The sequence below is a fragment of the Paenibacillus sonchi genome (assembly GCF_016772475.1).
Taxonomy (GTDB): domain Bacteria; phylum Bacillota; class Bacilli; order Paenibacillales; family Paenibacillaceae; genus Paenibacillus_AQ; species Paenibacillus_AQ sonchi.
In genome coordinates this window covers 173,014-230,684 of sequence record NZ_CP068596.1, presented here as the reverse complement: position 1 = coordinate 230,684, position 57,671 = coordinate 173,014, and the positions used below count along the sequence as shown (strand labels likewise).

Below are 57,671 nucleotides of genomic sequence, written 5' to 3'. Positions count from 1 at the left end.
TACGCGGCCTGTTTCGGAAAGATTGTCCGTCCACGTATTGTAGTTCGCTCCCGCGGTGTCCATGCGCAGCTGAGTTTGCGAGAAGCTGGCTTGGCTGTACGAGCTGCCGCCCTGATCTTGCACACCATGAATCATTTTAACTTTGTTATAGGTGCCCAGAGCATTATGAGCTTTCCCGATGTCCACATTATTTGTCCAAGGCAGGGGAGAACCATTTACATACAAGGTTGCCCGATGCGTCGAGTGATCGTATGTCAGTTTCAAATCTACCGTTTGGCCTTTGGACAGGCTGGAAACCACTCTGGAATCATAATACGTTCGCGCCCCATTGTAGGAAGCACCAAGAAAAACTTTAAATCCTTCGTAGGAATACGAAATACCACTCTCGATGACCCTCTCACCAATACCGATATACCAGTCAACATAGCCGTTGACGGCGTTTATTGTTGTAGGCAAAATGAGTTTCGTCGTCACTCCAGTATAAGAGGCTGCTTTGGTAATCGTTCGTACTGCACCATGTCTGTTCATTGTTTTTCTCTCCTTTATTTGTGTGAGATGAGTAGCTTGGAAGCTGGCGCGCCGTTCTGCTTCTCATCTAATAGGGAGAATTCAGAGGGTAATCTACAACCTTTTTCTTTTTCTAATCTTTGAACGGCGAAATGACGCTGGTGGAAACGGAATGATACGTCCAAGTGAAGCAGTGTTCACTTGGGTGCTTTTTGTGTTTCGGCCAGAAACCCAAGAGCGGAAGGAAGCAAACGACCGGTCGGGCTGAGGCTACCGGCTCTAAGTCGTCTGAAAAGCGCCGCCTAAGAGCTGGTACACCCCGCTGCGGGGTTACTCCGGCCGATAACCAGAGCGCCTAAGCCGGGCAAAAGCGCCCTCTAGGTTCCAGTCCGTCGCTTCACACCCCGCACGGAGCCTAAGGCCAGGTCAAACGCGCTGCGGGCGAGGTCGGGGAAGGCATGACGGCATCATGCGCACTTCGCTGCGCTATGCTCTAAAGTCGAGATCGGAATCGATTTGATCCAAGCGAATTACATAAACTTTTAGGATGGGAACTCTAATGTTCGGTTTTTAAGACAATTTAGACGCATGGCCAGTTCCTGCAGCTGGCTTGTTTTTGTTTAAAACCCGAACATTTAAAGTATGGCCGATGACTAAGGGGCGAATGAGGTGAAATATTTTATATGGTATAATAAGGAAAAAATGAGAGGTAATTGTTATGAGGAAAAATAGAAATAACAGAATGGTACGTAAGGTGGATGCTTTGGGTCGTATTGTATTACCGATGGAATTGCGGCGCACACTTGGGATTGATATTGGCGATCCGTTGGAATATTTTGTAGATGACGCAAATGAACGTCTGACATTGAGGAAATATCGAACCCTGGAGTGCATGTTTTGCTCTTCCACGGAAGGGTTGTCTTATTTTAAGGATTTTTTCATCTGTGGTTCATGTTTAGAACAGGTTTCCGGAAACGAGAAATTGCCTGAAGGGGGAGCGGCAGAAGTGGCCGCTGCGTTGGAGGAAGTAAATACTGAAAAAGAAATAGCGATTAAACCAAAGTGGACACGAAGCAAGGAAACACTCCTCCGGCTGACTAAGGTCATGGAACTGTACCCGGATGCACCACAAAAAAAGTGGGCCGAGATGGTGGGTATATCCCAGGGGCGAGTCAGTCAGTTGGTGAAAAAATTGAATAACACCGACAACGCCCACTGATCTACTGTCGTTTGGTTTTAAGCAAGTGGAACCAGATTCCGGCTTCACTTCTCGAATAGTTACGATCCATTTATACTATATGAGTAAGGTAATTAAACTAATGAAGAGGGAGCATGTTACTATGAAAACAGAAGTAATATTGCATTCAGGAATCTATCGTTTCAAATGGCCTTATCTTACGGGCCACTTGGTTCCAAATGATGCAGGGGAAGTCACGGTCTACAATTGTGATGTAGAAATGAGAGTCGGGCAGGATGAAGATTTACAAGAGGGCAAGTTAGTTACAATCATTATTACTTCCTACAGTCCTCCAGGTGTTCAAAATAGAATTGAACATATTGCAACAAAAATTCGGTTAGCGTTCTTTGATTATATCTTCCATGAGCACCACTATGAGAAACCGATTGTGCCTGAAGAAAGCATACGCTGGATTGAACAGCATCTATTCTCAAAAGGCAGCAGTCCGGGGGATACCTCGCATGATCAAAGTCTGGAAGTCACGATGCAATGGGATGCGAAGAAACATGCATATTACTCCCCAGCATGGAAGAACGCTCCAATCATCTATAATTGAATATGAGATAGGCGCTCCTGATTCCGGGGAGCGCCTTTTTACGTTCTGCCTGGTTTAAACCAGGCGAATTGGTTGTAACCATTGGGATGTTATAAGGGATCGATCTGGCAAACGGTTATAATCGGGATAAAACTACTTATGATAAAAATACATAATAAAAAGCCCGGTTTTGCTTCCTTCAGCTTGAGTTTAAAAACCCTGAAATCATCTTCTGCCATTTTATACGAGAGTGAGCAGCTGAATGAGAGAAGTAGAGACGTAAACAGCCGGCGGTACTCTTCAGAAGCTTCGACCTGTATACGACATGTATTTGGTAATAAATAAAGTCCGATTGCTTATGATGTTGTATCTGGATCGATAGGCAAGCTGCTTACGCTTTACGCTCTACTGATAATTTCATGGCTGGCTTACTAATATTGGCTATGTGCAGAAGAAAGGAGGGGCTGCAATGAAGCGATTCAAATCAATCGTCCATAAAATGTGGACAGGCTTACAGAGTGTGTGTTGCCGGATGCGAGTTTTTTTCAGAACTCGCGAGGGACGACAAATGCTGATTCAAATAGTCATCATTTGGGGCGGGGAGTTTATCAAGCACTTCTTAGGTCAGTAATTCAAAAGCGTTCAGGTGGAGCTGTTCCACTTGGGCGTTTTTTTTAATTTGGCCGAAGCGAATATCTGAAGAACGATTGGGCTGATGCTACCTGCTCTAAGGTGGCAAGAGCGGCCCCTAAGAGCAGGTACGCCCTGCTGCGAGGTTACTCCAGCTGTCAGAAAATAGACTGAAAAATAAAGTATTTGACTAACGATGCTTCATTAAGCTCCCTCGAAATGATTCAGTATCCTCACTCAGACTCATGAATTCGCAGGATTTCATCCTGTAGTTAAAGTGAAGAAGAGGATGATGATGAAGGAGCCGGTGGCTGGGAGATGGAGAATTGGGCATGCGTAAACAAAGGGTGAATAAGAATTAAAATGAGCTTGATCCCCTCCAGATACATTGTCCGTCACTCTGTTATTAATACAGACTACTTAGATGCCTTAGTTTGTTTACTTCGACTACCTTGTGAGGTGATAGAAAGGGCCACTTCTAAGGATAGCCTTAAAACTTGCCCCTCCAGCCATCGCGGTGAACCGTACCACAAGTAGGGCAAGTTTTCTCGTGATATAGCCGGTGGACAGCAGTGCATAGTATAAGTATTCTTCGATTCCACTCTATGTGATCTCCCCTGAAAATTTACTAAATCTTTAAACGTTCTTTAAAGGAACTTAGAAACTGCTGTTTATACTAAGTACATTCACCAAGAACACAACCAAAAAAATATTGGAGGGATGTACAATGAACAACAATCAGGATGGTAATAAGACAACGAAGAATGCAAGGAAAAAGTGGGTAGTGGGTACAGCGATAGCAGCAGTATCATTAATGGCGATGGGGACCTCAGCGCTAGCTTCAACAGATAAGGCTGTTTTCAAAGAGTTTTTCAATGGAAATGGAAATACCGAAATTTCTAGGGATTCTGCGACTTTGATTAATCAATCTAACGTAACGGCAGGGATTAAAACAACGGTAGAAGAAAGCATTATTGGAGAAAATAGTGCGATGATCATCGTTTCTTTTGAGAACGAAGACGGCACGGTTTTCCCTCAAGATGCGGCCATTGCTACGCCTGAACTAAATTGGGCAAAGGATGCTAGTTACATGGTGGAGCAACGAGTGACAGAGGATGGTAAAAAGATCATCGCCATGTTTGATGTCGACACACCAAGTCCTTTGAAAGGAAATAAAGTTACGATTAAGGCGGATGCAGTAGTGAATAATACAGGAGCTGTTATTGCTAAAGGTCCATTCCAAAATACATTTACAGCACAAGAGAGCAGTACATCGTACAATATCGGAATTGATCAGACCCTTTCACAGCAACAAGAAAAGCTGTCCATTCAAACCATTAATATTTCTACGATTGGGATTGGCATTGAAGGTAATCGTTTAGATGGGCAAACGGATCAATTACCGAAATATAACCCCAAAGTTAGCATATCGACGTCAGATGGCAAGGATACTGAACTTCATTTAGGCTCGGCAAGCACATTAGATCAAGGGTTTAAATGGAACTATAATTTAGACCAAGAGGGAAAAAAAGTCTTCTTTAATACAGCGAAGATCACAAGTATATCGATCGATGGTCATATCATTCCGGTTACTAAATAAGCATGATGGATTGATAAAATGGGGCTGTTTCAATCAGTCCCATTTTTCTTGTCAAAATTAATGAAAGACAGTCACATAAATTAGGAGGAAATAACGTGGAACAATCCATTGTGTTTACGATTCAATCAACATATTTTCTGGTACCCTTATTCTTATTAGTTCTTCTGTATCTGATTGTAGGTGCTCCGTGGAAAGAAAGAAAACTAAATGTAGGCCAATATTTTATAGTAATAACGTTTAGTATTTACTTACTGTGTGTCATCCAGTTAGTGTTCTTCCCCATCGATGTGAATATTGGCAAATATGCTAATCTAACTCCTGGGTACAAAACGATTAATTTCATTCCAATATTAACGATCGACGTAAAAACCTTTGTATTAAATATCATAATGTTGATGCCTTTTGGTGTGTATCTGCCACTGCTCAATAGAAAGTTTGACTCCTTAAAAAACGTAGCTTATCACGGTTTCTTTTTAAGTTTATTCATTGAGGTATTTCAGATGATGATTAGAATTGTTTTTGGCAACGGCAGGAGCACAGATATTAATGATCTTATTGCCAATACCGTTGGAGCGATTTTGGGATATATAGTAATAAACGGACTATTAAAGAGAAGCAATGGGAATAATTTATTGAATAAGATAAGATTATGATAGGGTGACGTTGGACATGGTTTTGAAGGGGGAATATATGACTACCGAAATACTTATTGTAGACGATGATAAAGAGATTGCCGAGTTAATTGGGGTGTATTTGCGCAATGAAAGCTATCAAATTTATACAGTGCAGGATGGACTTGAAGCACTTCAATTCATGGAGCGTCACTCTATTGACCTCGTGATATTAGATATTATGATGCCTAAAATGAATGGACTGGATGTTTGTAGAGAAATTCGAAAAGAGCATGAAATTCCAGTCTTGATGTTAAGTGCAAAAGCAGAAGACATGGATAAAATTGTTGGTTTGATGACAGGTGCTGATGATTATATGATCAAGCCTTTTAATCCATTGGAATTAACAGCGAGAGTAAAGGCATTACTACGCAGAGCTAATTATCAACCAACGGTTAAAGATCCAGATAGCATCTATATTCACTCCTTGAAAATTGATAAACAAAGCCATGCTGTTCATGCTCAGGGACAAGAAATAAGATTGACAGCTATTGAATTTGATATTTTATATTTGTTAGCCAAAAATCGCGGAAGAGTGTTCGGCTCAGAAGAGATTTTTGAGAAGGTATGGAATGAAATAGGATCAGGATCTAATAAGACCGTTATGGTTCATATTAGTAACCTAAGAGACAAAATTGCTGCTGCAACAGGAGAAACGATTATTCAAACGGTTTGGGGAGTTGGTTATAAAATTGAAAAATAATACGTTTTTCATTATAAAAACAATCCCAGTTTGGAAAGCAATTCTCTATGCTCTGCTATCGCTAATAGCATCAACGATAACGGTAGCTATGCTACTTCCTTCGATTTATTATTATGAGCAGCAGTATAGTGCGTTAGATTTCATAGCGAGTATCCTTTTTTCTCTAATGGGAAAGGGTATACTTGTACTTTTGTTTGTCTTGATTCTCTGTTTCTATCTGTTCTTGTTCTATCGAATGGAAAAGAAGCGCTATATTTCAACTGAATTTAATCGTATGATACGTGAAGTTGAGCTTATTGCTAACGGTTATTTTGATTATAAAATAGAAGAGAGAGCGGAAGCTGGTTTAGATGAACTTGCTGCCCACATTAATAATGTCGTAATTCAAGCCCAGAAGGCCATTGAGGAAGAGCGAAGATCAGAACAGATTAAAAATGATTTGGTGACGAATGTTGCCCATGACCTTAGATCACCTCTAACCTCTATCATCGGATACTTGAATCTTATAAATGAAGATGAATATAGGGACGAAGTGGAGCTTCGAGGTTATATACAGATTGTGTATACAAAGGTCGAACGCTTACATCATTTAATAAATGATTTGTTTGAATATACCTATGTTCAAAACAAAGAAACCCTTGTAAGCGATCAATTTATTAATATTGAAGAAATGATTAATCAATTAGTTGTACAACATAGGATTCAGATGCAAGAAGCGGGCATGCAGATGAGGACATTCATAACGACTGATAGTCCTGTCATAGTAGGAGATGGCAATAAAATTGCCAGGGTTTTTGAAAACCTTATTCAAAACGCTATGAGATATGGAAAAGAGGGAAAATACATTGATCTTATAGTAAGTGACTCGAGGCAAACCGTTGAAGTTGAAGTGAAAAATTATGGAAAGGCAATACCAAGTGTGGATCTCCCCTATATTTTTGAGAGATTTTATAGAGTAGAAAAGTCACGTTCTGAATACACGGGTGGATCAGGCCTAGGACTTGCTATTGCTAAAAGTATCGTTAAATTACATGGCGGGGAAATTGAGGCGAAAAGTTCAATGGGGAAAACCTCCTTTGTCGTTACATTATTGAAAAAACCAAAAAAACAATAGCCTACGAGCGATGATAGTTGAATAAAGCGAAATAAAAGAAAAAGCGATCCTGCCAGTTCTGCATTCGTCTTTGTAACCTGCCCCAGGTTTACCATGATCTTCTCGCGAAGATTCATGAGAATCCGCAGATCTGCATGGAGGTTTGTGAGAAGTTTCGGCTCGCTGTATTTCACGTTACGCACTAAGTCGGCAATGACTTTGGCATCTTTATAGTCACTTTTAGTCGGTGAGTTGTCTTCCAGTTCTTTGCTTTTGTGTACATGGTGCGGATTAACAATGACCAAAGAGATGCCTTGTTGTCCCAAATACGCCGCTAGGGTGAACCAGTAGTGTCCGGTGGGCCCAATGCCAAAGAGGACGTCACTCTTGGCATGCTCCTGCTGAAGCTCCTTCATCCACTGCACCAGTTGTTCCAGACCAGTACGGGTATTGGAGAACACACAATCCTTCCCCAGTTCAATCCCACGATAGTCGATGGCTCGAGCCACATGCGTTTCTTTAGCAATGTCTGCGCCCACGACAAGGGTCTTGTCAGAAATTCGTGTAATCCGTTGATTCTGTTTCTTTGATTGTTTATACTTCATGTTGAGTGCCTCCTGCGCTGGAATTTGTTCTTTGGCGGAACGTTTCCCAGTATACAGTTGGCGCTTTTTTCTTTCAAACCTCAAATTAATTCATTACAGGAATGGCTCCTTTTTCTATTTGTCGTATAGGTTTTGTTATTGCGGGTAAATTATATGGGAACAACCAAGTACGACTATCGTGGGGGGATCATCTAATGGTAAGGAAAGTACTACCAATTCTTTTTGCAATGGGGCTCCTAACAAGCATTGCCCAGGCCTCTTCTTTACCGATGGTCGATTTGTTTGATATCAGGAAAGGTGAGGCTATCCAAGAGTTCGAAAGTTCCCACGTTGTACAAGCTGAGGCGAGGCTATGGCTTCAGTCCATCTCTGGCTTTGCGGATAGGACGAACATTTTGGAATTCCAACACGGTTATTGCCTTCGAATTCCGATTTTCCCTGTGCAAGTGAAAAATAAATGGATTAATGCTTCGATTCAAGACGTTTTCTTAATATTGGATCCTACCCACAAGCCTGTTCTTCTTATTTTTGATGTTAAGTGGCCAAAACGGTATTTCATGGATTTTTCTCATGATGCCCGCCCCTTTTTGAAGAAGTTAGGTATATGGGAAACGGTTAAATCTTCGTTTCCACCACCTGGGGGAGTACCAGCGAAGCTGACACCACCCGCAAAGTAGATGTAATTAAATGGGGAATTTATTGATAACCACATTATACTCCTGCTGTGCATCGGTGATCGCCAGCTTTGAATAGACTTCCAACGACTTACGGCTTTCATGACCTGAATACGGTTGTAAGAGCGCATTATCAATACCCTGTTTTTTTAACCAGGTTAAAAGGAAATGTCTCAGCTTGTGTGGAGACAAATTTTGAGTCATACCGGCAGCATCCGAATATTTGGCTAAGATTTTGCGGATTCCCCGATCGGTATATTTCTTATTCATGATGATTCAAAAGGGTATACGGCTTGCTTCTTTTTCATGGTATCAGCATGCATGGCCAACATTTCCTTAAACGATTGAAGGAATGGCACAATCCGATCCTTTCTCCCTATGCCATTATTAATGCGGATCTGGCAGTAAGGGAAATCAATATCGACCAACTTGATGTTAATCAATTCACTGACTCGAACGGCCGAATACAGAAGTGTCTTGACGATCATCATGTCTTGAAAATTCTTAGCTTGCCAGACAACATCATAATATCGCTTTAGCTCCTTTTCGGTGGGTACATAGGGGAGCTCCTTCGTTGCCTTGGGCACCTCGACTTCCAACTCTGCCCGAAGGTGCTGGAAAGGGCTCTTAAGGTAAGCATAGTCTGGCCGTTCCGCGCGGATATACTTAGCCAGTTCTTTCACTTTGCGTATAGCGAATATGCCATTCTGTCATCAAGTTCTGATCCCACGCGCCAAATTTTTTGGAATCCGATGCACAGGATGTTGGGGTGTCGCCCCAAAATTCTTGCACCCGCACGCGAAAAAAATGCATTAACAACTTCGGAATGGCGTTGCGTAGGTTATCTTTATGGATGATTTTCCTCCGGACGTAGAGTAGATCCTTGTAACTTTCTCCATGTTCTCCAGCGTTCACGCGTTTCAATCCTGTATTGGTTCCAAGCCCATATAGAGCCAGGATAAGTCTCTTTTGTAGTGTGTTTCGATCTAACGTTTCGCGTACGGCGACCGTCTTGAATTGTTCAGTGAACCCAACACGGAGATCCGTCTCCTTCAGGATATCCAGAAGGCTTGTCATCGGCCAGCGTCGAAGTAGCTCTGTCTTTACGCGGGATAGATTAACGGGTTTTGCTTGTGGCTTTAAAGGTGACAAACTGATCCAACTGTTTCCTTTCTCTGTAATCCGAACTTATTTCTTTTTGGATAGCCCACGATCCAGTTTCTCCAACCCATCTTTCATCGATTGCTTCAGAGTCTTTTTAAAGGCATGAGCATCCAATGGTTGCTTTAGAGTCTTGTAGTTCTCTTCTCGACGTTTCTCAAAATCGGTGGGGAGGTCATCATCCGGATTCCAATATCGGTTCGCACCGACCGCCCACACTCCCTTACAGCGAAGCTATTTATTAACGCTTGTAAAACACTGATCTCATAATTCATATAATTTATGCACTTTTGAGACAATAAGAATCTCAAAAAGCTTGATGTTCCATTTACAATATAAAAAACGCAACTTTACTTTTTCTAATTCCTATGCTAAACAAGGAGATTTATTTAAAACCTACTTTTTACAGGAGTGTTAAGGGATATGAGGGAAATAGAGTTAAAAATCGAAGATCCCTATACTTGGGATAGATTTTATCTATTGGGATGCTATTTTTGACTTTTATTAGCCCTAATTTCCGAAAAATATGCGAAATACCAAGACTAATGCGTGTCCCCAATTACCTTACTTTGCATTCTATGAAGTATATAGATTTTAAGTGCAAAGGGGTGATCAGATGACACAGAGGATATATGTGAATGACTCCCACTTCGCTTGTTGTCATGGACGAATTGGCCCGACAGGAGCCACCGGCGTGACGGGAGCGACAGGAGCTACGGGTCCTACCGGCGCATCCGGAGTCACTGGGGCGACCGGAGCTACGGGTCTAACCGGTGCAACCGGCACCACGGGAGCGACTGGAGTTACGGGTCCCACTGGCGCAACCGGAGCCACGGGAGCGACTGGAGTTACGGGTCCCACCGGCGCAACCGGAGCCACGGGAGCGACAGGAGCTACGGGTCCCACCGGCGCAACCGGAGCCACGGGAGAGACAGGAGTTACGGGTCCTACCGGCGCAACCGGAGCCACGGGAGCGACAGGAGCTACGGGTCTAACCGGTGCAACCGGCACCACGGGAGCGACAGGAGCTACGGGTCCCACCGGCGCAACCGGAGCCACGGGAGCGACAGGAGCTACGGGTCTCACCGGCGCAACCGGAGCCGCGGGTATCTTTCAGCAATTTCAGGTATCCGAAAATACTCCGAATACAACAGGGAGTTCAGCAATTCCAATAACCGCGGTCGCAACTACACTAAAAACGATCACCATAACGGGAGTGGCTGCTGGAAATAGGGTTTGGTTAACGGGAATCGTCGGTTGGGAGTCTACGACTGGCAATACAGCCGTACAATTGCGAATTCTTCGCGGGGCGACTGTCATCTTTAGCATTAACCAGCATGCAGCCGGAAATAACACTTTTGAAGCTACCGGTATCGATCATGTTGATTTAACCCCCGGAACTGGCAATGTTACGTACTCCTTAGTTGCACTAACTGTTACCGGTACAGCGAGTGCTATTGGTGCAATTACGTTTACTGGAGCTTTAATTTAACTTGTGGCCGCAGCTTGGATTATCAGGAAAGTTCAACATTTTCTCCTAAACAATACGCCTTTTTGGGGGTGAGCCTGTTGGTTTCCATCAGTCTATGTATGATTGTGAAAAACGAGGAAGAAAGTATCGGCCGATGCTTATCTTCCGTTCGGGGCATCGTAGATGAAATCATTATTGTCGATACGGGATCTACGGATGGTACGAAATTGATTGTAAGTCAGTATACCAACCACATTTTTGATTTCGAGTGGATCGAGAATTTCGCTGCTGCGCGGAACTATGCGTTCAGCTTGGCCAACATGGACTATATTTTTTGGCTTGACGCCGACGATTTTTTAACTGGGAGCGAAAGACAGAAGCTGGCTACTCTAAAGGAAACGCTTGACCCATCCGTTGATTCCGTTACGATGCACTATCATCTCGGTTTCGACGAATTTGGAAATGTGACCTTCAGCATAAAACGAAATCGACTCGTGAAAAGAGCGAAACATTTTCAATGGATCGGCGCGGTCCATGAATATCTTGAAGTCGGAGGACACATTCTGCACAGTGATATTGCCGTTACCCATTACAGCCTCCGTCATGATAGTGACCGAAATCTAAAAATTTATGAAAAACGTTTATCCCGAGGAGAGGAGTTTTCCCCACGAGACCTGTACTATTATGCGAATGAGCTTGTAGATCATCAAAAATATGAGAAGGCGATCTACTATTACGAAAAATTTCTTGCCACAGGGAAAGGCTGAGTTGAAGACAATATTTCAGCCTGTGGGAAGTTAGCGGACTGTTACCATGAGCTGGGGGACCAGGACGGAATTGGAGTGCGCGTTAGGATCTTTTCAATATGAAGGTCCCCGAGCTGAACTTTGTTGTAGGCTAGGGTACCATTTTTTGCTGAAGAACGAACTGCAAACGGCGATCTTTGGTACAAACTGCCCACCCAACTTGAACAGCCAAAAGGCAATTTAGTTTTTTTTCAACCCGGCCTGCTCAACATGGCTGCCTCACCTACAACTTTGTGTATAATACGACCGAATGGGCGAATACCGATTGGCGTATCAGCATAACGAAATCGCCTGTTCCTATCGGCCGACCGATCCACGCGTATTGCATAACCAAAAGTATCTGGAATCCATCTGTCCTGTTCATTAAAAGCCCGCCGTCTTGCAGGAATTTTCATCTTCCCTTTCTCGTTTAAAGCAGCAGTCCATCATCGAATACAGCTACTTTTTTATAGACGATAACCAAGACGAGCAGGCAAGTGAACTACTCCGTCACTTCGCCAAAGTTATAAAACGAGTTACAGTGAAACGGTCCGGGCGGCAAAACGAATATATTCGTAACGAAACGACGCATTATTGGAATAATGCCATCGATGAGCGGTACGATCATTTATTTTTAGTCGATTCCGTCTTGTTTCTCCATCCCTGTACAGCCAAACAACTCGCTGCGACGGAGTTTCGGAAACTTTCTGTTCAAAATGGCAACTCGACTCTGATCCGCAGCCCCAAGTATGGCTTCGTGACGAGTACACGCAATGGGAACAACCAAGAGGCGAGAAGGTGAGTGTAGAAGGAAGTGGCTTAGTGTCTATGTGTTCTGTGTGTACGAATGCGAAGCTTGATGTCATAACGCCCCCTGCATACTTGTGAACCGTCTCCATTGCATACAATGGTTAATCTGGATATGGACGGGACAACGATAGAAACTTGCTGGGATTGTCCGATTACTTGGGTAATCTCCTTTTTCCGAGTTCTAATCATCGCTTCCATGTCACAATTAGTATCGTTCTGTATTTTTACATTAGCGGATGGTCGTATTTCTACAGCTCTAAAGTAAACTTGCGGTTTAGAATCGCATTTTTGAAAGATCGTACCACACACTTCTTCACAAAAGCATTTTATTTTTTTTCTGCGGCAGTGCTTCTTTTTCTTTCTTGAGCGGCAGGATATTTTCGTATTTACTTTAACGATCGTGGTTTGTTTATTGACTTGAACATTTCTCCCCAATGACATGACACCTCCTTCGCAAACGGGACGTTCCATATATAAACGGTATATTGTTACAGTCGACTAAAGGCCTTGGTTAAACACACAAATTGAATAAAAATAGTGAAACCGCCCCTTTTACCCGAAAATGGACTATTTTCCTGGTGAAATCGCTCAGGCAGGTTGGGACTTGAGAAAGTAACATAGGGTACGGAAATAGGGAAAAAGAGGGGAAGTGACTTTATGGGTTGTAAATGTTCTTCCAGCCGCGCTCCAATGGTTGCTGAAAGTAATTTTTCTTGCTGCAACCAAGTGACGTTTGTTCAGGATCAAATTTGTACGCCGATCAATGTTATACCAACCGCGGCTGCAATCACCCAGATTCTTTATCGTAATAACTTGAATCCAATCAGCTTATTCGTTTCTGGAAGTGTTAAGATTGGCTCAGTTCCAGCCGGAAGGTCGATAACGGTAGATTTTCTTATTGGGGGCCCGACGGGGACCGTTATTGAATCTGATACCATTACACCAGGAACTAGCTTTGGTTTTACAAAAACTGGGTTCGACACCATTCTATTAACCATCGCAGCCGGAACTGCGGTTACACCGAACATCACGGGAGAAGTATGCGTAACGCCTCGATATCCTATAAGTTAAAAAAGGAAATATCAATCATCAATCACCTTAACGGGTCTGTAGCACGAATAACACTTGAACCGGGCTGTTGCTAGTACTATCAATATAGCAAAAACTCTCCACCTAGGAGGGTTTTTATATTTATACCCATTCGTATGCACCTGATGATAGCGACGCTGGTACTTCCCCTGGTAGCAGTGACGAAGTTAAAACATTAAAATGCCAAGCTTGGACATGACCGAGGGCTCAGCGTATATTCCACACAGACATTTACATATACTTCCGTGCGCTTTGCGGGTGGTGTCAGATTCTCTGGTACTACCCCGATAAGGGAAGCGGAAAAGATTTTCAGCGTCCAGAGTATCAGCTTCTCAAGCGTGTGCTGTGAGAAGGTGCACGCTATTCGTGAAGTCTATTAATCGCTTTGGCCGGAACAAGCAGGAGATTTTAAAAGAGTGGCAATGGCTGATCGATGCGAAAACTCATATCGTGGTGATCGACATTCCAATTCTTGATACGTGCAAGTATCAGGAGCTAGAGGGGATCGGGCAGCTCATTATGGATCTGGTGCTTCAGATCCTAAGTTGGTTGGCTGAAGAAGAACGTAAGGGGATCAAACAGGCGCAGGCTGAAGGGATTGCTGAAGCCAAGAAAAGGGGAAAGCACCTGAGACGGCCACGGATCAATCTAACCACGCTTATGCCTGGGCAAATTTGGGAATACGGTGGAGCCTAGTCACACGAAAGGTAGCGTCCTTACGGCCGGACGGTTTGGGCATGGAGCAATGGTAAGTGGAGCGGTATATACCGTTGATGGATAGCGTCCAGGCTTGTATTGGACGGAGCCTTACAAGAGAAGAGCATGATACGATTGCTTGGTTATCGGGACTTGATGGGAGTACAATTGACAGTATTCTGAGTCTTATCAAATCTGCGAAAGGAGGTTGAATATGATTAAAGTGGTAGAAGTGCTACCGGGACAGGAACCGGTAATTAAGGAAATTTCGTCATTGTATGGCGCATATGGACAAGAACTGTTTGGAGAGTCCCGGCGTGATCATTCCAAGCTGGGGAACGATTTATATCTGGCTGTTGGAGATTCAGCAGCTCTTATCCGCAAGCCGGTTAATTTCACATTGTCTTTGGGAGCGGCTCAGGTAAGTGTCTGTGGACCAGCCGTTTTTGTGGCAAGGGTTTGGGAGAGCGACGGCGAGACGTTTGACGAGTATAAGTCTCTCTTAGCCGGTGAAGCGGCTGCTATTGTAGAACTGTTAAAGCGAGATCGGAATCGATTTGATCCAAGCGAACTACATAAACTTTTAGGATGGGAATTCTAATGTTCGGTTTTTAAGACAATTTAGACGCATGGCCAGCTCCAGCAGCTGGCTTGTTTTTGTTTAAAACCCGAACATTTAGAGTATGGCCGATTAAAAAAATGACTAAGGGCCGAATGAGGTGGAATATTTAATATGGTATAATAAGGAAAAAATGAGAGGTAATTGTTATGAGGAAAAATAGAAATAACAGAATGGTACGTAAGGTGGATGCTTTGGGTCGTATTGTATTACCGATGGAATTGCGGCGCACACTTGGAATTGATATTGGCGATCCGATTGAATATTTTGTAGATGACGCAAATGAACGTCTGACATTGAGGAAATATCGAACCCTGGAGTGCATGTTTTGCTCTTCCACGGAAGGGTTGTCTTATTTTAAGGATTATTTCATTTGTGGTTCATGTTTAGAACAGGTTTCCGGAAACGAGAAATTGCCTGAAGGGGGAGCGGCAGAAGTGGCCGCTGCGTTGGAGGAAGTAAACACTGAAAAAGAAATAGCGATTAAACCAAAGTGGACACGAAGCAAGGAAACACTCCTCCGGCTGACTAAGGTCATGGAACAGTACCCGGATGCACCACAAAAAAAGTGGGCCGAGATGCTGGGTATATCTCAGGGGCGGGTCAGTCAGTTGTTGAAAAAATTGAATAACACCGCCCACTGATCTTCGGATGTGGCGAATAGATAAATCGGGAGCAACTTTTTTTTGGTTGCAACTGTTGTTTGGTTTTAAGCAAGTGGAATCATGATTGCGGCTTCACTACTCGAATAATTGCGATCCATTTATACTATAAGAGTAAGGTAATCAAACTAATGAAGAGGGAGCGTGTTACTATGAAAACAGAAGTAATATTGCATTCAGGAATCTATCGTTTCAAATGGCCTTATCTTACGGGCCACTTGGTTCCAAATGATGCAGGGGAAGTCACGGTCTATGATTGTGACGTTGAAATGAGAGTCGGGCAGGATGAAGATTTACAAGAGGGCAAGTTAGTTACAATTATTATTACTTCCTACAGTCCTCCAGGTGTTCAAAATAGAATTGAACATATCGCAACTAAAATTCGGTTGGCGTTCTTTGATCATATCTTCCATGAGCGCCACTATGAGAAACCGATTGTGCCTGAAGAAAGCATACGCTGGATTGAACAGCATCTATTTTCAAAAGGCAGCAGTCCGGGGGATACCTCGCATGATCAAAGCTTGGAAGTCACGATGCAATGGGATGCGAAGAAACACGCATACAGCGGACCATCGTGGAAGAAAGCTCAAATCATTTATAACTGAGGATAAGGATAGGCGCTCCTGGATTCGGTGAGCGTCTTTTTCGTTTTCTGGTTGGGAGTATATAACATAAATTTAACTTTAATCGTAAATAATGTTAATTATATGTCATTCATGGGTTCATTTGCTCTGATATAATTTCTGCTAGGTAGACGAAAGGAGATTTTAGGGTTGAAAAAAGAGCTTGGTGTATTGATGGTGTTGAGTGTCGTTTTGCTTTCAGGATGTGGTGGATCAGATAAGCCCGAAACGGTTACGCAAGGTTTGGGTGAGTCTCCCAGTAAACAAGTAACAACACAGCCGGTGCAAGATACAGATGCGAAATTGCTGGGGTCTTCAGAGGATGAAAAAGTAAAATTTTATAAAAAAACCGATGGGGCAATATTGGATATTAACGGGAATAAAAAGGACTTTCCTTGGAATGTCCCTGTTGATACTGGAACTGCTCCGCAGGTATATTATACGGATGTTACAGGCGATAGAAAAGAAGAAGCTGTAATTATCATCCAAACTGGGCGAGGAACAGGCTTAAACAATTATGATATTCATGTCGTTAGCGCCGAGGATCTTTCCGAAATTAAAGTCCAAAGCTATGAGGAGATTGTTGCTGATCAGATTGAAACCCATGTTGCTAAAAAAGGTGACGATACGTTAGCGATTTCAGTTAAAGCACAAGGAAAAGAATATAACTTTAATTATGGGTTTGACCCAGCACCAGATCAAAAACAGGATAGCCTTGGGTTTGGTGGCGTATATATATATTCATTAGAAAATCAAAAAATAAAATTAAACCTTGGGGCAGCAGTACCCGGGACTACCACATATGTATGTGATTTCAATGTCACTTATAAATTTGACAGTGCCAAGAATGAATTGGTTGCAGATCAAATTGAAGTTAAACCTATTGAAAAATAGAAAAAAGCTTGTCCCAAAAAGTCTTTTGGGCAAGCTTTTTTTGATCTTACTGATTGGAATAATTGAAGAACATGTGTTGACCTTTCAGGGTTTTAGAAGTGACAACTACCCATGCACCACTCATTTTATATAAGAGCTTCCCATTTTCGGTTTTGCTATTGGCGTTGAAAAGATCGATTTGAGTATAAAATAATTTATCGCCAAATGGGTTTTCAAGGGAAGCAACATTTTGAGCAACGGAAACACAGTTTTTCCAAACTTGACTTGATGTGTTTGGTTTGAGGCATTTTGCCAAGTTAGAATCCCAAAAACAAGAGAATGCATTTTTATGAAGTACGACTGCTTCAATGGAGTTCTGATTTCTAAATTCTCCTGTTGTAGCATTTTTACGGTTAAGAACAACCCATGCAACACCAACACGGGAATCAGAGTCATTTTCTGTTTCTCCGTACAGTGTTCTTGCCAACAAATCGACGCTGTTGCGTCCGTAAAGCTGATCTCTTGAAGTTAGTGCATCACCAATTGCCATGAATATTACCTTCATTAATTTTTTTTGTAGATCACCGGCGTCTCATTATATAAAGAGAAATGAGCCTCGGATTTTACAACCACTTTCGAATTTTATTTCAATTCACTAATTTCAAAAGTTTGTATAACCTCAATCATTTTGACATAGAGTTCCTGTTTTAAATCTTCACGATGATCAGCGGGTACTTGTAATAAGGAAGCTTTGAGCTTTGGTGTGAATGATTCCAAAATATGTAATGTTGCCTCTGGACTGTGGTGTTGCTGTGCTTGTACTAGCAATTCGGCAATCATAAAATCACTTCTTTACGTTTTTTTGTATTTCATTCTTCAAGGCATTAATAGCTTCGCTTAAATCAGATATTTTCTTTTCAAACCGAATAAGTAGATACAACGTGATTACGATGGGAAAGCCCAAATTTGCAATAAGTGTAGCAAGATCAACTTCAGACATCATTCCTCACCTTCCGTTATCAACCGGCGCAATTTAGCTAAAGCTTTTAAGCGGTGTTTCGAGATGCTTTGTTGAGTTACTCCCAATATCCGGGCTATTTCCTTGTCATTTAGCTTTTGTACATAAGCAAAAGATAGAATCTGTTGTTGCTGCGCGGGTAGGGATTCATAAGCTTTAAAAAGAGAAAGATCCGTAATATGATCTTTTAGATTTGGAGGTACAGCTTTTGAATCATAAACAGCAAGTAAGCTGGATTCAAGATTTTCATCGTTGTCTAAAGTTAAAGGGAAGCGGTTATCCTTCAGTCGTCTCTTTTTATCATAATTGATAGAGTTATTGTGAATAAGCTTGGCCATATACTTGATAAAACGACGATTTACCTCATCATCTTTTTTCACTATAAGACCCCCTTCCTTCGTTGAAGAGATTACTCCTACCTAATAAAGAGAGATGAGTCCATATTTTTACAACCATTTCCCAAAATAAGGAACATTTGTTCCTGTATTTTAACATTGACAACACCTTGGTCAATGAAATTAAAACCATATTTTCTTTTAATATACATATAATTTTACAAATAATTTCATTATCTAGCTTTTTAGAGAAATGAGCATATGGAATAAAATATAGTGGCGCTCTGGGGTTCCCCTGGAGCCATTTTTACGTGTACTGGTTGGAACCTGGGCATGGTTTAAACCATGCCTGGATTAAAGGATGTTTTCTGGATAGGTAAGAGGATCGAGCTTCTGCAGGAGGGTAGGTCGCAAACGAAGGAAGAGATTGTGAAAAGAGATTAAGGCAGAAGGGCTGAGGCTACCGGCTCTAAGGCGGCAAGAGCGGCCACCTAAGACCCAGTACGCCCCGCTGCGGGGTTACTTGGCCCGATAACCAGAGCGCCTAAACCGGGGAAGAACGCCCCGGCTAAGGCGCTCTAGGTTCCTGTGCCGCGCTTAACACCCCGCACGGAGCCAGGTCAAGGGCGTTCTGGGGAAGATCGGAGAAGGCATGACGACGCTCCCATCAAGCAGCCATGCAAAAAGGCAGCACCATGATTCCGCTGCGCTACATCATCGTGCAAGGGAACTGTGAGCTGAAGCAGGGAAGGACGGAGAGAACCGGCATACGCCGGTTCTTTTTAATGGAAAGCATTTTTTTCCCTTTTGCCTTCCGCATGGTAACCCGGGCAAAAGCCTACTAAGTGTCCGGCAGGCCGAGCCTCCGGCTTCGCCCCTCCACCTCCCGGACACTAAGTAGGCGGCCAGTCATTCAAGGGGCAACAAAACTTTTTCTTCCATGGGAAAAGAAGAAGCGGAAGAAAAACTTTTGTGTGCTGATCCCTTGACCGCCTGTCATTGCCCTGGTTCCCAAGCATGCGTCAAAAGGGGAAAAAATTCCCCTTTGGGGATGCCAGCCACGCGGCAGGCAACGTCCAAAAAATTCTCTTTCGACAACCCAAATTCAAAAAACAGAAAGGATGAAAGGCAATGACGTTAACGATTAGAAGGTTTCGACTAGGAAGGATTGTAGGGACGCCGGGGTGCTTGGAGGCTGTAGATGAAAGAGAAATTCTACTAGCATTACGCTGGCATGTGGCCGGAAATTGGGGCGATATTTCCGAGGAAGACAAGGCAGCTAACGAGGAAGCCTTAAAAAATGGTGGGCGGCTATTATCTGCATACCGCGCTCATGAAGGCGTTAGGTTTTGGGTCATAACCGAAGCAGATCGGAGCGTGACCACGCTTTTGCTACCAGAAGAATATTGAGAGAGAGGGGGAGCCTTCATGAACGAAGACGAGCAATGGGCGCTTTTAGAAACGTTGGTTGTGGAGCGTATCCAGTTTTTAGAATCAAGGATAGCGAGCTACACCAAGTGGAAATCAGGGTACAGGGCAGCCGAACTGCTGGAGGGTTATAAACAAGAACTTGGATGCTACAGAGATTTAAAAGCATTTGTGGATACAAAGAGGGCGTAGATTGCCCGGTGCGTCAAGCCGCTCGCAACGGCTGTGAAACAGTGAAAATCAAAAGCCTAAATAGCTTTAATTGCTCTGCATTCTACTGAACGGTGGGGTAAGGGGGATGCCCCTTACCCTCCTATAAAACTACAGGAGGGCAACCCATATGCCAAAAAAGAAGGAAGACAAAAAAACAGTCTATGATATTGTGACTGAACGCATATTAAATCTGCTTGCGGCTGGTGTTGTGCCGTGGCGCAGACCGTGGAGAAGCGGCGCGGCCGTAAGCTGGAAGACTCAGCGGCCATACCGGGGAATTAACGCGATGCTGCTTGATCCCGGCGAATATGCCACCTTCAAACAGGTGACCGAAGCAGGCGGTAGCGTGAAAGGCGCAAAAAGTGAAATCGTAGTGTTTTGGAAGTGGCTGGATAAAAAGAATGAGGAAACGGGCGAAGAAGAGAAGGTTCCGCTTTTGCGCTATTACAAGGTGTTCAACGTTGCAGATTGTACGGGCTTGGAAAGCAAACGGGCGGCGGCATCACCTATCGACCACGACCCGATAGAAGATGCCGAGCGGCTGGTTAGTGGTTATACGGACCGCCCGCCCATCCGCTACGCATCGGGCCGGGCGTTCTACCGCCCGAGTGAAGATGTGGTCAGTGTGCCGCCGCTGGTGGACTACCAACAGGCCGAGGAATATTACTGCACCTTGTTTCATGAGCTGGTGCATTCCACGGGGCATAGCAAGCGCCTAAAGCGCCCGCTCGATGAGATAGCGGCCTTTGGGGATGAGGTATACAGCCGGGAAGAGTTGATAGCCGAAATGGGCGCGGCCATGCTTTGCGGCATAGCGAAAATCGATAACCACACGATTGAAAACAGCGCTAGTTATATCGGTGGCTGGGTGCGGAAGATCCAAGAGGATGATAAACGGCTCGTTGTACAAGCCGCAGGGATTGCACAGCGGGCCGCGGACTATATACAGGGGATCAGCTACGAGCAGGAATGAAACGGTGGGCCGGGGCTTTTCCCCGGCCCATGAATAAACGAACATACAAAGGAGCGGATTTTCATGGGATACACTCACTATTGGTATCGCAAACAGATCATAGAGGAAGCCACCTTCAAGCGGATCAAGACGGATTTTCAAAAGCTGATTCCTGCGCTATCAGCCGCAGGGGTAGGGCTGGCGAATGGTCTGGGTGAAGGCGATCCGATCATTACCGATCAGAGGTTAACGTTTAACGGGCGGGAAGCGGAGAGCTACGAAACGTTCGCCTTCCCGCAAGTGCTTACTCTGGCAGCGTGGGAACAGCCGAATGACGGAGGGTATTATTTTCAGTTTTGCAAAACAGCTGAACGGCCGTATGACTTAGCGGTAATGGCTTTCCTGATTGTGGCCAAGTATCATATGCAGCAGGGTATCAGGGTGGAAAGTGATGGGAATGTAGATGATTGGGCGGCCGCCCGTGAGCTTTGCCGGGATCAATTGAACATGTATGGGGTGGAGCTGGATTTCTACAGATAGGCATCAAATTATAAGATTTAACCGCGCTGCTGGCTGGGCCAGCAGCGCAAACCTTAACTTCAAAGGGGAGAGGGCTATGCCGCGGTTTACGTATCAGGAATTTGTGTTTTTCTGTGAAGCATTTCAAACGTTGAATCATTTTGACTTCGATCCGGAAGAAGTTTTATCCAAACATGAGGAAGGCCGGGGGCGGCTGCATATATATGAATGCTTGTACCGGGATAATAATAATTATAAAACGATTGTGGAGTTGACGTATGATGGTGACGATATCGCTTGGGGCATTGGGGATGGCTGGGGAGACGCGGACGACGAACTAAGCGCCCTCTATGATGCCTTACTGATCCTGAAGGGGGAGGAAGGCAGCGAAAGCCGGATTCAAGCCTTAATAGAAGGATCTCGATTTGACGGGCTGACGGTGGAGCAGGCCCTTGTCAGTGATGAGCGGGGCGCTCATTTGCTGGGCGTTGAAATCCGATCGCCCGGAGAGAGCCGGAGCGTACGAATGCTGGCTTGCCACTTATCAAGCTGTGAGTTTGAGCTACTTCGCTTCATGATAAAGCTGGAGCCGGGCCGGACCGCTTACGAATGGGAGAGCTACACGCCTAATCAGCCCATGCGGTTGACACAATCGGTGAAGGTACGGGGCAATCAGCTTGTAGGGGAATCCATGTGCTGGTATCTGGTGTACGTGACGGATGCGGATTCTTACATGATGCTGCGGCAGCAGCTCCACAAATAAATGAAGGCCGGGGAATCGGGGATCTGATTCCCCTTTTTTTGCGCCAGGGAGCCGGATCGAGCGGCGCCAGGGGGAAGCCTTCCCCCTGGACCCCCTGCTTACCCTTGGTGCGTTATCATCTGTTGGATGTTCTGTGCAGCTTATGAAGGGGAATCACGAGTTTTCTTGAGAACGGGCGGCCGCCCGTTCCGCTTCTCTTCGCTGCTGGGCGGTGGCCCACTGGATCAAGGTAGGGATCGCAGATCCGACAAGCTTATCCATTGAGCTGAATCGCTTCCCGGTAAACGGGCAAATGTACTGATCGCGTGTCTCCAGTACAGCATTTTCAGCTTGGTTCGGGTACAGCACTTTATACATGGATTTCTTTGCGGCTTCTATAACATCATCAGGCGGCAGCTCTTCATTTAAAAATTGTTGGTAAATACTCCATCGTTCTTCAGCATAATGCCGGGGTAGTCAACGCTTCTACGCTCACGTTCAAATTGTGTATTGGGTTGTAGCGCTGTGCTGGCTTCCAGAGAAGCCGCCTTTTTTGCTTTTCTCATTCTATCTTTTACGAAGGCTCCTTTAGTCATGCCGGACTGCTCAATTTCGTTCCATTCTTCTTCTGACAGCGTGAGCGAAACTTTTTTGGTGATGCCCTGGGCTGGACGGCCAACGGGCCGTGGTTCTTGGCTTGGTGATTGCATGTTGGGAGTTGCCCCCTTTATAATTTAGGTTACTTTAATTAGTTGTCACTGTTAACCTCATAATAATTTAGGTAACCTAAATTGTATAGCTATCGGCCTTTGTCCAAACCTGATATAATAGGCGGTAGACAAGTAACCGGTGGGATTATCGGCACGGTGAAGCTACCCGAGAGGGGGTGACGCTGTGTCACTTGATCTGGTCGTGAAGATTCTGGATTTGCTGCTAAAATTGGTCGGCATATTTGCTGGCCTAAAGACTTTGTTTGGCAGCCGGAAACAGATGAAGCCACGTAAAGACAAGAAAAACCACCGGCGATAGGTTGGGCCCTTGATCCGGTGGTTTTTCGCTCATATGAATGAAACTTTCGCCGTGGTCGCCCACTGGCAATTTGTCTGGATAGTCGTGATGCGGTCAACATCACGGCTATTTTTTATTATACCCAATGTCCTTTGAAACAATGACAAGTAGGAAATTCAATTGCCTTTGTGCCAGTATAGCACAAGCGCATCCTTTTTTCTACAGATTGGTACGTTTATCCGGGTATTTCCACTCGTCCACTTCGCGGGGATCAATCTTATACAAGTGGCTAATTAGAAGCGCCAAGGTGACGTTCGGGATCACGACACCGTATTCAATGTTCTGGTAGTTTCGTAAAGTGCATTTCATGGTGTTGTTGATCATGTGTACGATTGATTCTTGCGTATACCCTGCGGCTTCCCTTGCTTCCTTGATCCTCACTTTGGTAATATCTCCTCATATTTAGTCTATTTCTTCATGATAGGGGAGGAAATAATTTTACATCACGTTTTATAATCCATGAAATATATTGCACGAAAAATAATTCGTTGTATAATGGAATAAAATGCCGGTATTCTTCCGGCTGCAATAAACCTTTTGCCGGGTCCAAAGGAGACATACCCTCTTATCATCTAAGAGGGTATGTCTCCTTTTTTGTAACAAATTCAGGAAAATTTATTGTTGACCGCCGTTCAATTCGCGCCTACTATTATCTTAATATTCATCCTTAAAATGGATTTTTTGTTGGGGAGGTGTCTGTTTGGAAATAGAAAATATACGAGAGACTTTAATGAAGTACATGCGGAAAAACAACATGAGCTACTCACGTTTTTCTGAACTTTCCGGAATAAATTCTGGAACACTTAGTCGGGTTCTCCAAGGCAGCAGGCCAATATCAGTACGTCAATTAGATTCAATTACAAAGGGGATGGGGTTAGCTGAAGATTTTCTATTTGATGCTTACGTAGAAGAGTGCTTTGCCTTTAATGTATCAATGCGTAGGATACGCCCGTTTGTCTTGAAGTGCGCGGTGCTGGGGCGTTTGGATTGTATTGAGCGAATCGTGCCCCCTTTATTGGATAATTTGTCTTATGTCCCAGCGATGTTTGATGTGGCTGAAGAACTGCTTGCCAGCAAGCATAATCAAGCTGCGGCGCTCATCTACAGACATGTCAGCGAAGCTGAGAAATACCAGCATTCGGAACGGCTTGCGCTTTGTCGTTACCGTTTGTTCCTGATTAATTTAGGAGAGGATCTTGAAGAGAATATGCGCGCGGCAACTCAATTTGAGCCGTACGTCAATCGTCTCGATGAAGCGGATCAGCTTGAAGCTTTAAAGCAATTGATGCATGTTTTTGGAATGGTTCACAAATGGGAGAAAGTCGATGCTTTAGCCAAGGAGATGCACAAGGTTGCAACCATTCAGTATGATTTACAATGCCGTTCTGAACGATCAGAAGAAATCCAGAAACGGGCGGAACGCCCTTTATATTACTATATTTTGTATTCTTATCTGGCTCGATCTACAGCTAGTGAAGAGTGTGGGGACTACAAGAGAGCTTTGGAATTTGTGGATCTGTATGCAGGCGGTAAAAATTGGGTTCAAGAAAAGGATGAGGAAGCTAAACGAATTCTTGGACAATTTTCGGAATGGGCTGTTGCCAACACTTTGCTCTATCGTTTGATGTCCGGAGAAGTGGAGGTTTTGAACGAGTATGCGGATTACATAGCATCGCAAGAAGATGAAATATTCATTGCTGTAAGTAACATGGTCAAAGCAGCGAATTTATATGAGTTGAATATTGATAGCATCCTGGAACGTTTTGCAGCATTTATTCCTTATCAATCGGACAAAACGGATTTTGGCGAGTATAAACCGGCTATTTTAAAAGAGAGCTACGCTCAATTTCTTGGTGACTTGGCCGTGTATCGTTTCAATACAAATGAGGATATTGATAATGCAATAGAACTTCTTTTACAAAGTTTAAATTTATCGATTATAATAAATAGTGGAAAAAATATAATTAATTGTATTACTCTTTTTGAGGAATATAGAGATTATGCAGATCTCCAAGCGAAGGAGAAATTCAAAAAACTATCAAGTGAGGTGCATCGGCTTGCTAAAAAAAGCGTTATATTACTTGGTTCTCTGTAGTTTTATTGTTTCTACGTCGCAAATCTTGATTGTAAATGGGCATGGTTGGGGGACTTAAACAGTGTTGTAACACGGTTCACCAGCCCTCGTAATAATGTAATGGCACACCAAAAGCACCGCGATAACAACCGCGGTGCTTTTGGTGTTTACTCCTGGGGCGGCCAATATGAGGAGGTAAAATATGAAAAGACATTGGATTTATTTAGTTTCCGTTATCCTTTTTTGTGGAACATTAATTGCATGTACGTACATACATGTCAATTATGAAAAAAGATATTCTCCGTCTCTGGCTGATACATCAGAAGATTCAGTGTCTCAAAATACAATATTTAATCTTAATGAGGCTGCTGATTATTTACGAATTTCCACAGATGCTTTAAAGGGAATTATTAAACAGGACGGAGAAAAGAGAAGAACTACCAGGCCTACTCATGCTTACGATCTCATCCCATACGTTGATCTAAATGGAAATTTGATCTTTTATCGTCCCATTTTAGCTAAATGGATTGAATTTAACTCTTTAAATAAATAAATAAAGATTGCACATAACGCAGGTTGTGGCTAAGGCCAGGTTCCTATCTGATGCATTTAGGACTTTCCTTCAGGGGAAAGTTCTTTTCTATTTACAAAGCAATGATTTTTATTTAAGTGGATCTGATCGGCTTTTTGTACGCCCTGGTTGAAACCAAGCAGTCATGTAGGTAGGGGAGTCATTCAGGGATCGGGGAGCTGCTCCGCTGAAAAGAGCGAAAAGCGAAAGCTGAAGGTCTGAAGAACGATCGGGCTGAGGCTACCGGCTCTAAGGCGGCAAGATCGGCCACCTAAGAGCCGGTACGCCCCGCTGCAGGGTTACTTGGCCCGATAACTAGAGCGCCTAAACCGGGGGCAGAGCGCCCCGGCTAAGGCGCTCTAGGTTCCTGTGCCGCTCTTAACACCCCGCACGGAGCCAAGGTCAAGGGCATGCTGGTGGGGAAGCTCGGGAAGGCATGGCAGCATCATGAACGCTCCGCGCTGCTACGCTTATCATCAAGCGGCCACGCTGAAGGGCAAGCACCATGATTCCGCTGCGCTGCATCATCGTACAAGGGAACTGTGAGCTGAAGCAGGGAAGGAAGGAGAGAACCGGCATGCGCCGGTTCTTTTTTATGGAATGCATTTTTTCCCTTTTGCCTTCCGCATGGGATCAGCTCCTAGCATACGAAATCTAATTTCTTCACACATAAAAGGGTTGCTCCTAGAATAGATACCTTGTCCAGAATGCTATGAGAATTACTTAAACGGTTGAATCTGAGCTGGACAAGACGTAAAAAGGGCTATAACCGCTCGCAACGGTTATAGCCCCTAAATCGAAACCCTAAATAGTTTCAACCTCTACTGAAGGTTGGGTAAGAGGGATGCTTTCTCGACTCTTACGCAAACATTATACCATACTTTAATTTTTATGCAATGGTTACTCTCAATAAATGGAGTGTTGTCTTCTAACTATGATTCAAGTATTTGACATAAAAACCTAAAATATCACAAAAGGAGATGTGGTTCTATGGGAAAAAAAAGCATGCCCATGCAATTACAAATTGAACGTGCCAGGAAACGTCTTCACGCCCTGACAGAAAAACACAGGAATTTTCTGCATCCTGCCGTAATCAAGCAATCTATGGTATTGGATGAATTAATTAATCAGTATAATAGGATAGGAGAGCAGCAAATAAAAAAGCCGATTGGATGAACAATCGACTTTGGGCGAGAAACTTTTGCCGGGTCACTCGCACTTATAGTTTAACAGATCATGCAAAAAAACGGGATACATTTAAAGATGCATTTTGAATGAAAACGCTAGGGAAGGAGTCCGAAAACATGCAGACATGTGCTTATTGCGGATCGGCTGTTGAACCAGCCGGTAACGGCCTATACTGCTCATTTTGTGATATGGAAGTCTACCAAAACGATATTCAGAGAAACGGCATGAGAAGGCCGGTGTGAGCTGAAGAGATGGTTTTGTTGTCAGCAGCAGAACGATCGACACAGGAGCTTATGGAGAAAGAGAGTTACTATTTAATCGTGTTGTTAAGGCTTGTTCGGGATGAACGCAAGAGCGCATTCAATCTGCTGAGGATAATAAATAAAGGAGATGCCGCGCAACCTGAAATAGCGGCTTTACAGGCAGGGCAAAGCGAAGGCGCTAAGAATTATAAGTACTGGACGCGTAAGGCATGGATCATTGAGAACATCTTGCGTGACCGTGCTGGATACTACCCGGCTAAAATTACAGAGGGATTGCTCAGTGGCATCTTGGAGCAGGTGCAGTAAGGAAACGAGAAGCCTATGACCTTTAAGCCTTTTTGATTCTTTGTAGAAATTTAATTAAATAAAGTTACTTAAATAGGGGGAGCCGTTCACATTTTGAGCGGTTTCCTTTTTGTCGTGACCTCATGTTTAGGCGCGAAAAACGGACCCGTAGCTACTACAGTGGTCAGGCTATAGGGTGGGGTAGCGTTATCTAATATGAAACAGGTGTACTAAAGTGTACTAAGAACACCATTGTTAAAATAATATTCTTATGTGTACTTACTTTTTGGTAAATCGGCCTTTTGGGTCGGTGCTTTCTATAATGATCAGGTACAAACTCGATTCGATTGATTTAAGGTAAATTCATCCTCTAAAGCAATGGAATTACTGTAAACCAGTTCCCCAAAGGTTGCATCACCACTTTCGTCAACAGGCGTATCAAAGACCAGTGGATTACGTTGCTCCTCTCTTGTCCTCTTCCTGTGGTAATCTATATCGCAAAAACGGATTAACGATCCGAGGTACTTTGTAAACCGTATTTGGAAGAAATACCGCTGAAATGCCCTTTCAAGATGACTTCTATTTTCAGTTGTAGGGAAGAGAATATTTTGGCACAATAACCTGACGTGTTCGGGACTTTCAAAAAAACCGCAAATAACAGGATTCTTAAAAAGAGCTTGGTTCTGTGCTATATACTTGGATAAAGCTTGATTTTCTTCCCGAGTCGCTGGTCTGTTTTCGATATTAGTCGACATAAAATTACCTCCCACTATTATCCTTCTTATATATTAAGTGAGAGAATATCGTTATTATATAACCGGTGCGGAACGTATGTTCGATTAATTTTTGTAAAAAATTAGGATATGCATTTAGCAGTCCTAATTTCATTGAAGAATATGTTTTTACGTGGTAAATCAATTTTTACCAGCACCCTTTGAAAAGCTGTTGAAACTACCTATTTCTCCAAAACATTAAGGCTTTGTAGATCAAGAAACTGCAAGTAGCCCCCTGATTCATCAAGAAGAGCCTATGACCCAGAATTATTTCTTGAAAGGTGGTTGTACTAACTCTGTTATGTTTCACTTTAATAAATAAGGCCGCAACGATGTGGATGGTTTGGGATCAACCTCCAACATTGATCCCACGGTCCTTACAATAAAAACATAACTTTAGGGAGGAAATAACAATGCCACATGCACTTTCGTCTTCTAATCTGATCAACCAAGCTAGTTCTTCGATTCACTATCCTGGTGGTGGGGGTGACGTTTTTCATGATACCAACTTTTACTCATATTGCGGCAAATCGGGCGCAACTGGGACCATCGCGGAAAATGGATGTGCAATTACTTCTGTAGCCATGTTTTCACTGTATAAGGGCGGTCTGTCCAATAGCAATGAAAACACATATAATGCTGTTGCAAAAGCAACACAATATGCTACAAACAAAACAGCTGATTTATACACATCAGGCTTCACCTATTCGACAACAATTGGCGGTCAGAACATTTCTGTAACTAGTACTGTAATTTCTGACGTTTCTGAGGAAGTTGAGAACGGTAATGTCTGTATGGTGCGGCTGTATACTGATTCTCGTCATACCCATTATGTATTAGTGGACGGATGGGATTCCTCGGCTTCCGGTTTTTACCGATATCTTGTTTGCGATCCTAGTGGCGGTGTTAAGATAACGTTGGCTGATGTAATGCAGCGGATGTGGGGATACCAAGATGCTTCGCTTATTACTCAAAAATTTCTACTCAGTTAAATAAGTAAGCCGGGGACATGGAATATCCTGTCCTCGGCTTTTTTATCATTTTATAACGAAACAGCTCAAACGATCTAGATGATACAAGAGGAGTGTAAAGCCGTGGCACAAGTAATATCTAATTTGTTGGCATAGGTACAAGTGATGATGCCAGAAGCCACTTATCATTTACATATTCAATAGTTAGTGTCCATTTGTCATCCGGATTGTCAAACAATGTAGTATCTAACTCAACCTTCGCAATATTATCGTTTTGTTCTATTAGCTTGGCGGTATCAGTTAGAAAATCTTTTGCCCTTCCATGACTTCCAGCCCATTTGTATATATAAAGTTGTCCTTCATACTGCCCTTATAATAGGGACGATCCCTACCATCGTCGATGATTTCTAGATAACGACTATAAAAAAGCTTACCAGCGGTATTTTTTGTAAATACGCCTTCTATTACATTTTTAAAATCCGCCATTGATTTAACGTTATTGAATAAACCCGTTTGAAGTTTCTCCCCTGTAACAAGGCAATATTCTTTGACGCCTAGAATCGTTTTCGTTTCATCGAATTTAATCGCATCAGTTCCGTTAAATACTCGGTAAACATTTACTGCCTTTGGTATAAGCTCTTTGAGAATTTCTGTTTGCGGGTGGTGTCAGCTACGCTGGTACTACCCCTTTAAGTAAATCGTGGAGCTGTCTAAAACTTATTTCTTTCCTGCTAACGATTATTAAACTCCAAAACCCCATAAAACCAACAAATTCAGTCTATGTCAGTCTATGACTTTATTTTCTTTGTACATCAAAATCTGACGATTTTCGAAGGCCTTAACCGCTTCAGATAAACTACTTGAGTCTAGTACTTTGTTTTCTTTTGATAGCTGCAAGTTTTGTTTGTAGATTGTGATCTGGGAATAGGAGCCTCATATGGAGATGGTGATGAAATATATTATTTAACTAAGTGATTATTAAAATGATTAATTAATAGTTCTTATTTGGTCTCAAAATTTGAGAGGGAGTCTATCAAATTTTGAGAGGGAGATCTATCAGAATTTGAGAAGGGGTCCCTCAAATTCTGATAGGTATAATAGACTATTAAATTTGTATAGTCTGCCTATCAAAAAATGAGAAGCGGTATTTTGCTTTGAAAACCGTCTATCAAATTAAGATAGGCAAAGAGTATAAAAATTTGAGATGCAGCTTTTCAAATTTTTATAGTCGGTCTCTCAAAATTTGAGAGGCGTAAAATCTCCAAAAAAGAACCGCGATCCGCGGTTTTTAGATTATTCTTGCCCTATGAAAGTATAATTAATTTCCTTAAATTCTGGATCTATTTCACGTAATGTATCAAATATTAAAGAATGTAACCGTTCCTTTAACCATGATTGTATAAACGAGTGTGGGCAATAGATGGTATAAAGTGAATCACGTTTTATACAAAAGGTACCCTTGAACCAAGTGTCAAAAACCGGCTTAGTGACCTTCTTTTGAATTCGAGCTATGAAATCAGCCCAGATTAGTTTATCTTGTTCCGTTTTTTTACTTTCAAGCTGTTTTAATTTGATCAGTAGTTCTTTATCTCGTTCCAGTGGGGATTTTATCTTTCGCAAGACTTTTCCGCTTTTCAGCATGTCTTCATATATGTCCATATAGTCAACGGTTGAAGCGAGATCCTGAATCTGATCAAATTGATCGGTTATCGATTGCATATACCTATCATGATCAACCTTGAGTTCCGGAGGAAGTTGCTCATAAAGCTCAACTGGGAGAAAAGGTACCTGTTTTCTGATTTTGTATAAGGGGCTTTCTTCCATGTTATTTTTGTCCGAGTTCTGTACATTAAACATTAATGCAAAGCCATACTGTTCGAGAATGGACAAGTATTTCTTTACGGTATTCCGGGTTTTCCCCATCTTTTGACTGATCAGTTTAAGATCGGGCCAGCAATAATCCTTATCCCCATAACAATATCTCTTCAAATGACCGTAAAGAGCGACTCCTTCAGCTGATAGAAAATGTCCCCAGTAATCATATATGTAGTTGCTGATGATTGTCATATGGCCATCAACATAGGGGATAGGTTGACCATGCTTGTCGAGAGAGAAGCGTTTCACATCTTCTTCCTTGATATATACCTTTTCCATTTCTTTAATGGTATAGGTTTGTTCAGAATCTCTAACATTTCGTAATTTGGGTTCTTCAACACCCGTGGGACGGTAGCGGTAGTAGGATAGCTTATGGTGCGTACCTTTCAGGTTTTTCTCAAGCATAAAAAACTCTCCTTATAATTGACCCAGGTGAAAAAAGGCAAAATTTAAAGAAGAGTAGGCACTTCACTTTTCAAAAACTCTGTGATAAAATAAAAACACAAATGTTTGAAGTAAAGTTCCTATTCCTCTCGCATTTATTGTCGTACGCTTGGCGGCCGAAGACAATAAACGTGTTCACGATAGGGGCTTTTTTTTAATTATTTTCAGACCTTTAAAGCGGCCGTTTTACAGATTTTTCTCATTTTCTAAAAAGGAAGGCTAGAAGGTAAAATAAAAACACACAATAATAATATTGTGTGCAACTAAACAAGGGTCAAAAATCTACCATTTTTCAAGAAATGGATAGACTTTACCCAATGCTCTGCACGCACTTCGAATATAACATATTAAAATTTTTCGGTAAAGAGAATTATGGAAGAGCAAAACTTAGGATGATGCTTGTCATCGTACTATTCATGTGATAAGATTCATATAAACCATATAATGCACGCGCAAAAAGCACCTCCAACATTTGTTTTGGGGTGTTTTTTTATGTTACTTGAAGGAAGAGTTTACCTTACACTAACCAAATGATATAATGTCTTTATTATGAAGCATTTGGATTTTCTTCGCTATTCTAAATGATCTAGCGAAGAGTGGGTTGCCGGAAGGCATTGAGGTAAAGTAATCGGACGTTTAAAGGACATACACTATACGTGTGTCCTTTTTTTGATCGATTATGAACCTGGAGACACAATTCTAAAGAATTGTGTCTTTTTTTGATTTGGTGCCGGATCCTGAGGACCTTTTATAAAATTCGAAGTGGAGCTTCTCACAACACTATTAACTTCTTTACTTCTCTTGGCGGGAAAAGTGAAGAAGAACATTTAAAAGCGTTGTGAATGATATAAAAATAATCTGTTCAAGCAGAGAGGAGGTGTAGGAGATGAGGCTTCGCCCACTGAAAAAACATAAAGGTTGGAGTGAAATTATAACTCAATGTCCCATTTGCGGTAAGTCCGGATGGTGTGCCATCAATGATGAGAAAGACATTGTTCGCTGCATGAGGGTACCTTCGGACGAATACATTGAATCCGGCATAGGACGTCAATATCTCCATTATCTTAACCCTGATCATCTTAGTCAGATCGAGATTGAGATCGTTCATGCTGAATCTGTAGACAAAAGAGATGACGAGCACCTAAACATGGTGTATCGGACTCTTATTGAAGAGATGAAATTGTCAAGTGAGCACTTGTATCATCTGCGTAACATCCGACATCTCTCGGATCATGAAATTGCACAACGGCAATATCGCACCATGCCTACTACTGAGCGATATAAGGTCGCACAGCGGGTACTATCGCGATTTAGTGAGAGCACCAGCCTCTTAGGAGTGCCTGGATTTTTTACTCAAGCGGGCAATCATGGTTCATATTGGAGTATGGCGGGGATGGCAGGATTGATGATACCCTTCCATTCAATCAAAAATGAAATCATTGGATGGCAAATTCGCGTTGATGAACCGCCACTTGTCCTAGATATGGAGGGGGCCATCAAAGGCGAAGTGATGCGAGAGCTTGAGCCAACACCTTTTGGTATGCGCCGTGCAAGATGTAAGCTCTTCGTCCAAGATAAAGAGATGGAAGTCATTCTAACAGAAAAACAGGAAAAAGTGTGTTACTCCAAGTCCAATCAGTTTGTGTTCAAAGTGGTCCTTAAGCAAGGTACACGCTACTGGTGGTGGAGCAGTGGGTCCAAGGATAATGGTTCTTCAATTGGTGCTCCGGTGCCTTATCACTTGGCGTTGCCTACAGCTTGTCTTCCGTATTGGAATATAGGCGAAAGCCCAGAGGGGATTATAGACTGCTCGGAGGTATGGGTGACAGAAGGGCCTTTCAAGGCCGACAAGGCTGCCGAAGCTTTGCAGAAACCGGTTTTCGGCCTGCCAGGAATCGGTACGTATAGTTTGATTTTGGAGCCGCTGAAGCATCTTGGATGCAAACATATTGTCATAGCATTTGATGCAGACTTAATTGTTAAGCCGCAGGTTCAAAAGACTCTGGAGTTATGTGCAGAATTTTTTGCAAAAAATACAGATATGTCTATGAGCCTCGCGCTATGGGACTTATCCCTTGGGAAAGGAATCGACGATCTCCTTAACGAAGGATATTTGCCTCAGTTATCCGTGATGCTTGAATAAAAAAAGATGAGAGTGAGATGTGATAAAGTATGCTCAATCGTATAATTCTTATTGGTAGATTAACTAGAGACCCGGAGCTCCGCTATACTCCTGCTGGAGTTGCTGTAACTCAGTTTACGCTTGCTGTAGACCGAAATTTTACGGGGCAGAATGGTGAACGTGAAGCTGATTTTATTCCAATCGTTACTTGGAGACAATTGGCGGAGACCTGTGCGAATTACTTGCGCAAGGGTCGCCTGACTGCAGTAGAAGGACGTGTCCAAGTACGGCACTATGAAAATAACGAAGGTAAGCGTGTATACGTTACTGAAGTGATTGCCGATAACGTCCGTTTCTTGGAATCAGCCTCACATCAAAATAGGTCCAATAGCGGATCAAACCTCCCTGAAGAACCGACCTATTCTGGTAGCGGACGTGGGAATAGCAATAACAGAGATCCTTTTTCAGGTGAAGGGAAACCAATCGACATCTCGGATGATGATTTGCCATTCTAACGGATGGTATTCTTAATTGAATAATGGTTGATTGAGGAAAGCGCTGGCGATGCCATAGCTTTCCTTTTCTTTTCCCAGCCACAGGGATATTATTAGCAACCCCGTGGCAAAGGGGTTGTTCAAGGGAGAGATTGTTTTATGAAATCAGTGTTTCCGATGTACATACTTCAAGTGATTGATAATGGGATACTGCAAGATATTATTTCAGAGGTTGATCTGGCCTTCCTGGCCGAAATTGCTGAGGAAAAGATTACAAATTATCTTCAGCGTGCTGGGGCCCGAGGCGAAGGCGATGTCGCCTACAGAACAGAAGATGGGTATGCCGTCATTCAAAATGTACCCAGCGACCCGGCTGAGTCGCCTACTTCGATCTGGACGTATCGTTTCGATGGACAGGAGGAGGTATCTGATTCTTTGTCTGCGATTCGTGGGCAGATCTTAAGGATGAACAGCAAATTACTGGTCATCTCTGAAGATGTGTTAAGGCGAAAGGTCCTGGATGCTGTCTCAGATTTTTGTGGGTTTTCAATCAAGGATCCTGAAGACCCTTCGAGGTTTACCAATCAGGATGGAGTCGTCTTGGCAAATACTAATTTCAGTAAGATTACGGAGCCTAACAATGGCTTATTCAGAGAGTGGGGATGCTAAATGTACTTTTATGCCTTTATGTGCAGGTGTGGAGGAAGCACGCACTAAGCTAAAAGATGCAGATGCTCAGGAGGATTGGTTCGTGCGCCCAATGATGCTTGAGGCCGAGTATACTGCTCAGGCGAAAGATTATACCGGAATTGTAGATGGGGTACCATATCTTCTCTATATGGATGTAAATGGTGCCACGGTATTCGGGCCGGTGATATTGGTTGAAAATTGGAGATATTGGCAGCATTTAAAACATCGTTCACCGTCGGTTGAATTGCTTGAAATGCTATCAAGAACGCATACCGAGATTATGATGTGCGTAGAAGAAAAGCCTGAAACACTACAAATGAGTATCTGTGACGGTCAACGGCTCATACGCTTTCCGGCCATGACTAAAAAAGAGATAGTTCGTCACTGGATGATGGACTCGTTTTCACATGAGAAAAATGAATTGCTATTCGACGCTGCAGTGCTCCGGTTAATTCCAGATTATATAACCTCTGCTGAACTGAGTTGGCTGAAATATGAATTTATTGCTGGATTAAAACAGACATTTTAGAAATCTCCTGCAGATCATTATGTTATGGTCTGCAGGAGACTATTTCATTCAATCATTCCCATGTCACGGAGCCGATGTTTGATCATATCAATTCTCCGATCCCGTTCCTCCTTCGATTTATTTTCTTCCTCCAATACTTTGAATACTTCTAAATGAACAATCAGTCCAGGATCTCTTGAAATTCGTTGCAAAAGATCCAGAAGTAAATCATATTCAGAAGGTCCAAAATCAACGATATTTACAAATTCATTACACGGAGCATCCAGTATGTTTACGATTCTCGCATACCCCGCCAAACTAAGTTTTCGTAGCATTTTATTTACAGGTATTCTTTTCTCACCGGGCTTTACTGCTAATTTGATGTGTTGGATTGGAAGCTTCTCACAAGCTTTATGTATCTGAAAACTGTCTCTTAAAGTTTTTTGAAATTCATCTGCCATCTGAATTCACCTCAATGGATATATGTGGTTAACATAGCATTTTAGGTGAATAGATAATAGTTGTAAAATATTACAGTGAAAATGTTAGAAGAAAACAAAGTATTAGACTCTGAAAATTTCGTAATAGACTGAGAAAATATAGTTTTAGACTGGTACGCCGGATCGAACAGACGGAGTATGGTGCTACAGGGCTTCGCCGACTGCGGCAGCTGCGCGGTGGAGACAGGGCCAGATCGAGCGGCGGCAGCTCACACTCCTGAAGCTTCCAAACGTCGCCGGTGTAGGCGCAGGGAGGCGGGATAGTAGCGGTAGTTCACAATTCTGGTGATTCCAGATGTCGCCGGCGGCGCTGCGGGGTACGGAGGCCGGTTCGACACTCCTGGTGCTTCCGGATATCGCCGGCGGCGCAGCAAAAACGGCGGGTGGATCCAGCGGCAGTAGCTCCAATCTAATACTTTTTTCTCAGAACCGCGGCGGTTTGCTTTTCGGACGCCTTCTTCAAGGTCCTCAGTCTAAAACTTATTCATCATAGATGGGTGATTCCACAACTACTAAACTTTGTAGTATTTTGGTCTAGAACTGTATTTCTTAATTCAGAAAAAGGGTAATCACCAAAATCAGTAATAATCGACTTCAAAAGAGCTTAGTCTCAGTTTGATGACAGATTCTTAGAATAATTCGCTGGTTTTTCTGACAAAATCAAGGGTAACATTGGGGACGAGAAGAGTTTTTTTCATATCCTTGTTGTGTGAAATACTTCTTGCTATAATAGCCTTATTCCGATACATCTAAGAATTTTTACTGCTGCTACTTCTTCAGCAGTAAGGCGGGCGTCCAGATCGGACAAAAATAACAGGCGTACAAGATACAGCCATGGAGACAAAAGTACATACCACAGGTATGTTCTTTTTAGTTTTCATGGCTTTTTTGTGCGGAAAATGGGAGGAAATACATCATGGGAACACTTTTGGATGAGAGAACTTACGGAATGGACCACGAAGAGGAAAACATCACTGGCAGGGGAATAACGTTTGAAGTAAGCCAGGCAAGTCTCATGTCGATTTTGACTGTTTGTGAGGGCATTATCCCCAAATCTGGCGCTGCTATGCCGATTCTTCAATCGATAAAATTCGATCTGATCAATGAGACGCTATTTGTTACGGCCACTGATGTTACGCAGTCGCTACTATACCAGCTTGACGTCAAGAACGTTGCAGGAGTAAACGGATCTTATTTGTTCCCTGCCAAAGAAGGAATTGAACTGATTAAGCGGCTCCCACGAAAAACGCTCACTTTGGAGCAACAAGATTCAACCCTACTGATCACCTATGGGGCCAATCGAACAGCGATGGTGCGGATATTAGATGCTGAGCAATATCCAGCCTTGCCAAGCATGGAGTCGGTAGAGCAGCTATCCATCCCGTATGAAACCTTGAGACGGTCTTCTATAGGTACATTGTTTGCCTCGATGGAAGAAAGTACACCAGCCTTGCTGGGCATTCATATACACTGCTGCGATGGAAGGCTGGCTTTCTCTGCAACTGATCGACACCGGATCTTTAACTTTGTGTCAGATGTAGCCATCATGGATCCGGATTCGTTTTCTTCAGGAATCGTTCCGGCGAAGAACTTTAAAAGAATCGTTGATTCTTTTAAGGGAGCGAAGAGTACTGAAGAATATGAGCTGGGAATGACACATAACTATTTGATCCTACGTAACTCGAGCTTTGTGTATTTCGGAAAATTGCTTGAGGCTAATTTTCCGGATCTGCAGCGCACTCTGAATGCAGCTGACCAAGGTAAAATGGTTAGTTTTTCCAGAAAGGAAATGAGTGAGACATTATATCGTGCATTAAGCCTTAAAACCGAGAATAATCGAATTACGCTTGAAGTCAATGCTGCAGGTGAGTTTATTGTTCATAAGGCATCCGAGGATAATGAAGTACGTGAAGAGATCCCGAATGCGGTTGTTGAGGAAGGAGAATACCCCGTGATGAAGTTCAATGGGGAATTTTTAAAAGAAACTTTACTCATGGGTGATCCGACAGTAGATATCATTCAACTGCGCTTGACTGGCCAACGCAATCCCGGCTATGTGACGCTTGAAGGCGATCCTTCGGTATTGGCCATTCTGTTGCCTTGTGTATAAACTGCGAGTACGGAGTTACTAAAAATTTGAATAGGGATGAAAGAGAAGAGAGCGGTAAGCATCTCTTCTTTTCTTTTGCCCGGAGAGAGGATACACCTATGAATGACCTCAAAGGAATGTTTAATCGGATTGCCAATAACAAGATCCGCATGGGCAATTACGAGACCATCGAAGAAGACTTGGTCTGTTTACGAAGCTTGCTGCAATTTCCGAATACACCATTCTCCATCGTCGATTTCTGTGCCGGCAGCGGGCGTGCAATCGAAACCTTAGCTAAAGAATCAACAGCAGTTACGTTTGGGATCGAACCCAATGAAGAGAAGTACTTGGAATTACGCGAGCGTGTAGACTTTGCCTTGTATGGCGGATATGAAGAATGCCGGATGAACAAGGATACCTTTCGGCTCTGTTATTTGAATCCCCCCTATGATAGAGACAGTGAAACGCTGGAGTCGAAAGTTGAGCGTAAAGAAAAACGTTTTTTACGGCAGTTGCTGCCCTATGTTTCTACTGATGGGATTCTGATTTATAACATTCCGAGAAGATGGATGAAGAAGGATATTGTGACCTTGTTGGTGGCGAACCTTGATGATATCCGAATCTTCCAGTCTCACGATGATACTTACCAACAGGTCTATACGATTGGACGGAAGCGGAGGGAGAAATATATTGATCGGAACCTGGTGCTGCAGATCCTTGATTTAATGGATGAAGAAAACCATTTGCAACGACTACCTGTCAGTGATGAGCCGTTATATAAAGTTCAGCCTGGAAACGTAGCACCCAAATACTTTCGTTCGATGCGAATGGATGTGGACCAGCTGCGTGCAGTGATCCAGGAGTCAGCATTAACTCATAAAGGGATGCTCTGGACGACGCCAAAGAAGCCCGCGGCGAAGCTGCAGCCTCTTTTGCCTGATAAGGAGATGCACCGAGTACTGCGGATGGCCAGCGGCCGACTGAACGGAAAGGTTGGGAGCGGTTATCTTCTTCATGTGCTTAAAGGAATTGTGAAGAAGGAGCTTCAAGTAAGCACAGAGACGATTGGGAACGAAGTGGTGGAAACGGAAAAAGAGGTCTTTAAGATTACATTTAAGCTGATAGACCGCTTTGGCAATATACGAAAGATTGAAAATTAAGAGGCTAGTCCTAAAGGAGATCATCAAGAATGAAACATATGGAGTTTAAACATAAAGATGTATACGTAAAGGTCCATACCCCTTTAATCATCACTCGGTTGAATGAGGAAAAGAAAAAAACAGAGCTGGTATATGCAAACGTAATCGACATTGATTCGAGGGTTCAGGCTGTATTTGCACAGTTTAGCCATCTCCGAAAAGCGGAGGACGTGTACTTTAGTCTAACACATGCACCAAGAATTGGAGAGAAGAACTATGACAAATCATCCTGGTCGGTTCGGCCTGCAGGAGGGTATAAGTGCCAATCTCAACGGGAGAATGAAACCCTCGTGTCTGGCCTTATCGTCAGTGAGCAAATTTTATTTCGTAGTGGAGATGGATTAACGATCTTAGCTTGGGATGGAAACTTTGAAGAAAAACTCTTTTGGGCCATCGAAGCCCATTATGAAACGCCCATGCTCCAAGAATGGATTCCATATATCATTTCTCAGTTAAAACAAGACAAGCTTCTTACTCCTTTAACTGTCCATGACTTCACCGGTGATTTCCCCCTCTTATCTGCCTATGATTTACTGGCGCCAGAAGAGATCCTGGAGGATTATCTCTCCAAAGGTTTGGTGAATGGGAACATTCACTTAACTGAAAATCCTGTGAAGGGGAAAACTGATTTGGGAGTAGAGCTACAGGAGAAACGTAACAGCAGCTTTCAAATGCTGCATGATGGACCACAAGTTGACGAACGGGCTGAGGAAAGGAATACCCTTGGCGGAATCGAAACCATCGGTGATTACCTTAATTTATTCGGCGCGGATCTAATTCGCCGCTTAAATGAAGAATACATCCCTGTCCATCATCCAGGGAAAGACGAACCACTTAAAATCTTAAATGAGATCAAACGCCCATTGTTCAAAGCACAGGCACATGTGACAACAGCTCTGCTTAAAGGGTTTAAAAAACAACGAAGACAGCTGTTGATAGGTGAAATGGGCACGGGTAAAACGAGCATGTCAATTGCTGTCTGGTTTGCACTAGCAGCTGAACTGCTAAATGGATGCGGCCGTGTGATTTACATGGTGCCCAATCATCTGACCAAAAAAACGAAACGGGAAATCGAGCACTTGCTCAGTAAATCAGTCTTCGAAATTACGTATTTGCATCATTTTGAGGATGTACTCCATTTACGTAATAGCCGTAAGTTTAATCGGAAACCGCAAAAAATGGAAGTCTATATCATAGCGAGGGATACCGCAAAATTAGGCTATATCTATGAACCCGCTGCGAAATGGGTAGATCGTACGTACTTCTCCGAAAAGAAGGGCTATGAAAAAACACATTTTCAAGGCTGGGTTTGTCCAGATTGCGGCGGCCAGTTAATGAAGGAAGAGAATGATAGCTTGGTTCCGATGGAGTATGATTCCTTTCTTAATAAGCATGGAAAACCTACCCGGCGCAGATATAATTTACGCTGCTCCAATCATGTACGGCTATATAAACATCCGGATCCAGAGCAAGATGAGTATCGTGAATGTGGCTGTGCTTTATGGCAAGCCAAAAATAAAAACAAAAGTAGTTATTCCGGGAAATCCCGTGCAATGGATGGCGGAGCTCCCCGGAAGGTTTCACCTGCTGACCTCTTCAAGCGGTATTTCAAGAATAAGTTTGATATCGCAATTGGGGATGAATGTCACGAGCTAACCGGTGGTAGCGCGCAAGCCCATGCTTTTCATGTTCTAATGGGCTGCGCTAGATATACCTTGGCAATGACCGGGACCTTGGGGAATGGCTACGCTAGCAACTTATTTGAGTTATTTTTTCGTATGTTTCCCAAGCGAATGAAAGACAATGGTTTTGTTTGGGGAGAGGTCGGACGCTGGATCGATCTATATGGCATCCGGGAGCGAGTTACAAAAACTAAAAAAGAAGATACCGCTCTGAATAGTTCAAGTAATGGCTCCAAGCGTGGAAGTATTAAGGAACTGCCAGCTGCAGCTCCGCAGTTGTTTACAGATATGCTAAGTGATGTCGCTTGTTTCATCCAAATGTCTGACATGTTTGAAGTACTGCCCAAGCTAAGTGAAGGACCGATGTTTGTTCCGATGGCTGGAGACAGAAAGTTTGTATCCAGCAGTGTACGGAGAGAACGGAACCCTGGACAGAAGAAGCGAACTCTGACGAAAATCATGCGGCTAGTGGCACCAGAGTGGTATATGGAACGAAGCCTATCTGTAGTAGAGAAATTACTTCGACGTGCTGTTCAAAATGAACTTGAAAATGGGGGGCAATCAGTTCTCCTCGGAAGTCTGGTAAACACACTCCTCAGTTATCCGGATATTCCGTTTAACTTTAATGGAGTATATCATCCCGACACCGGAAGAGAAATTGTGCCTCCTCATTACAGGTTGAGCGAAAGAGTTCTCTATCCAAAGGAACTTCAACTGATAAAGTATGTACGTGCCCGGATTAAAGCCGGCCGGAAGGTGGCCGTTTTTGCTACATTCACCGGAAAATTAGGAACACTACAGCGGCTTCAGCAATTACTGAACGAACGGGGCATTAAGACTGCGGTTCTTGATTCAAATGTTAAGTCTGCTGAGCGAGAAGAATGGATTGAGCAGAGAGAACGTGAGGGCATCCAAGTGTTACTTTGTAATCCAATTTTAGTGTCTACTGGGCTTGATCTACTCTCTTTTTCCTCACTGTTCTTCTATCAAACTGGTTATCGACTTACTATTGTCCGGCAAGCGGGGCGCCGGCACTGGCGCATAGGGCAGAAAAACCTCTGCGAAACGGTATATTGCGGGTATAAGAACACCATGCAGGAGCTTGCCATCAACTTAATGGCAGCCAAAATGAGTGCGGCTATGGCACTTGAAGGACAATTCAGCGAAGAAGGTCTTACGGCTTTGACGGATAGCTCAGGCGGCAGTCTAGCCAATGAGCTCGCAAAACGGTTTGTAGGGAATAAAATAGAAGGGGTAGAGAGCGCTGAATCAATCTGGGGGAAAATGAGTATTGATGCTTCTGAGCTGATTCAGATCAATAATCAGGAACCCGAAATATTGGAGGCCGCTGAGGAAATTCAAGTAGAGACATATACTGGGGTTACTAAAGAGGAAGTATTGTCCTCCTGGATCTCGGCCACTGTTCCAGATGATTTACATCATCGGTTCCATCAGCAGCTTGACTTTGTTGTGGCTCATATTGATAAGGGGATTGATGGTTTATCAATCTCACAAGACCTTTTCTTGAGTACGACTGAACTTGTGTGGGAGCCGGCAAAGGCACCTAGAAGAGAAGTTGAATTCCGTCGCTGGCTATTTGCACTGACAAACATGCCGGTTCAGCCGGAAGAGAAAGTGAAAGAATGGCAGAAGGAAGTGCATGTAATTACTGGTTCAGCACGCGAGAAAACTAAAAAATCTCTCCGGGTTACTGAAGGACAACTTGCATTTAATTTTTAAACCAAAGAAGAAGGCCGGCGCGCCTTCTTCTTTTTTGTTTTGTGTGAGATCTTTCATAATAGAGTGATTTACGTTAATATATTATTTAATTAATTAGATACCTTGTGGTTTTAATGGAGCTGAGAGGGTTATTTAAGAAAAAATACAAATCGTATTCCATGTGAAAACTCAGAAAGCCAAAAAATATATTTGGAGATTCTCCATTTACGTTGTATGATACTTCCAAATCTTAGAGAGGAATGAGTTAACAATGACTACAAAACCAAAAATTTACCCTACCTGCCGGTTGTGTGAAAAAATGAATACCGAACTTACCCATTGCGCGATATACGGAGCAATCACTGCAGAGAATATAAACAACACGGCAATTGGAGCTGCTTGTGCTATGTCAGGGGAGTATGTACGCTTACTGCGTGCCATTCCCAATGAATATAATTATGGGAAACTTCCAAATAAACAGATTGTAGACGAAGAAGCTGACCAGGAGCTACACATCTATGATGGCGGCGATGAGAGTGTCGATTTTATTCATAATCACGGGATATCCCTTGAAGAATGGGCAGTCGAATTTTTCGTTAAACGTTCTGAGGATATTCGCTCGAAGGAAGATGAATCATGCATAAATAATATTGAATAGAAGGATTCTATGTAAATTTGGTTTTTGAATTGGAGTGGAATTTATTCATAGGGAGGCATATTTTGGGACACAAAGGGCACTTTGGTGTATCAATGGGTACAATTATTAAACGTCCTAAGAAGATAGATCCAGGATCGAAACACTGTTCGAACTGTAAGCATTACCAGAAGGGTATGTGCCGAATTATAGCTAAAATATCTAATGGCCGCCAAACCTATGTTAATGATAAAACAGCTGCTCACCTATGTGCGCATTTTATTCTTAGACAAGAAAAGATCACTACAGATAATGAAGCACAAAAGAAAAAGAAGCCTGGGCAAAAATTGAAGCCAAAGAAATATCGTTACCTCTGTGATAGTCATAATCGTCATGTGGTCTTTTTCAAGTCTAAGGTTACTATTGAGAGTAGATGTACAATATGTAAGGACAAATATGACATGGATGTAAAACTGAAATATGCACCGTTAAAAGAAGACAGATGAGTGATGAATTATCAGAAATTTAATGCTGAAATGCTAGAAGGAATACGGTGTAAGGCTTTGTGAAGAAGTAACAACACCAATGGGACTTTCATGACTTGGAACGTGCCATTCATCCGAAATTGAGGATTCTATGAAGAAGCGACAAAGAAAAAAGAATGAGAAGCTGCACGTGAGAATGTACGCAGATGAATTTAATTGGATTTTGATGACACCAGAAGAGAGGGAAGCAGCCGTCAAGGATTATAGTGATGCTCGCAAGCTGCTTGCAAGGAGGAGATACAGAGAATTGAAAAATATGAAGCCTATTTTATATGTATTTCCGTCTGGGAAAAAAACTAATGAATTCTTGAAGAGTATCGCAAAAAGATGTAGGGGGAGCAGATCGTACACGACTACACAATCCCTTCAAGATTTTGCATAAACATATTATAGTTGAACATGCAGTGATCGAAGGGAAACTAAGTCAAAATCAATTTGGAGGCATTCGTTCTTACAATAAAAGAATAGACTAATATGATTTTCCATTTTTGGACATATCGTGGTGATGCCATTATAAAGTAGCCTTAGGCTAAGGGCCGTTCGGTTAGATTTTATGGGGGATAATAGTAAGGGGAAACCCAGAAAGAGAAGTGATTTAGATGTCTCTGGCGACAGAGCTGAGATTTTCCGGATATCACTGTAGCTGTGGAACTGAATTGAAAGAAGTTTTGAATTTAAACTCTCAAGTATTAACATATCTTTGTAATTCTTGTGACAATGAAGATAAGTGGTCTAAGTTTTTCCCAGCTCATACGAACTGGTTGGAAGTTTCCCCTGGAAGATGGATGAGGATGCCATCAAAACCATTCTTAACACATGTAGATGAAATGTAACTGATGGCGAACAGACAAAATAGTTAATAGTTCAGAATTAATAGGGAGTGGCCCAATGAGTAATATATTGAATTTCCCATTAAAATGTACCTGCAGTACAATCTTCACAGAGAGCCTTTGCCTAAAGTCCGCTTTAGAAGCAAAGGCTTTTGTATTGTCTAAAATTAATATGAAGGAAATAGAATTGGAAGTATGGTGTAGTACCAGCGTAGCTGACATCACCCGCAAACACACGGACAAAAATGTAAGAAATCTCCGCTTTTGGAGAGTTCTTTTATGGGTGATAAATGTACAATTGCTGCCTGTTCGTTAAACTATGGTACCCGTTAAGTCAATCGTAAATTCCATAAATACTATGTCATTTCGCATAACTGAACAAATTAAGAAAAAGGGATCCTCTGACTGCCGCTACAGCCGGAGAATTCCTATTAAAGTAACGTGCCCTTAAGGCTGCTGGGTCAACAGCACAACTAAGCTGGAACGTAGGTCAATCTGATCACCTTCTCGCCAATTCGATCGCTTGCCACGAGGCGCAGCGGCGGCCGCGGACCGGCGAAGAACGGCTTGCCGTGACCCAGCACGACTGGATGGAGATAGAGTCGATACTCATCAACGAGACCGAGCTCCGTTATACTGTGGGCCAACTCCGGCCCGGCAACTTCAATCTCCCCTTCATACTGAGCCTTCAGCCCACGTATGGCCGCTGTGAGGTCGCCCTCGATCAGAGAAGCGTTCGGACCGACGGACTTTAACGTCCTCGACACCACCCACTTCGGTTTGCTTTGCCACGCGGCTGCGTATTCCCTTTCCGGCGCATCCCATTCAAAATGGTCTCCGTCCCAATACCGCATGGTCTCGTACATGCGGCGCCCGTACAGGCAGCCGGCAAGGCCGCTCACGTCGTCGATGAAATGACGGAATAGCACGGGGTCGGGCTGAAATGCCTTGTGGTCGTGGTCGACGAATCCGTCCAGAGACTGGTTCAAAGCGAAAACAATCTTTGCCATGCGTTTGACTCTCCTCCCTCGTTTTCTCGCACATTCATCACCAAGACAACACGTTCCATATGCATTCTCCTTTATGTCTACATTTTACCATCCAACAGCATGTCCGGTTTCTCATGGATTGCTAATGTGCACAGTCCAGGCCTGATCGAATACAAATTTTCCGCCAGGCTTTAACCATGCGCCCTCATTCATCAGAAGCGCCGCGGCCTGCAAGAATAACCCAAAAAATAATACAGTCAAAACAAACTTACTTAATATAGATATACTTGTTATCAAGTATGTGTCCCGCTCCTGTCCCCATTTCCGCCGCTCTTCCATTCCTGCAGCTCTGCACCTGTTGCTCTTAACTCCTCAGTCCTGACCGGGTCGGCGGCCGGCACCTAGTCACACTCATGGTGGGATCATTCGTTTCACCACCCGATCTCCTCCTACGCTTCAGCGGGCAACAATTTTCTTTCTTTAAATCCCCCAGGTGTCGCGTACCCAGTTCTGGGTCAAATTTGCAACGCCCGGCATGACTGCGACGCCGGTTTAAACTACTTCTTGATGGATTTGTCCAACCCTTTATACCTTTTTTTCGCGCGGAGCGCGCCCCCAGGCCCCCAAACAATTTAAAATCGTTGCTTGATCCGGATATAGTGTATAAAATTTTGGAATCAAACTAAGTACGTACTTTGCCAATGGATAGATCCGGATCTAGTTGAAGATTTGAATTTTGTTACTAGATTCATTTCTAGGTACAGTGAGGATGGAAGAGATGCGAAAAAGGGACTGGAGTAACAAGAATGGGTAGTAGCTGCGGCGGAGGGAAGCACATGCTTGATAACAAGTATAATGTAAACAAGTATATTGTTATAGAGTAAGGTGTGGTATAGTTGGAATAAAAGGTGCAGCGCCCCGGGCTCTCCTCCCCTTCTGGGAGCGGGGGCTTACCTTCAGCTTTTGAGGCTGCGGGTGGAGGTGCTGCCGGCAGTAAAAGCCGAGAGGAGTTGATGATTTGCGGAATCAAAATACGACAGAGAAAGATGTGTCCCTTGGCCATGTGGTTAAGGTGCAGCAAGTGATTGATTTTATGGTACTGGCGGAGCTGCAGAAGGGTAGGCGCTATGGCAAGCAAATGGACCAGGCTATTATTCATGCCCTGGATGGCGTTGGAGTAAACGATGGTTACTTGAGCACACGTTTAAGGAAGCTTTCCTCTCTCGGTCATGTATCTGATTATTGGGATAGTGATCAGCGGTATTTCCGTTATTACGAAATTACTGAATCTGGGTTAGAGTATTTTCAGCAGCTGCTAAGAGATTTGCCGGAGAGAGTGGATCTTGCGCTGAAGGTTTATCTGAAGTTTCAGTCGATCATTCTGAAATATGAGTAAAACCGCGGACGACTTATCCGGATGACCTGCAAAATGAATTGAACAGGGATCTATGCGGTTTTGGAAGGAGGCATTAAGAGGTTGGAACATTATTTGGACATCATTCAAAAGTTAAAAGAAGAATTTCCTATTGGTACCGTTCAATTTACGGGATCTAAACGGCCGTATATTCCTAACCAGGTTTACACTGACCGGCTAGAATCCGCTACGGAGAGCAAGTGGAACAAGGTCATTAAGGAGCTGGACATTAATGTTACCCACCGATATGTTAAGGCTATCGTTACGATCACCATTGGTGAACATTCCAGGGACGGTTACGGTGTGGCCATTATCAAAGGCGATCCTGAGCAAGACCCTTCTGGAGTAATCAATGCAGTAGACCTTGCCATGAACAGCGCCTTTATTGAAGCTCTTGATTCCTTCCAAATGGGATGGCGAGATTTGGCTCCACATAAGACATCTGAGAAAGAGTGGGGGAGCAATCCTGCTCTAAGCCACTTGCTTTCCACAGAACCCCCAAATGGTAGTACGCCTACCAACCCTAGAGCCCTCACAAGCCATATATGCCTGGTATGTTCAAAGCCATTAATTCAAGCAGATTGGGAGCTATTAAATCATGTTCCCAATCTAAGGCGTGATAAAATGATCTACTGCTTTAATGACATTCCAGCCCACCATAAACGGAAAATTCCCGAATTCGAGATTTCAAATTACCTATTACGGATCAAATAATCACGATCCATTAGAAAGCTATTTACCCTGAATGGGAGAAGTCAAAAAAAATTGATTTCTCCCTTCTTTCTGCTATCATATATATTAATTAATATATTAGTTAATATATATGATAGAAATGAGGCAGGGGATAACGTTGGAAGCATTTATTGATCGCGCTTTTGGAACAGCGGGCCATTTGTCTAAGTTAGTCACCGGCTATACCCCGCGTAACCCCCAGATCTCAATCTCCAGAAAAGTGGGGGAGGCGCTTGAACAAGGGCAGCATTTAATTTGTGAAGCCGGCACAGGAACCGGTAAATCTTTAGGCTATCTGGTTCCTGCAGCTCGCTGGGCTGTCGCTAATAAGAAAACGGTTATTGTTTGTACTCACACGATTCCACTGATGACACAGATCGTCAATATCGAGCTTCCGCGAGTCGCTAAGATTTTGTTGATGGAACAGATGCAGTTGAAGTATCAACTGGTTAAAGGAAAGGACCATTATGTTTGCCATCATAAGCTTGATGCCCTTTGGCAAGAGAAGCTGAAGAGTAATGACCCTGAAGCTAAAACCATTCGAAAAATTCATTCCATAGTCAATCGGGAACATATCGGAGATCGGACGGGAATGGGGTTTGATATTGACGACAACTTATGGAGCAAGATCAGTGCTTCATTTTGCCCAAGCGTAGTAAAACCGAGGGATTGCAAATTGGAAGATTTAAAAGAAAAAATGTACTCCTCTCACATCATTGTTACAAACTTCGCCTATTTCTTTAATGATCTCAAGATTCGCATGAAAACGGGTAATGGATCTCTTCCGCAGTATGATGCCGTCATATTTGACGAGGCTCATGAAATTGAGGATGTTTGCTGCAAGGTATTTGAAAAAAAAGTTGACCTTCATCGCTTCGAAAATCTTTTTGAGAATTTGTTTACAAGAGCTGGATATTTAGATTTGGATCATGGCAATCAACTCACCCTCGCACAGTACCGCCAAACCTTTGAAAGTGATCTCGCAGAAGTCTATGATCAGGTCGGACGAGAAATGAGGGACGAAGAAGGAAACTCTACCGCATTTAAACTGTTAGATTCCAAAATTGAAATGAGCCATGTCTGCAGTACGCTCACGAGCTTCATTGAAAAAATCAAGAGCCTCAACATGAAAAAGGTTTCCGATCTAATGGATAAAATCTTTGAAGGAAACGATGATCTTGACTTTATCAGTTCGCATGAAAGAGATTCTTGGGCGTACTGGGCTACCCAAAAGGGGAAAGGAGACGTTGTTCTCCATGCCGCTCCCCTCTATCCTAAAGTCATTTTAAGCAAGCATTTGTTCAGTGCAGTGCCGGTGATCTTGGCAAGTGCCACGATGTCCACGACCTCAAAGGAGGGAAGAACCTTCGACTACTTTTCCGGCAGAATGGGCGTTAAGGAGTACGGATCAATCGTAGTTGATAGCCCCTTCAACTATGAGGAAAAAACGATGATCATTTGCCCCGACGATGCACCTGAGCCAAACAGTCCGGAGTTCACCTCCTACGTCCCCAACAAACTAAAGGAAGTTCTGATGTACACAGGGGGACGCACGCTTGTCTTATTTACAAGTTTTGAAATGATGAACCAGGTGGCCAGGAGGCTTGAAATATACTGCCGCGAGCGGTCAATACATTTACTTGTTCAATTCCCCGGTTGTGATCGAGAAAAGATCATTGAGCAGCTGAAGGCAAATCCGAGAACCATCGTTCTTGGCTGCACAAGCTTTTGGACCGGGGTGGATGTGGCCGGTGATGCGCTTACTACCGTTGTGATTGTAAAACTACCTTACCCGCAGCCGGATGAACCACTAACGCAAGCTCAAATGGCGATCCTTCAAAAAGCCAATCGAAGCAGCTTCTTTGATTTTATGTTTCCCAAAATGATCGTCAAATTGAAACAGGGATTTGGCCGGCTCAACCGCTCTATGCAATGCCAAGGAGCTGTCATTATTTTAGATAGCCGGATTTATAGCAAACGTTATGGCGGGCGAATCATTCGTAATCTTCCGAAATGCAAATATTCCAGAAAACTTGAAGCCATTGTTGATATTCTCCCGTGTTAAGAAAGGATGCTGATTTATATGATGGGAAAGGCACATTTGGCAATTAGTACAGGAGTAACCCTATCTGTTTTAGGATTAGCTGATGCCCACATTACCTTACCGGTAATCGCAGTGGCTGCCGTTAGTTCATTGCTGCCTGACATTGACGAACCCAATTCATTAATCGTCTCGAAAACGATACCTACCGGGCTCGTGCGTTTGATCAAGCTCCTCGTGCTTGGTTTCGCAGCTTTCTCTTTTTTCTTTGGTTCAGCAATGGCTCCGTGGAATGTGGTTATCTCACTACTCGCTTTGTTAATTAGCTTTGTTCCTACCCGCACCTTCCGCAATGTGATCATGGTTCTTCTTGGAGTCACTCTGATTCTATTTGGCCACGTGTTTATTCCCTGGGGTTACATAATCGGCTGCCTATTAATCGTTTGTGCGCTGGTACCGCACCGTGGATTAACGCATACATTTTACGGTGTCCTTGGCTGGACAGCCCTGCTCTATTTTTCAACTCATTCATATGACCAGATACTTTGGATTGCCGGTGGACTATCATATTTACTCCATCTTCTGGCCGATGCGATTACCAATCATGGCATACGACCATTACCACCGTTCAAATTCCGCCTAAAGCTACGTCTAATGAGCACTGGACAGTTTAGCGGGACTATCGTTGAAAACGTCTGTATCGGTCTTACACTTGTTCTCCTTTGGTTTGTTTTCTTCCGCAACATAGATATAAATTCAATAAGAATAGGATGATAAGAAATGAGTCAACAATCAGCTAGCAATATCGTCGCAGATGATTTTTATTTGAGATTTGAAAATGAATTTTTATTGACCGGAAGAGAGCTGGAGATCGTCCAGAATTTGACCCTTCACGGATACAATAATCGAGACCTCGCTGCTTCTCTAAAGATATCTGAAAAAACAATTAAAAATCACGTTGGGAATATTCTAAAAAAAACATCGACAAAATCTTCGCGACAGCTCCAGGCGTTGGTATTCTGCCGAATGTTTTCTGAAACTGACCCTAAGGGTTACGAACCGAACCATATCTAAGCAAAAGGAGAGAACAGAAATGAAAGAAGAACCGGCGAGAGAGATCAAAGTCACCCTGCTGGACGGATCAACTTTGATTATGAACTGCAACACCAGGGAACTGTTTCGAGTTTCATCTTCAAATGGTGTCACTCACCCCGTAAAACCTGAAGCAATACTTCAAGATGTGTTTCTAACAATAGATGCAGCGCATTTTGAAATTTATCAGAGAGATCGACAAAAGGAGTTTGACAAGGAGACCCTTGATATTTTCCGAGAAGCCAGGAAGCACACAAAGATACGGTTAGAGCAGGCACAAGAAATCATAAAACAGAAACAAGCGGCATTAGTAAAAATCACGAATACAAAACTCACTCTTGGAAATGCAGCTTTCATCATGCAGGAAATCGCTCAAGCTGCGATAAAAGCTGAAGAGTCTACCTTTCATCACAACGACAGTGTGTTTGCAAGTATCAACCAGTTAGCTTGTGAAAATATAGGAAATGAAATGATCTAATGAAAGAGATCGAATTTGGGTGGCAATGCGCTTTTCAGCAGCATGCTGGATGCAGGGGTATGACCTAGCTTAGTGACTTATCCGCAAAATGATGGTTGATGGATATGCCGTAAATGTTGACCTTGCACTTGTAAAAGAACTTCTATTCATGCAACGCCGAAGCGTGAATAATCTTCCCCATATTGCTAACGTGCCGCCTATTCACATTTGGAGATGGAACGGCCACAGACCGGAGTAAACGGCGGCTTCAACTCACCCACTTGCAAGCGGATGTCATGAGACAACCACAACAGGTGACCACTCCGCTCACCTGTTGGCAGATTGCGACGGACCGTTGGAATGATCAGAACCGGCTGCAACCATCCGCGCAGATGGTTGCAGCCTAGCGGAATGACCTGCGCCAGCGGCATCTTCGTACACCCCGGCAAACAGCGGTGGCAGTTCCGCATAACTCCGAACGGACAACGGCGCCCGTCCGGAGTCGGGTACGATCTGCAACTTTGATCACGCCTAGTAAAGTGGGTAGCGTAGCAATATTAGGCTTCTGTTCGGTGGAAAGCTTTGCGTTTTTCAGATAGTTATCCTTTTCATTCATACAAAAACTTCCTTCATTAAATTGATATCGTAATACCGCGATGATATAATCTGATAAATTAGTTATAGAAAATATTGGTGTGATGTGGGGGTATTTATGGATTATCAGGTTTTTGTGAATACAATGATCGAGACACTAAAATTTGATGAGAAATTTAAAGAACATAGAGATAAAATACTACCAATTATCAGGCGTTCAAAAGTAAATTCAATTGCTAAATATGCTTTTGCTATACGTCCAGGACAGCATTATGAAGATGTAGAGTTAAGAGTACCTATCCCCTTGATAAATGAAGCGAACAAATTAAAAGATCATATAGCTGGTTTAGTAGGATATGTATACGAAGAATCTGATGATTATGCTTTAGGTTCCACTCTTATTAAGCCTCAAATGCTTTATTCAGAAACTCAGGAAGACAGGGAACATGATGTTGTTTTCTCGGAAATTGAAGAAACAATTATTCAAGGAATTCGAGATGCAAGATTTCTAATATGGGCAGCGGTTGCATGGTTTACCAATAAAACCATATACGATGAGTTGCTGAAGAAAAAGAAGAGGGACTTAACATCCGTATCGCAATCTCTGATGAAGAAACAAATAGCAAATTGCTTCCCAATTTAAAAGCTAATTTTGAGTTAACTGTTATTTCGAGGCATGGGTGGAACAATTATAACCGAATGCACGATAAGTTCTGTATCATTGATTTGGATTATGTAATGCATGGCTCTTATAATTGGACACCAACTGCAAATCATAATGAGGAAACACTTGCAACAGCATTAGACAAAGACTATGTAAAAAAATTTGCTGATGAATTTATGCGCTTGTTCAAAAAACAGTTCTAATAATGTATAAAGGGACATCGGGCCAATTCGGCACGATGTCCTTTATGTTTGCTTCTTCCGAGTCAGGGCACATAAATATAAAAGTACGGCCTACCCCAGTTTAATATTTTATAAGTGCGTCAACAGTATAATGTTTGACAAGAGACGACGACTCGCAAGCAAGCTAGGTGTCCGGCAGATGATTTAGAATTAGTCTTTGTCAACATATACACAAAAGGCGTATTTTGTACATATGTCTGAATAAGAACTTATGTTCCCGTATCGTTCTGTCCAAAAGAAACCCTTCGTCCAACGCGTGTTCTTTCCTTATAGTACGAGCGCCTCGTTTCTATTGCATGCACTTTCGACCGGCTGCCCTTGATATTTTCCCAGTGTTAATGTTCCAGATGCCTAGGCATGCAATAGAAGGTGTGGCGTCCGGGAGGTCTGCGCCGAACCAGACCTGTTGACAATAAGGCCGTGCGCCGTCAATTTTGCTGCGCCCGATCCGTACTGCGGTGATCGTAGAGGCGCAGACCGCTGAAGCTGAAAAAGAGGAGGTCCCCCACATTGTTCTCCGAGCTGGCCCGGCTCCCACTGACTTTCCTATTAACTCTCGCCTTTTCTAGTTACCCAGCGACGCGCCGGCCTCTTTTATTGCCTTCCTTCCAGAGCGAATTGATGGCGTCCTGGTACCTATGCGCGCTCTATCGGCGATCCGGCTGCATTCGGATGATTCTCCCCGGACTGTCAGCAGCGTCCGCTGCAGTGCTGTCACGGACTAAGAGGACGTAGCCACTTGGCACGTCCTCCTGCCGCGATCCGACCGTTAACGTTCCCTACCGCCCTTCGTGGTTCCTTGGCCGCGCGATGTTTTACTTCCTCGCTCTCCAGCCGCGCTGCCGCGGATCAAGCAGACGTAGCCATGACCCGCTCCTTCATATGAGGGTCTAGCCGCCACCCAACTCTAAGCGCCCCTTCTCGTTTCTCCTCCCTCTACGTCTTTATCGCTCCTATTACCTTTTGGGCTTGGTATTGACGGACAGATACGCTCTACTTACCGATGCGTTAATTCAAACATCTAGGACTATTATGACTGTGTTTCGCCGAGCTTAAGCCGCAGCAGCCCATCTCTTATTGTAGGAGCTTCTCGGCTAGGCAGTTCCTTCTGCTCCTCGTCTACCGGAATCATAGGCTCCCAATTGTTTTCATCCGTGCGACTTCTTTCAAACCAGGTCCACTCTCCGGAGGTCAAATGCGGCGTCGGCATGATGATACGACTGGCATCGGGCGTTCGCTCAAGTACAGTTGTAAGTACAGGTCCGACCCGGAAGAAGACTTCCATTCGTTGTAACGCTTGGGTATAGTATTTTTCCGGCAAGTTCAGTGCTTTGGCTGGAACCACGTCTGTATAGGAGAAAATCGATGCACCTGGATCAAAAAGCAAAGTCGCATAGATCGGTCTATTCGTCAGTGGTAACTCAAAAAAGAAGCTTCTCCAATCTCCTCCAGATATGGCGAATTAGTTCGATTGGATTTGTGAACGCAATAGAACTTTGTATAATCGTCGTTTAAATAGTAACCAATTAACCCATCCTTTGGAGAGTACAGGTTGCCCAGTTTTACTTTAAATTTCTTCTTTACATAATCTGGGCGGTTGCGAAACAGTGGGAAGTGTTTAGGATGAAATAAGTATTCTCCATCCAACTCCAAAGATAACTTAACTCTGGCCAGAACAAGGGGCCTGCCAATTAAGACGCTTAACGATTTGTCGAATGAACGCCCCTTTGGGTTAATCACCCACAACGTCTCATCAATCGCTGGCAATAATGCGCTTAATGCTCCGCCCTGGTCCGGCGCATGGGTCAGACCATGGATGAAACGCTCCAAATGCCGGTTGCGCTCGCGCCAAGCAAGATCAGACAAGGAAACAACTTCGGGAGCAGGTTCCCAAACAGTCGTTCCCGGAGATCCCACCCGTCCATTTAACCTCACTTCCCCGAGGATCTTACCGTACGGATCATATATCGTCAGCCCCCTGTCCAAATGGTTCGGAAGTACCCATCCACAAACGGGCTGTGCCTCTGGAGACATGTTCAACTCATCTTCATCACGTTCGGACGACACCCAGTGAAACTGAAGCCGGGCACCTTGAACAATACGCGGCTTCAGTTCTGCAATGCCCAGCGTTTCGCTGTCGGTGCGCAAGGATTCGGCAATGAAGGTCGGCGTTAAGGGCATCTCAATCTCCTCAACTTGTCCAAAAGCATCGACTATTGCCAGTCGTTTCAGCTTAAGGTGACCGCTGCGGATCGGTTGGAACAAAGACTCCCGACTGCTGTCCAAAATACTGGCTGCAAAGGGCATGGCTGTGCTTTGGTTTTCCAGCAGAGGGGCCATATCCTCCGCCTCCTCCCCTATAGGGATGGGATGCATTTGGGGATTGTGTTGCAAAAGTTGACGATGTAGCCCACCAAGTGTCTGTGACAGAACATCCCACTCTTCCATGCCTGCAATGAATTCTCTAAGCATTAATGGAATGCTGATCGGTTCCGGATGATGGTCCACATAGTGTTGCAGCCTATCTTTGATTGAGAATGCGGAGTGTGCTCCCAAATAGGTACGGCCGCAAAAGGTTTGAGACGGTTGCATTGTTGGGTGATCGGCGCAACGCAGCTCTCGTCCGTCGAATTGCCAATTGGCGCTTGTGTAAGGTATCGCTGTCCACTCTGCCTCCCACTCCAAAAAAAGCGGTTTCCAGGGTTGCTCCCAAATCTGCTTTCTTTCATCGGGGATGGGGAGCAAAAGACCCTCGGACACAAACTCAGGCAACTTTCCTGCTGATGTTTCGGTAAAGTTTTCGCTAAATTCATAGACCACGCAATTGATATTTGGACGCGCTGGCAGATTCAATTGTTTGTGGTAACCGGAGATCAACACCACAGGATCACTCGGCGACCAAAAACGGGGCATATCCTCACATGTTAATTGCTTTGTGCTCCCTGTTTGAGTCAGATGGTCGTTGATTATAGCCACGAATTCCTTAACATCCTCAGACAGCCGATCTCGCTGCCCAAGCTGGTCGTCTAAGGTTTCAAATAACCTGGATAATTGAACCGCCTCCGCACATCCGTCTCTACGGCATTTCTTCTTCCATTTCCACCAGGCTTCGTAGAGTTGCTGCTGTCTGGTAGATACGTTGCGGCATGTTTCGTCCAGTGCAAGCTGAAGAACATTAAGCTGTGCTAACAAATGACGAAGTTGAAAGCTATCATCCGTCTGAGTAACAGCTGCAGGAGGGCGTAGTTCTTGAGACTCCTTCCGGTCAACCAGTTTCCACACAATACCACCGCGTGAGCTGCGGAAGCCCGTTTTATGAATAACATCATCAATCGTTTCCTCCCCTCCTGCCTCTCCCAGTGCGTCCAACTGTCCATACAGAAAGACTTCCAGCAGTTGACTAAATGACTGGGAGTTTGATCCACTGATACTTCCCATTAACTCACATATTGCGTCGGTTGATGTCATACCAATCGTCACCGTATGATTGGGGTTCTCATTACGTGGCGTACGGGCAGGGTCGCCAGATCTGACCCAACGGACCTGCTCAATGTTTCCCTTCAGCAAGGTTCGGCGAGGGAGTTGACCGGAATCATCGATCACCCATTGATACCTATTCAATATCGACAGTAGCTGCTCCCGCGAACGAACATGATGTAACGGATCTTCATGAGAACTGGAGAACCACCCCAGTACCGTATAATTGAGATCGACTTCAGTATCTGCCGGAATACCCTCCAACCGATCATGGATAGAGAAAACATTTTCATTACCCGGTTGAAAAGCCGAGAAGGTGAAGTCGCCGCAACCGTCGGCTGTTAAAAACAAGTCTGAGGGAAAACGCAGCTCCTCCCAATCTTCTAACCGCTTCTTCTCTCCGATGGAATTTAATCGTTCAAAATCCTCATTGAGGGTTCTATAGGGACTGCCCTTTGACGAAATACGCCATAATTTATCGCTAACAACAATCCACGATTCGTCATACGGGGAGCTATCAACTCCATGTAGCTTACGGGTAATCAGCCAGCGGTTGGGAACTAGCGGATAACGAATATCCGGCTTGTCCTTTGACAAAATGACTTGAGTGAATCCGCTTGGCAATTCCCACTGCAAGTAAATCCCGTTATTGTCCGGATTATTGCGGAAGTCGTCTTCCAGATCTCCGAAAGGAGGCGGCTCAGGAGAGTCCCACTGATCCAGCATAGCATAATCCATTCGATGCCTCCGAAAAGGCCGGTTTTGCCGGATATAATCGTTCACTACAAGCGCATCCAGCAGCATAGGCACGCACAATCCATTCTTCAACATGGAACAAGTACTCCTTTCAGGGTTGAATTTCAAATACGCCTTGATCGGCTCCGTTCAGTAATTGCAGGTTAAAGTGAGTCGGCATCCACTGGTCATCATCTGTGGCCTCGGGTATGTTACGAATCAGCTCAGACATACATTCATTAGCGTTCAGGACTCCATTGTTTGGATCAATATAATTCTTGATGGGGACTTTCACCGGTTGCCCTGTGCTATCATTGACAATGTCTCCGATCTGGCGAGGTTCAATATGTCTGACCGTGATAGTTCCTTCATCATTCATCCCGTAGCTGAGTCCTTCATGGGGTTCCGTAATTGTGATTCTCTTCGGGACTTCCCGAAAAATCGTCAACATAACTTGCT

General features: G+C 43.6%; 61 protein-coding genes and 4 pseudogenes (2 of these 65 only partly in view). 45 read left to right on the top strand and 20 right to left on the bottom strand.

Annotated elements, in window-relative coordinates; translation table 11 throughout:
• On the bottom strand, positions 1-528 hold the 5' portion of the coding sequence (locus tag JI735_RS34650; RefSeq protein ID WP_051051453.1) for a hypothetical protein. The gene continues 90 nt to the left of window position 1, outside the view; 528 of the gene's 618 nt are visible here — the first part of the coding sequence; the start codon lies at positions 526-528; the stop codon falls past the left edge of the window.
• Positions 529-1,225: 697 nt separating this feature from the next.
• Between JI735_RS34650 and JI735_RS34645 the strand changes: the two genes are divergently transcribed.
• The 6 genes from JI735_RS34645 to JI735_RS34620 all read left to right on the top strand — a co-directional run bounded on the left by JI735_RS34645 (position 1,226) and on the right by JI735_RS34620 (position 6,997).
• Entirely contained in the window at positions 1,226-1,726 is a 501-nt protein-coding gene (locus JI735_RS34645; protein WP_233476564.1) for an AbrB/MazE/SpoVT family DNA-binding domain-containing protein, read from the top strand.
• Positions 1,727-1,847: 121 nt separating this feature from the next.
• Complete coding sequence (locus tag JI735_RS34640) at positions 1,848-2,300, top strand: hypothetical protein (RefSeq protein WP_039832863.1); 453 nt, start codon at positions 1,848-1,850, stop codon at positions 2,298-2,300.
• A gap of 1,336 nt (positions 2,301-3,636) precedes the next feature.
• The gene (locus tag JI735_RS34635) at positions 3,637-4,509 is read left to right on the top strand and encodes a hypothetical protein (protein WP_039832862.1); all 873 of its coding nucleotides are present in this window, start codon (positions 3,637-3,639) and stop codon (positions 4,507-4,509) included.
• Between the two features lie 95 nt (positions 4,510-4,604).
• Positions 4,605-5,162 (top strand): VanZ family protein, encoded by a 558-nt coding sequence (locus JI735_RS34630; protein ID WP_039832861.1) that lies wholly within the window; start codon positions 4,605-4,607, stop codon positions 5,160-5,162.
• Positions 5,163-5,199: 37 nt separating this feature from the next.
• Positions 5,200-5,883 carry a response regulator transcription factor gene (locus tag JI735_RS34625; RefSeq protein ID WP_039832860.1) on the top strand — a complete coding sequence of 228 codons (684 nt, stop codon included), beginning with the start codon at positions 5,200-5,202 and terminating at the stop codon, positions 5,881-5,883.
• A complete protein-coding gene (locus JI735_RS34620) occupies positions 5,873-6,997 on the top strand; it encodes a sensor histidine kinase (RefSeq protein ID WP_039832870.1) in 1,125 nt (374 codons plus the stop codon). The genes JI735_RS34625 and JI735_RS34620 overlap by 11 nt, the downstream gene beginning before the upstream one ends.
• A 37-nt stretch (positions 6,998-7,034) precedes the next feature.
• On the opposite strand, the pseudogene JI735_RS34615 reads toward JI735_RS34620, so the two are convergent.
• Positions 7,035-7,581 (bottom strand): annotated as a pseudogene (locus tag JI735_RS34615) (IS110 family transposase); the annotation flags it as partial.
• Positions 7,582-7,775: 194 nt separating this feature from the next.
• Between JI735_RS34615 and JI735_RS34610 the strand changes: the two are divergent.
• On the top strand, positions 7,776-8,258 hold the full coding sequence (locus JI735_RS34610; protein ID WP_039832858.1) for a hypothetical protein: 483 nt from the start codon (positions 7,776-7,778) through the stop codon (positions 8,256-8,258).
• 6 nt (positions 8,259-8,264) lie between these two features.
• On the opposite strand, the pseudogene JI735_RS34605 reads toward JI735_RS34610, so the two are convergent.
• Positions 8,265-8,917: pseudogene (locus JI735_RS34605) on the bottom strand (tyrosine-type recombinase/integrase).
• Between the two features lie 28 nt (positions 8,918-8,945).
• Positions 8,946-9,700 (bottom strand): annotated as a pseudogene (locus tag JI735_RS38180) (Tn3 family transposase); the annotation flags it as partial.
• 332 nt (positions 9,701-10,032) lie between these two features.
• Here JI735_RS38180 and JI735_RS34595 point away from each other — a divergent pair.
• The 3 genes and pseudogenes from JI735_RS34595 (at position 10,033) to JI735_RS34585 (ending at position 12,474) form a co-directional block, all read left to right on the top strand.
• On the top strand, positions 10,033-10,908 hold the full coding sequence (locus tag JI735_RS34595) for a hypothetical protein (protein WP_202677757.1): 876 nt from the start codon (positions 10,033-10,035) through the stop codon (positions 10,906-10,908).
• Between the two features lie 77 nt (positions 10,909-10,985).
• A pseudogene (locus JI735_RS34590) lies at positions 10,986-12,060 on the top strand (tetratricopeptide repeat-containing glycosyltransferase family 2 protein).
• Positions 12,061-12,072: 12 nt separating this feature from the next.
• Positions 12,073-12,474 carry a hypothetical protein gene (locus tag JI735_RS34585; protein WP_039832855.1) on the top strand — a complete coding sequence of 134 codons (402 nt, stop codon included), beginning with the start codon at positions 12,073-12,075 and terminating at the stop codon, positions 12,472-12,474.
• A gap of 17 nt (positions 12,475-12,491) precedes the next feature.
• Here the strand turns inward: JI735_RS34585 and JI735_RS38090 are convergent, their stop codons facing one another.
• Positions 12,492-12,923, bottom strand: a complete 432-nt coding sequence (locus tag JI735_RS38090; RefSeq protein ID WP_411830154.1) for an S-Ena type endospore appendage — start codon at positions 12,921-12,923, stop codon at positions 12,492-12,494.
• Positions 12,924-13,139: 216 nt separating this feature from the next.
• Here JI735_RS38090 and JI735_RS38085 point away from each other — a divergent pair, with 216 nt between their 5' ends.
• The 6 genes from JI735_RS38085 to JI735_RS34555 all read left to right on the top strand — a co-directional run bounded on the left by JI735_RS38085 (position 13,140) and on the right by JI735_RS34555 (position 17,065).
• Positions 13,140-13,553 carry a DUF3992 domain-containing protein gene (locus JI735_RS38085; RefSeq protein ID WP_083886354.1) on the top strand — a complete coding sequence of 138 codons (414 nt, stop codon included), beginning with the start codon at positions 13,140-13,142 and terminating at the stop codon, positions 13,551-13,553.
• Positions 13,554-13,937: 384 nt separating this feature from the next.
• Entirely contained in the window at positions 13,938-14,267 is a 330-nt protein-coding gene (locus JI735_RS34575) for a recombinase family protein (RefSeq protein WP_051051451.1), read from the top strand.
• Between the two features lie 214 nt (positions 14,268-14,481).
• Complete coding sequence (locus JI735_RS34570; protein ID WP_039832854.1) at positions 14,482-14,868, top strand: hypothetical protein; 387 nt, start codon at positions 14,482-14,484, stop codon at positions 14,866-14,868.
• 167 nt (positions 14,869-15,035) lie between these two features.
• A complete protein-coding gene (locus JI735_RS34565; RefSeq protein WP_233476563.1) occupies positions 15,036-15,530 on the top strand; it encodes an AbrB/MazE/SpoVT family DNA-binding domain-containing protein in 495 nt (164 codons plus the stop codon).
• Between the two features lie 170 nt (positions 15,531-15,700).
• Positions 15,701-16,153, top strand: a complete 453-nt coding sequence (locus JI735_RS34560) for a hypothetical protein (protein WP_039832852.1) — start codon at positions 15,701-15,703, stop codon at positions 16,151-16,153.
• A gap of 168 nt (positions 16,154-16,321) precedes the next feature.
• Positions 16,322-17,065, top strand: coding sequence for a hypothetical protein (locus JI735_RS34555; protein WP_039832851.1), 744 nt, complete (start codon positions 16,322-16,324; stop codon positions 17,063-17,065).
• A gap of 46 nt (positions 17,066-17,111) precedes the next feature.
• Here JI735_RS34555 and JI735_RS34550 read toward each other — a convergent pair whose 3' ends face one another.
• The 4 genes from JI735_RS34550 to JI735_RS34535 form a co-directional block, all read right to left on the bottom strand.
• Positions 17,112-17,594, bottom strand: a complete 483-nt coding sequence (locus tag JI735_RS34550; RefSeq protein WP_157771242.1) for a cell wall hydrolase — start codon at positions 17,592-17,594, stop codon at positions 17,112-17,114.
• A gap of 92 nt (positions 17,595-17,686) precedes the next feature.
• A complete protein-coding gene (locus JI735_RS34545; RefSeq protein ID WP_039832849.1) occupies positions 17,687-17,884 on the bottom strand; it encodes a helix-turn-helix domain-containing protein in 198 nt (65 codons plus the stop codon).
• A gap of 4 nt (positions 17,885-17,888) precedes the next feature.
• Entirely contained in the window at positions 17,889-18,044 is a 156-nt protein-coding gene (locus tag JI735_RS34540) for a YvrJ family protein (RefSeq protein WP_085979224.1), read from the bottom strand.
• Entirely contained in the window at positions 18,044-18,442 is a 399-nt protein-coding gene (locus tag JI735_RS34535) for a sigma-70 family RNA polymerase sigma factor (RefSeq protein ID WP_051051449.1), read from the bottom strand. Before JI735_RS34535 ends, JI735_RS34540 begins: the two co-directional genes overlap by 1 nt.
• 632 nt (positions 18,443-19,074) lie before the next feature.
• Between JI735_RS34535 and JI735_RS34530 the strand changes: the two genes are divergently transcribed.
• From JI735_RS34530 to JI735_RS34505, 6 genes are all read left to right on the top strand, one after another.
• Positions 19,075-19,242: a hypothetical protein gene (locus JI735_RS34530; protein WP_202677756.1), complete on the top strand. Its 168-nt coding sequence runs from the start codon at positions 19,075-19,077 to the stop codon at positions 19,240-19,242.
• 286 nt (positions 19,243-19,528) lie between these two features.
• Complete coding sequence (locus JI735_RS34525; protein WP_039832848.1) at positions 19,529-19,807, top strand: hypothetical protein; 279 nt, start codon at positions 19,529-19,531, stop codon at positions 19,805-19,807.
• An 18-nt stretch (positions 19,808-19,825) separates the two neighbouring features.
• The gene (locus tag JI735_RS34520) at positions 19,826-20,017 is read left to right on the top strand and encodes a hypothetical protein (protein WP_039832847.1); all 192 of its coding nucleotides are present in this window, start codon (positions 19,826-19,828) and stop codon (positions 20,015-20,017) included.
• A gap of 148 nt (positions 20,018-20,165) precedes the next feature.
• The gene (locus tag JI735_RS34515) at positions 20,166-21,011 is read left to right on the top strand and encodes an ArdC family protein (protein ID WP_039832846.1); all 846 of its coding nucleotides are present in this window, start codon (positions 20,166-20,168) and stop codon (positions 21,009-21,011) included.
• 63 nt (positions 21,012-21,074) lie between these two features.
• Positions 21,075-21,530, top strand: coding sequence for a hypothetical protein (locus JI735_RS34510; RefSeq protein ID WP_051051447.1), 456 nt, complete (start codon positions 21,075-21,077; stop codon positions 21,528-21,530).
• A 76-nt stretch (positions 21,531-21,606) separates the two neighbouring features.
• Positions 21,607-22,272, top strand: coding sequence for a hypothetical protein (locus JI735_RS34505; RefSeq protein WP_039832845.1), 666 nt, complete (start codon positions 21,607-21,609; stop codon positions 22,270-22,272).
• 153 nt (positions 22,273-22,425) lie between these two features.
• On the opposite strand, the gene JI735_RS34500 is transcribed toward JI735_RS34505, so the two are convergent.
• From JI735_RS34500 to JI735_RS34490, 3 genes are all read right to left on the bottom strand, one after another.
• Positions 22,426-22,629, bottom strand: a complete 204-nt coding sequence (locus JI735_RS34500) for a hypothetical protein (protein WP_202677755.1) — start codon at positions 22,627-22,629, stop codon at positions 22,426-22,428.
• 47 nt (positions 22,630-22,676) lie between these two features.
• Positions 22,677-22,961, bottom strand: coding sequence for a hypothetical protein (locus JI735_RS34495; RefSeq protein WP_202677754.1), 285 nt, complete (start codon positions 22,959-22,961; stop codon positions 22,677-22,679).
• 517 nt (positions 22,962-23,478) lie between these two features.
• Positions 23,479-23,643, bottom strand: a complete 165-nt coding sequence (locus JI735_RS34490; RefSeq protein WP_325175651.1) for an XRE family transcriptional regulator — start codon at positions 23,641-23,643, stop codon at positions 23,479-23,481.
• Positions 23,644-24,019: 376 nt separating this feature from the next.
• Between JI735_RS34490 and JI735_RS34485 the strand changes: the two genes are divergently transcribed.
• The 4 genes from JI735_RS34485 (at position 24,020) to JI735_RS34470 (ending at position 27,721) form a co-directional block, all read left to right on the top strand.
• Positions 24,020-25,414, top strand: coding sequence for a helix-turn-helix domain-containing protein (locus JI735_RS34485; protein WP_233476561.1), 1,395 nt, complete (start codon positions 24,020-24,022; stop codon positions 25,412-25,414).
• 181 nt (positions 25,415-25,595) lie between these two features.
• Positions 25,596-25,946, top strand: a complete 351-nt coding sequence (locus JI735_RS34480; protein WP_039832842.1) for a hypothetical protein — start codon at positions 25,596-25,598, stop codon at positions 25,944-25,946.
• Positions 25,947-26,954: 1,008 nt separating this feature from the next.
• On the top strand, positions 26,955-27,140 hold the full coding sequence (locus tag JI735_RS34475; RefSeq protein WP_039832841.1) for an aspartyl-phosphate phosphatase Spo0E family protein: 186 nt from the start codon (positions 26,955-26,957) through the stop codon (positions 27,138-27,140).
• A 305-nt stretch (positions 27,141-27,445) separates the two neighbouring features.
• Entirely contained in the window at positions 27,446-27,721 is a 276-nt protein-coding gene (locus JI735_RS34470; protein ID WP_157771241.1) for a hypothetical protein, read from the top strand.
• A gap of 305 nt (positions 27,722-28,026) precedes the next feature.
• Here the strand turns inward: JI735_RS34470 and JI735_RS34465 are convergent, their stop codons facing one another.
• On the bottom strand, positions 28,027-28,455 hold the full coding sequence (locus JI735_RS34465) for a hypothetical protein (RefSeq protein ID WP_039832839.1): 429 nt from the start codon (positions 28,453-28,455) through the stop codon (positions 28,027-28,029).
• A gap of 431 nt (positions 28,456-28,886) precedes the next feature.
• Here JI735_RS34465 and JI735_RS34460 point away from each other — a divergent pair, with 431 nt between their 5' ends.
• On the top strand, positions 28,887-29,465 hold the full coding sequence (locus JI735_RS34460; protein ID WP_039832838.1) for a C39 family peptidase: 579 nt from the start codon (positions 28,887-28,889) through the stop codon (positions 29,463-29,465).
• A gap of 279 nt (positions 29,466-29,744) precedes the next feature.
• Here JI735_RS34460 and JI735_RS34455 read toward each other — a convergent pair whose 3' ends face one another.
• Positions 29,745-29,930 (bottom strand): hypothetical protein, encoded by a 186-nt coding sequence (locus tag JI735_RS34455; RefSeq protein ID WP_039832837.1) that lies wholly within the window; start codon positions 29,928-29,930, stop codon positions 29,745-29,747.
• Positions 29,931-30,737: 807 nt separating this feature from the next.
• Positions 30,738-31,724 (bottom strand): helix-turn-helix domain-containing protein, encoded by a 987-nt coding sequence (locus tag JI735_RS34450; RefSeq protein ID WP_039832836.1) that lies wholly within the window; start codon positions 31,722-31,724, stop codon positions 30,738-30,740.
• Positions 31,725-32,649: 925 nt separating this feature from the next.
• Between JI735_RS34450 and JI735_RS34445 the strand changes: the two genes are divergently transcribed.
• The 4 genes from JI735_RS34445 to JI735_RS34430 all read left to right on the top strand — a co-directional run bounded on the left by JI735_RS34445 (position 32,650) and on the right by JI735_RS34430 (position 35,598).
• The gene (locus JI735_RS34445; protein ID WP_039832835.1) at positions 32,650-33,906 is read left to right on the top strand and encodes a toprim domain-containing protein; all 1,257 of its coding nucleotides are present in this window, start codon (positions 32,650-32,652) and stop codon (positions 33,904-33,906) included.
• A gap of 29 nt (positions 33,907-33,935) precedes the next feature.
• Entirely contained in the window at positions 33,936-34,400 is a 465-nt protein-coding gene (ssb, locus tag JI735_RS34440; protein ID WP_039832833.1) for a single-stranded DNA-binding protein, read from the top strand.
• A 138-nt stretch (positions 34,401-34,538) separates the two neighbouring features.
• Entirely contained in the window at positions 34,539-35,048 is a 510-nt protein-coding gene (locus JI735_RS34435; RefSeq protein WP_039832831.1) for a hypothetical protein, read from the top strand.
• The gene (locus JI735_RS34430) at positions 35,020-35,598 is read left to right on the top strand and encodes a hypothetical protein (protein WP_039832830.1); all 579 of its coding nucleotides are present in this window, start codon (positions 35,020-35,022) and stop codon (positions 35,596-35,598) included. Before JI735_RS34435 ends, JI735_RS34430 begins: the two co-directional genes overlap by 29 nt.
• A gap of 44 nt (positions 35,599-35,642) precedes the next feature.
• Here the strand turns inward: JI735_RS34430 and JI735_RS34425 are convergent, their stop codons facing one another.
• Positions 35,643-36,038: a hypothetical protein gene (locus JI735_RS34425; protein WP_039832828.1), complete on the bottom strand. Its 396-nt coding sequence runs from the start codon at positions 36,036-36,038 to the stop codon at positions 35,643-35,645.
• A gap of 955 nt (positions 36,039-36,993) precedes the next feature.
• On the opposite strand from JI735_RS34425, the gene JI735_RS34420 reads away from it, so the two are divergent.
• The 6 genes from JI735_RS34420 (at position 36,994) to JI735_RS34395 (ending at position 44,327) form a co-directional block, all read left to right on the top strand.
• Positions 36,994-38,187, top strand: a complete 1,194-nt coding sequence (locus JI735_RS34420) for a DNA polymerase III subunit beta (protein WP_039832827.1) — start codon at positions 36,994-36,996, stop codon at positions 38,185-38,187.
• A 98-nt stretch (positions 38,188-38,285) separates the two neighbouring features.
• Positions 38,286-39,326: a DUF6094 domain-containing protein gene (locus JI735_RS34415; RefSeq protein WP_039832826.1), complete on the top strand. Its 1,041-nt coding sequence runs from the start codon at positions 38,286-38,288 to the stop codon at positions 39,324-39,326.
• 29 nt (positions 39,327-39,355) lie between these two features.
• A complete protein-coding gene (locus tag JI735_RS34410) occupies positions 39,356-42,787 on the top strand; it encodes a DEAD/DEAH box helicase family protein (protein ID WP_233476560.1) in 3,432 nt (1,143 codons plus the stop codon).
• A 250-nt stretch (positions 42,788-43,037) separates the two neighbouring features.
• Positions 43,038-43,424, top strand: a complete 387-nt coding sequence (locus tag JI735_RS34405) for a hypothetical protein (protein WP_039832823.1) — start codon at positions 43,038-43,040, stop codon at positions 43,422-43,424.
• Between the two features lie 62 nt (positions 43,425-43,486).
• Complete coding sequence (locus JI735_RS34400; RefSeq protein ID WP_039832822.1) at positions 43,487-43,906, top strand: hypothetical protein; 420 nt, start codon at positions 43,487-43,489, stop codon at positions 43,904-43,906.
• 175 nt (positions 43,907-44,081) lie between these two features.
• Positions 44,082-44,327 carry a hypothetical protein gene (locus JI735_RS34395; protein ID WP_202677753.1) on the top strand — a complete coding sequence of 82 codons (246 nt, stop codon included), beginning with the start codon at positions 44,082-44,084 and terminating at the stop codon, positions 44,325-44,327.
• A 921-nt stretch (positions 44,328-45,248) separates the two neighbouring features.
• On the opposite strand, the gene JI735_RS34390 is transcribed toward JI735_RS34395, so the two are convergent.
• Positions 45,249-45,785 (bottom strand): dihydrofolate reductase family protein, encoded by a 537-nt coding sequence (locus JI735_RS34390; RefSeq protein ID WP_039832820.1) that lies wholly within the window; start codon positions 45,783-45,785, stop codon positions 45,249-45,251.
• A gap of 997 nt (positions 45,786-46,782) precedes the next feature.
• Here JI735_RS34390 and JI735_RS34385 point away from each other — a divergent pair.
• The 8 genes from JI735_RS34385 (at position 46,783) to JI735_RS34345 (ending at position 52,961) form a co-directional block, all read left to right on the top strand.
• Entirely contained in the window at positions 46,783-47,160 is a 378-nt protein-coding gene (locus JI735_RS34385) for a PadR family transcriptional regulator (protein WP_039832818.1), read from the top strand.
• Between the two features lie 81 nt (positions 47,161-47,241).
• Positions 47,242-47,892: a hypothetical protein gene (locus JI735_RS34380; RefSeq protein WP_039832817.1), complete on the top strand. Its 651-nt coding sequence runs from the start codon at positions 47,242-47,244 to the stop codon at positions 47,890-47,892.
• Between the two features lie 136 nt (positions 47,893-48,028).
• Positions 48,029-49,975 (top strand): ATP-dependent DNA helicase, encoded by a 1,947-nt coding sequence (locus JI735_RS34375; RefSeq protein WP_039832816.1) that lies wholly within the window; start codon positions 48,029-48,031, stop codon positions 49,973-49,975.
• Positions 49,976-49,993: 18 nt separating this feature from the next.
• Positions 49,994-50,725: a metal-dependent hydrolase gene (locus JI735_RS34370; protein WP_202677752.1), complete on the top strand. Its 732-nt coding sequence runs from the start codon at positions 49,994-49,996 to the stop codon at positions 50,723-50,725.
• 6 nt (positions 50,726-50,731) lie between these two features.
• Positions 50,732-51,025 carry a helix-turn-helix domain-containing protein gene (locus JI735_RS34365; RefSeq protein ID WP_039832814.1) on the top strand — a complete coding sequence of 98 codons (294 nt, stop codon included), beginning with the start codon at positions 50,732-50,734 and terminating at the stop codon, positions 51,023-51,025.
• A 19-nt stretch (positions 51,026-51,044) separates the two neighbouring features.
• Positions 51,045-51,521, top strand: a complete 477-nt coding sequence (locus JI735_RS34360) for a hypothetical protein (protein WP_039832813.1) — start codon at positions 51,045-51,047, stop codon at positions 51,519-51,521.
• Between the two features lie 691 nt (positions 51,522-52,212).
• Entirely contained in the window at positions 52,213-52,737 is a 525-nt protein-coding gene (locus tag JI735_RS34350; RefSeq protein ID WP_202677750.1) for a phospholipase D-like domain-containing protein, read from the top strand.
• On the top strand, positions 52,722-52,961 hold the full coding sequence (locus JI735_RS34345) for a phospholipase D-like domain-containing protein (RefSeq protein WP_233476559.1): 240 nt from the start codon (positions 52,722-52,724) through the stop codon (positions 52,959-52,961). Before JI735_RS34350 ends, JI735_RS34345 begins: the two co-directional genes overlap by 16 nt.
• 1,069 nt (positions 52,962-54,030) lie before the next feature.
• Here the strand turns inward: JI735_RS34345 and JI735_RS34340 are convergent.
• The 3 genes from JI735_RS34340 to JI735_RS34330 all read right to left on the bottom strand — a co-directional run.
• The gene (locus tag JI735_RS34340) at positions 54,031-54,387 is read right to left on the bottom strand and encodes a hypothetical protein (RefSeq protein WP_202677749.1); all 357 of its coding nucleotides are present in this window, start codon (positions 54,385-54,387) and stop codon (positions 54,031-54,033) included.
• 23 nt (positions 54,388-54,410) lie between these two features.
• Positions 54,411-57,215 carry a hypothetical protein gene (locus JI735_RS34335; RefSeq protein WP_202677748.1) on the bottom strand — a complete coding sequence of 935 codons (2,805 nt, stop codon included), beginning with the start codon at positions 57,213-57,215 and terminating at the stop codon, positions 54,411-54,413.
• Between the two features lie 109 nt (positions 57,216-57,324).
• Positions 57,325-57,671, bottom strand: partial view of a hypothetical protein gene (locus JI735_RS34330; RefSeq protein ID WP_202677747.1) — the 3' end only. It continues 1,711 nt past the right edge of the window; only the last 347 of its 2,058 coding nucleotides appear in the window; its start codon lies beyond the right edge, outside the window; it ends in the stop codon at positions 57,325-57,327.

Bases quoted from the DNA above. Each gene is read 5' to 3' on its own strand.
- JI735_RS34645 (WP_233476564.1), top strand. From the start codon at position 1,226: ATGAGGAAAAATAGAAATAACAGAATGGTACGTAAGGTGGATGCTTTG.
- JI735_RS34640 (WP_039832863.1), top strand. From the start codon at position 1,848: ATGAAAACAGAAGTAATATTGCATTCAGGAATCTATCGTTTCAAATGG.
- JI735_RS34635 (WP_039832862.1), top strand. From the start codon at position 3,637: ATGAACAACAATCAGGATGGTAATAAGACAACGAAGAATGCAAGGAAA.
- JI735_RS34625 (WP_039832860.1), top strand. From the start codon at position 5,200: ATGACTACCGAAATACTTATTGTAGACGATGATAAAGAGATTGCCGAG.
- JI735_RS34610 (WP_039832858.1), top strand. From the start codon at position 7,776: ATGGTAAGGAAAGTACTACCAATTCTTTTTGCAATGGGGCTCCTAACA.
- JI735_RS34595 (WP_202677757.1), top strand. From the start codon at position 10,033: ATGACACAGAGGATATATGTGAATGACTCCCACTTCGCTTGTTGTCAT.
- JI735_RS38090 (WP_411830154.1), bottom strand. From the start codon at position 12,923: ATGTCATTGGGGAGAAATGTTCAAGTCAATAAACAAACCACGATCGTT.
- JI735_RS38085 (WP_083886354.1), top strand. From the start codon at position 13,140: ATGGGTTGTAAATGTTCTTCCAGCCGCGCTCCAATGGTTGCTGAAAGT.
- JI735_RS34570 (WP_039832854.1), top strand. From the start codon at position 14,482: ATGATTAAAGTGGTAGAAGTGCTACCGGGACAGGAACCGGTAATTAAG.
- JI735_RS34565 (WP_233476563.1), top strand. From the start codon at position 15,036: ATGAGGAAAAATAGAAATAACAGAATGGTACGTAAGGTGGATGCTTTG.
- JI735_RS34560 (WP_039832852.1), top strand. From the start codon at position 15,701: ATGAAAACAGAAGTAATATTGCATTCAGGAATCTATCGTTTCAAATGG.
- JI735_RS34550 (WP_157771242.1), bottom strand. From the start codon at position 17,594: ATGGCAATTGGTGATGCACTAACTTCAAGAGATCAGCTTTACGGACGC.
- JI735_RS34545 (WP_039832849.1), bottom strand. From the start codon at position 17,884: ATGATTGCCGAATTGCTAGTACAAGCACAGCAACACCACAGTCCAGAG.
- JI735_RS34540 (WP_085979224.1), bottom strand. From the start codon at position 18,044: ATGTCTGAAGTTGATCTTGCTACACTTATTGCAAATTTGGGCTTTCCC.
- JI735_RS34530 (WP_202677756.1), top strand. From the start codon at position 19,075: ATGCAAAAAGGCAGCACCATGATTCCGCTGCGCTACATCATCGTGCAA.
- JI735_RS34525 (WP_039832848.1), top strand. From the start codon at position 19,529: ATGACGTTAACGATTAGAAGGTTTCGACTAGGAAGGATTGTAGGGACG.
- JI735_RS34520 (WP_039832847.1), top strand. From the start codon at position 19,826: ATGAACGAAGACGAGCAATGGGCGCTTTTAGAAACGTTGGTTGTGGAG.
- JI735_RS34515 (WP_039832846.1), top strand. From the start codon at position 20,166: ATGCCAAAAAAGAAGGAAGACAAAAAAACAGTCTATGATATTGTGACT.
- JI735_RS34510 (WP_051051447.1), top strand. From the start codon at position 21,075: ATGGGATACACTCACTATTGGTATCGCAAACAGATCATAGAGGAAGCC.
- JI735_RS34505 (WP_039832845.1), top strand. From the start codon at position 21,607: ATGCCGCGGTTTACGTATCAGGAATTTGTGTTTTTCTGTGAAGCATTT.
- JI735_RS34500 (WP_202677755.1), bottom strand. From the start codon at position 22,629: ATGTATAAAGTGCTGTACCCGAACCAAGCTGAAAATGCTGTACTGGAG.
- JI735_RS34495 (WP_202677754.1), bottom strand. From the start codon at position 22,961: ATGCAATCACCAAGCCAAGAACCACGGCCCGTTGGCCGTCCAGCCCAG.
- JI735_RS34490 (WP_325175651.1), bottom strand. From the start codon at position 23,643: ATGATCAACAACACCATGAAATGCACTTTACGAAACTACCAGAACATT.
- JI735_RS34480 (WP_039832842.1), top strand. From the start codon at position 25,596: ATGAAAAGACATTGGATTTATTTAGTTTCCGTTATCCTTTTTTGTGGA.
- JI735_RS34475 (WP_039832841.1), top strand. From the start codon at position 26,955: ATGGGAAAAAAAAGCATGCCCATGCAATTACAAATTGAACGTGCCAGG.
- JI735_RS34470 (WP_157771241.1), top strand. From the start codon at position 27,446: ATGGAGAAAGAGAGTTACTATTTAATCGTGTTGTTAAGGCTTGTTCGG.
- JI735_RS34465 (WP_039832839.1), bottom strand. From the start codon at position 28,455: ATGTCGACTAATATCGAAAACAGACCAGCGACTCGGGAAGAAAATCAA.
- JI735_RS34460 (WP_039832838.1), top strand. From the start codon at position 28,887: ATGCCACATGCACTTTCGTCTTCTAATCTGATCAACCAAGCTAGTTCT.
- JI735_RS34455 (WP_039832837.1), bottom strand. From the start codon at position 29,930: ATGGCGGATTTTAAAAATGTAATAGAAGGCGTATTTACAAAAAATACC.
- JI735_RS34450 (WP_039832836.1), bottom strand. From the start codon at position 31,724: ATGCTTGAGAAAAACCTGAAAGGTACGCACCATAAGCTATCCTACTAC.
- JI735_RS34445 (WP_039832835.1), top strand. From the start codon at position 32,650: ATGAGGCTTCGCCCACTGAAAAAACATAAAGGTTGGAGTGAAATTATA.
- ssb (WP_039832833.1), top strand. From the start codon at position 33,936: ATGCTCAATCGTATAATTCTTATTGGTAGATTAACTAGAGACCCGGAG.
- JI735_RS34435 (WP_039832831.1), top strand. From the start codon at position 34,539: ATGAAATCAGTGTTTCCGATGTACATACTTCAAGTGATTGATAATGGG.
- JI735_RS34430 (WP_039832830.1), top strand. From the start codon at position 35,020: ATGGCTTATTCAGAGAGTGGGGATGCTAAATGTACTTTTATGCCTTTA.
- JI735_RS34425 (WP_039832828.1), bottom strand. From the start codon at position 36,038: ATGGCAGATGAATTTCAAAAAACTTTAAGAGACAGTTTTCAGATACAT.
- JI735_RS34420 (WP_039832827.1), top strand. From the start codon at position 36,994: ATGGGAACACTTTTGGATGAGAGAACTTACGGAATGGACCACGAAGAG.
- JI735_RS34415 (WP_039832826.1), top strand. From the start codon at position 38,286: ATGAATGACCTCAAAGGAATGTTTAATCGGATTGCCAATAACAAGATC.
- JI735_RS34410 (WP_233476560.1), top strand. From the start codon at position 39,356: ATGAAACATATGGAGTTTAAACATAAAGATGTATACGTAAAGGTCCAT.
- JI735_RS34405 (WP_039832823.1), top strand. From the start codon at position 43,038: ATGACTACAAAACCAAAAATTTACCCTACCTGCCGGTTGTGTGAAAAA.
- JI735_RS34395 (WP_202677753.1), top strand. From the start codon at position 44,082: ATGTACGCAGATGAATTTAATTGGATTTTGATGACACCAGAAGAGAGG.
- JI735_RS34390 (WP_039832820.1), bottom strand. From the start codon at position 45,785: ATGGCAAAGATTGTTTTCGCTTTGAACCAGTCTCTGGACGGATTCGTC.
- JI735_RS34370 (WP_202677752.1), top strand. From the start codon at position 49,994: ATGATGGGAAAGGCACATTTGGCAATTAGTACAGGAGTAACCCTATCT.
- JI735_RS34365 (WP_039832814.1), top strand. From the start codon at position 50,732: ATGAGTCAACAATCAGCTAGCAATATCGTCGCAGATGATTTTTATTTG.
- JI735_RS34360 (WP_039832813.1), top strand. From the start codon at position 51,045: ATGAAAGAAGAACCGGCGAGAGAGATCAAAGTCACCCTGCTGGACGGA.
- JI735_RS34350 (WP_202677750.1), top strand. From the start codon at position 52,213: ATGGATTATCAGGTTTTTGTGAATACAATGATCGAGACACTAAAATTT.
- JI735_RS34335 (WP_202677748.1), bottom strand. From the start codon at position 57,215: ATGGATTATGCTATGCTGGATCAGTGGGACTCTCCTGAGCCGCCTCCT.